Here is a 46,609-nt window from a genome sequence, read left to right as displayed (position 1 = left end):
ACACAAACCAATCACGCGGCGCCCCCACCGGTAATTTTTGTGTCGGGTTGGGCCCGCCTCTTTATAATGGGAGAAAGAACTATTTTACAATTGTAACGGAACCTTTGTATTTGCTGGTACCATAGTCGATCACATAGAAGTATACGCCGGAGTTTACTCCTTCACCATTCCATTTAAAGTTACTGCTCGTGTTGGAGTACACTTGCTTGCCCCAGCGGTTAAATATCTGAATGCTGGAGAAGACAGCCGTACAGAACTCAGAAGGTAAGTCAGGAACCTCAAAGAAATCGTTCTTACCGTCTCCGTTAGGTGTGAAGATGTTGGGTGGTATATAGTCTGCAATGCTCGGTGCTATTATCCTAAACTCCATCGTCAGTTGCTGTGGCGCCGGGTCACAGGCATCTTCTGCGAGTGTAAAGTTTACGCGCACCACTTCCTGCTCAGTGGCGCTACAGATGGCCTGCATGTTAAACACGCCACTAGCACTGCCTGCCCCTCCTGTGCTCTGGAAACTCATGCCATAGTCAGCCAGGTCAAAGCCATCACCGGTTGCTGTGAGTATAAGATTGTCTGAATCTATGTCAGCTCCTGTGAATTGCGCCTCAAACGTCTCATGCAACTTTAAGTCAAAGGAAAGCACGTTTTGGTCTGAAGTGAGGACCGGGGCGTTGTTGGGTGCTTTTAATCTGAATTCCAGCACCAGCTCCTGGTCTGTGTTAGGGGCACAGGCATCTTCTGTGAGTATGTATTTCACACGGAGCGTGCCCTGGTTGAATGCCTCGCAGGTAGGAGTCCACTGGAAGTTACCTGTAGCCTCGCCATTGCCGCCTGTGCTGGTAAAGGCCATACCATAGTCGGCAAGGTCAAAGCCTTCGCCCTGGGCCAGCAGTGCCAGCAGGTCAGCATCAATGTCGTTGCCGAAGAGGTTGGCTTCGAAGGGGGCACCTACCTCCAGTTCAATCACCTGGACAGGCTGGTCTGAGGTGAGGACAGGGAGGTTGTTGTTGCTTTCCGGCTGCACGTCTATGGTTACCGTTCGTGTGACGGGCTCCTCACAGACGATGGAAGTCACAATGAAATCCAGCTTATAAGATTCATTCTTCATGGCGTCACAGTCTATGTTCCAGTTGAAAGCAGACTGCACCTCACCGGTTCCGCTTCCTCCGGCAAAGGTGATGTCATGGTCGCTGATGGAGAATCCCTGCCCCTCGGCACTTAAAGAAACTACGTCCTCGTCCGTATCTATGCCCAGCACATCAAAATTGATTTTGTCACCATCTTTCACCCTGAACACCCTGTCGGTGGTAGTGAGAGAGACTGTGGGCGGAGCGTCCGGAACTGGTTCCACCACCAGACTGAGGCGCACAGTGTCCTGGCGGGGCAGACTGCACCCATCGTCCTGCACGATAAGGTCCAGTTCATACACTTCTCCGCCGGTGTTAAAGCAATCGGCAAAGCAGATAGTGGCCTTCAGGGAATCAAGTGCGGAGCCCTGGTTGATCATGCCGCTTGTGGTGCCCGTAAAGGTATAGTCCTCACCGGAAAAATTCACAGGTCTCGCCCGCATCGATACAAATTCGCTCAGGTCAGGGTCAGTGACAAAGATATCAATACAACGGCTGTCGGTAGGGTTGATACGTAATATTGTCCCTCTTTCGTAGAACTCCTTCTTCCCCTGCTCACGGGCTACCACCTGTGGTGTTTCGTTTCGGGGGCACTCCAGCACCAGCACCTGGAAATCGCGGCGCACTTCGCCAATCTTTCTTCCGTTCCGGAACTCCTGCGCCCGGACTCCGAAGACAAACAGACCCACCCGGTTCGGGCGCATCGTTAATTGGCCGGTATTCCGGTCTACATTGATAGACGGGCTGCCCTGCACCTGTACATTGCTGCTGTACCCCGGCAGCCACCTGACCTCCGGGTAAGGAGCGGGCTGAGGTGGAACAGTGTAAACAGGCATATTGGTGGTGGTATAGCCATTCAGGGGCGTCACCATGTCATAAACAACAGAGTCACCGTCCGGGTCTGTGCCATTAAAATCAAAATAAAATAGTTCGCCTACGCAGGCATAGTCGCTCAGCGGCGGGAATAGAATAGGGGAGGAGTTGCGAAAGGCTGCTCCGTTCAGCACTACCGGAGGGAACTCCATATAGAACGTCTGGGCAGCATCCTGTGGGTTTACAATGTTATTGATGGTGTTATTGCGGCAGCAGCGCTCCCAGGTAACATAATAGCCCTCCGGGTGGTTGAAGATGGCAGGATTCAGGTAAATATTCTGATAGTAGACAATCTTTCTTGTTACCAGTTCTCCTATGGTGCAGTCGATGTTAGTATACTCTACCAGCGATTGCTCCCTGATTGACATCATCTGGGACGCGATGCGCTGGTTTGTCGCTTTGCTGAAGATGTTAACAGTAATGGTCTGGTCGAGGGCTCCCGGGTTTCCGTTTACCACATCAAAATAAAGATTGAGTTTGAGCCTGTAGTCATAGTCCTGCAGGTGCTCCAGCTCAAACTCACCACCTACAATATGGGTGGCGCGTGCGCTTACAGAAAATAAGAGTACACAAACTAAAAGAAGGAAACATTGCCGCATACGCAAACAGGTAGTAACATGACATTTATTTATGATTTAAATGTATCTAAAAGAAATGAAAGTTAAAACAGTTATTCCTTTGTATATATATTACTTTAATGCGGCAGTTCGCCTGCTTTAGTTCAATTAACCTGCACCTCATCTGGTTGTAATACTTTATCAAGCAATTCATCAAAAGGGAGTGGCTTAGAGAAATAAGGGTCATTGTACACGTTTGTCGCAAATCTGATATAGCCTGGCTGATTGTTTACCTTTATATAATCTAAGAGGATATTGCCATACAGCTGATTGCAAAGACTGGTTCCTGACACATCAGAGGCAGGCGGTGTGAGCACATGTTTCTCTACCATCTCAGTGTAACGCTCATGCCGCACCTTTAATTTGTCGCAGCTGTGCAGGGTATAGCCTTGCGCCTGCACCCTGTCTTTCAGTAAATCAAAAAAGTATGTAAAGTTATTTGCTCCTATACTTGGGTCGTAGAAGAAAATAACACCCCGAACATACTCATCCTGCGTAATCTGCACCCGGAATTGGCTTGGTAAATTTGCCTTTTTGTAATGGTAAGCTTTGAAAAAAGGACCCGTCCAATTCAGGTACACCTGCTCTTTCACCCAGGTGGTATAGGCAGCCATGTGCTTTTCGGATCGCACCAGCCTGGTGCAGGTGGTTTCTCCTCTATCACGGCCCAACAATCGCTTAAAAATTTCGTTAAATGACATTTGATAATTTACCCATAAAACATAGTTTGCTTTAAATAGTTTAAGCCTTGCTAAATGGCCTCTTATCTCAGGCGCGGGTTACCCAGAAATAGCAAATTTTAAATTTAACAAAATTACACTTACGCTCACAAGTCGTGCTTTGGGTTAAGAGCTAAAGTATGCTGCTTAAGATAAGACAACCGTGCTAACGCTATTTTATACATATCACTATGGAAATTTTAACACAGGAACTTGAAACAAAGAAGCGGCTGCTTCAGGAGTGCTCTAAAATTTTGAGTGCCCAGATTCAGGCTGCCAAAGATGCTATGAATCAGGCACAGGAAAGTGCCAATGAGCACCAGGGAGCTATGGAGGATAAATTTGAGTCTTTTAGGGAGAATTGTCAGATACAACGCGACCTGTATGCGCGGCAGTTAGACGAACTGATGAGGACAATGGGTGTTTTGAGAAACATCAACGCTACTAAGATAAATAAAGAGGTATCACTTGGAGCGGTAGTATATACTTCCTTTCAAAACTACTTTATAGGTGTTAGTCTGGGAGAGGTAAAGCTGGACGGGGAGTCTTTTTACGCTATTTCCGGAATGTCTCCATTATATAAGGTAATGGCAGGTACAACCGTTGGCGATGAATTCTCATTCCGGGATAAAACTTACAAGGTGCTGCAGGTTTTTTAATAGCATCAGGAGAAGAACACAAATAAAAAAGAGGATAGCAGCTCAAACTGCTATCCTCTTTTTTATTTGTAAGGGTAAAACTGGCTCCGCCTATTTAATACGCGTCCATGTTTGTGTTCTACCTATCAGCGAGATGCCAATATACCCTTTTACCTCCATTTTGTTTTTGTTGAGCATTTTCATGTATGAAGAGTACGTCTTGCCGCTCTCCGGGTCATAAATAGTACCATCGTCCCATTTGTTGTCTCCATCATACTCAAATCCCTTCATAAAAACCAGCCCCTTCAGTGGTTGCGTGCGTTGCTTCTGGTTAGGGTTGTTCTCGTCTACTTTCGGCTTGCCGTTCTTATTTGGCTCTTTCAAGGTTACAATTTTAGCGCATAGCTGGTTGTTGCCACACTCATAAATTTCAAATTCAGCTTTCTTGTCCTCGTTCGTCCAGACGCCAAGTGGTGATAAATTCTGTGCCCAGGCACCAGTTGAGAACAGCATGAGCACAGCAAAAGATAGAAGATACTTTTTCATGTTTAGGATTTGTTTGTTTGAATATGCAACTAAATATAAGTAAAAAATCAGGATATACTAAACCTTTCAGTACCTGTAGATGCAAATATTCAACCAAAAAGTGTTTTGGTTCGAAAAAAACCTGCTAAGCAGTAATTTCTCCCTTTGTCTCTTAAATTCATTCTTTCTGATGCAATTTTATGTCTCAGTCTGTATTTCCAACCTACTCCAATAATAGGAGCTGATTTTATTAGAGGCGGTGTACTTTTTCTGATATTAGGTTTAGGTAATTTTTTTTTCAGAAAACCTATGCTGCCGGCTTCGTCGTAATTCTTTTTGTAGTTTGTTGATTTTATTTGTAGTTTGTTGATTTTAAAGGAGTTGTTTTTAAGAAGTGCTTCCTTCTAGCCTGCGTAGTACAGCTGAAGGCTGCTGCCTGGAAAAAGTCTAAAAATAAAGTACAAAACCTTGTGAACTTTTAGGCGATGTTTTATCTTTATATCATTGTTATAGTAGCGAGTGCTACGGCTCTGGTCTAACAACCTAATACATTAATTGGTCGAAGGTTCAGGGTTATGTTGGACTAATGAGAAAGGAGGTGCTGATGTCTAATCCCAAACAAGTGTTATCAAGCCTAAGTAATAGTATTCACCTAAACCGTGAGTCGGCTTCATAAACGGGATTCTGCTGTTTATGCAGCAAGCATTACAACTGGTCTTCGGATGGTAACCTGAAACACAGGAAGCCGCTTGGTAAGACTTTTTAGGATTCTGAAACACCTGGTGTAACTTGACGGGCTACACCAGGTGTTTCTTTTTTGCCCCTCCCTGACTTAAAGGTCGTCCTTGTATATGGTGTCGTTTCGCATTCGACGCTCTCTTATAAAAGTACCAACAAAGAATGCCGCAGAAACAAAGCAGCTCAGCCCCATCACTACTAGCAGGATGTTTCTCCTGTTCCATTCAAATGTATCAGGGTCTATTCGCATCGCCAGGATGAAGCCTACCAGAAGTGTGAGCGCCGTTACCGTATGAAACACAAAGCGGTTATGTTTGCGCAGGTGATAAGTGCAGGCCAGCAGCAGCACGCCAAAAAAGGGAGCGATAAGCGCTGTCAGGGGTCTGGCGGGATTCGCGAAATAGCCAATTAAGCCCGCTATGATCAGTACAAGCGCGTTGATGGTGTTAATAATGTAAGGATGTACCATGACAGGATTGATTAAATGTCTTTCGGCCTCAATTAGGCGCGTCATGGTGTTGTGTACGTATAATACGGCAAGTGTTTTTGTGCCCTTGCCGCTACAGGAGCACCTGTCAGAGTAAACGCCTGATTTGCAGGAATCGCCTGCTGTAGCCTGTGCCTTCTACCTTGCTTACCTTTACCCCACCTACAGAAGAAGAATGCACAAACTCAATGTTATCGTCATCAGTGGAAATGATGATGCCTACATGCCCTGGTGTTCGCTTTTTGGGGTTTGTACCCGTAAAAATCACCAAGTCACCTATTTTTGCTTCATCACGCGCTACAAACTCGCCTTCTTTTGCCTGCAGGGCAGATGAATGCGGCACTGCAACGTCAAACTTCTGGAATACGTGCGTGATAAAGCCGGAGCAGTCAAAGCCCTTTGGGCTAACTCCAGCCCAGACATAAGGGGTGCCTAAGAGACTCATGGCATAGGTAATCAGCTTTTTCTTATTGTTTTCACCTCCTTTTTCTTCTGCTATAGCGGAGGGATTATCTTCTGGAACGGCAAAATTTTCTTTTAAGTCAGATGCAACTGTTTCGGGTTCAATCAGGGTCTCTGCTAGCATAGCAGGTTCGTTGTCGGCTACTATTAAGGGTGTTTGCTGTGGCGCTGCCCATAGCAGCATTGTTAGTAGTGATAATGGTAACAACATAAGCATCATTGTCTTTTTCATAGCGTCTGATCGTTAAGTGTGATATACTACATGGAAATTTCATGCCAGCAAAGCTTCAAAATTAAGAAAATATTACCAGGAGTAACACAAGATCACAGTTTGGTAAACGCAACAGGCACCAAGCTAATTATCGTACTTGATTTTCACCTGCTGTTTTATGGCTTTCACATTGTGTATTCGTGCACTTACTTAATATCCTTATTTTTTGTAACATTTTGAGATTGTTATATTAATTTGTATAGAAAGAATGCTATATTTGTTAAGGATGTGTAAATATTAGGAGAATATGGAAGTGTACAGCACAAGTTCGGTGGCGGTTAAATATGTTCAGGCGCAGGGGAGGCTTCTTTTGCAGTGTTGCGGGAATTTCAATTCCAGGGAATTTCGTGAGAGCCTTTTAGTGGCTTTGCAATTTGCATCTGATTACCACGTAAAGCAGTGGCTGCTGGATTACCGTGCAATAGGGGCACTAAGCGAAGAGGAGGAGACATGGCTGCACACGCATCTTTACCCCCGCATTATGATGACAATGGGTACTGATAATTATGTGGCCATTGTTTTGTCAGACAAATGCTACCAGGCCTTGTTGAGCGAAGCGGGCTTATATGGCCTCCAAAGTTTTAACTCTTTCATCATCATGAACACTTTCTCACAAACGTCTGATGCGGTTGCCTGGCTGGATTCAAGCATGATTTCCCATGCCTCCTGACGCTACAGCGTTTACCTTCTAGCATGTGGGGATTTTGATAAGCACGGTATTTGTTGTAAAATGCCAAAGCTTATATAAACTAATCCTTAACATAAACATGCACAAACAAAACCGATTTAAATTTTCCCTCTTACTTGTTGCCATTATTACCCTGGGCAACGCAGCCGCTGCGCTTGCAGCAGAATTACGCTACACTTTATCTATGCCTCAGCCACATACACACTACTTTGAGGTAGAGGCGGAACTGAGTGGAGCGAAGAAAAACTATGTTGATTTTACGCTTCCTGTATGGGCTCCCGGGTCTTACCTGGTGCGTGAGTTCGCAAAAAACGTAGAGGGCTTTGAAGCCACCGACAAATCGGGTAAGGCGCTTCGTTCTGAGAAAATAGATAAAAACACGTGGCGCGTGTACAGCAATAAGGCAGATGTGGTACGTGCCAGATATGATGTTTATGCCTACGAGCTAAGTGTGCGCACCAGCTACCTCGATGCTTCCCATGGCTATGTGAATGGTACCAGTATTTTCATGTATCCGGAAGGATACGAGAAGGAAAGCGGAACGCTGGTGGTGAAGCCTTACAACGGCTGGGATAAAGTATCGACCGGTTTAAAAAGCACAGGTAACTTTACCTACACTTTCCCAAACTACGATATTCTGGCGGATTCCCCACTTGAGATTGGTAACCACGAAGTTTATACTTTTACGGCCGCAGGGGTACCTCATGAGGTAGCCATGTACGGAGAAGGCAACTATGAGCCCAACCGCCTGATGACAGATATGAAGGAGGTAGTGGAAGAAGCCGTTAAAGTAATGGGAGAATTGCCTGTAGAGCGTTATGTGTTCATCGTGCATAACCTGAACCGTGGCGGCGGTGGCTTAGAGCACCTGAACTCTACGACACTGCAGACTTCCCGCTGGAACTACGGCACTGAAGCCGGTTACAACGGCTTTCTTAGCCTGGTGGCACACGAGTACTTCCACCTCTGGAATGTAAAACGCCTGCGTCCGCTGGCGCTGGGGCCCTTCAACTACAATGAGGAGAATTATACAGACTTGCTTTGGGTGTCTGAGGGTATTACCAGCTTTTATGACGACCTCCTTGTGCGTCGTTCAGGTTTTACCACACCGCAGCGTTACCTCGATGTAGTGGCAGGAAGCATCACTTCAGTAGAGAACACACCGGGAAATAAAGTGCAGACAGTGGCAGAAGCAAGCTATGATGCCTGGATTAAGTACTACAGACGCAGCGAAAACTCAAACAACGCAGAGGTTTCTTATTATACCAAGGGAGGCGTGCTGGGGCAGCTGCTGAACATGGAAATAATGGAGGCAACAAACGGAGAAAAGAGCCTGGATGATGTAATGCGCAACATGTATAACCGCTATTATAAGCAGCTGGGCAGGGGCTTTAAAGAAGCAGAGTTTAAAGAGGCTGTCGAAAAAGTATCCGGTCGTAACATGGATGCTTTTTTCCGTAATTACGTGAATGGTACTGAAACGCCAGATTATAATCAGTTTTTCGATGCAGCTGGTTTGCGCCTGGTGAACATTAGCGAAGGAAGCAACCTTGCAAGCTGGGGAGCCACTACAGCCGTTGCGGATGGTAAAGTACTTGTTCGTGGTGTAAGCCGTGGTAGCTCCGCTTATGAAGGTGGCCTGAATGTGAATGACGAGATTATTGCCGTAAACGGATACCGTGTTGGTGATGATTTAAGTCGCTATGTGGGTGGCCTGAGCATAGGAGATACAGCTGAAGTGCTGGTAACGCGCGACGGAAAGCTACAGACACTGCGCATTCCGATGCTGAAGGACGAAAGTGTGCGCTATCGCTTTGAGCGGGTACAGAACCCATCAAGTGTACAGCAGAAGATCTTTAACAAATGGTTAGCAGTTGACCAAAGCTAATTCTTCAGTTCTTTTCGTTTAAAGCTTAAAGAGTGGTGGGAGTAAGGCAGAAGCCTTCTCCCACCACTCTTTTTTTTATGATCAACCTACTTTTAGGATCTGATAAGCTGTGAATGCTTGCATGAGTAAGGAAAAGGTGCAGAAAATTTATTTTAAATAATGGAGTAAAGCAGGGAGAAGGTTTAATTTTGTCAGAAACAGTGCAATTTCAGGAGGAGAAGCACAGTTGAAAGATTGAAGTTATTACATATATATTAAAGTTTTTATATTGCAATATAACTATGTATATTTCGGAATCATTAACCAAAAACGTGCTTTAAAAATGGTGATATTTGAAACGCCATGCGTTGAAATTTCTTATGTATTCCAGGTTAGCTGTTTGTTTATCAAATGGTTGTCTAAGCCTGATACTGCTTCATTTATTGAGGCCCACGGTGCTGCTTTACAATTTTCTATAGATAACCCGGTAGTGAGGTCATATTGTACTGATCTAACCTCCATTGGCTCCCTCACCAGGGAGCAGGAGTCATGGTTGAGCCTGGAATACTATCAGAAGTCGTACAATAAGCTAAAAAAAGATTTTTTTGTTGCTGTTATATTTTCGGAGGAGCATTTTAAAGCCGTCGTTACAAATTACCAGATACCTTCTGCCTTATCGCCACACCCGTACGTTTACTTTAACTATTTTACAGATCAGCAGGAGGCACTGCACTGGCTGGAGAGCATAGAAAAAGGCCAGGATTTAGCGTTTCTTTCCACTGTATCCTGACCTTTATGCTTATTGGGCTCTAGAGAAGCAAATCAAGGGAATATACCCAGTGACTCGTAGCTCACACCAATTTTCTCTATAGCTGCCAGGAATGCCGCTGTTCTCAAATCCGGTATATTCTTTTGCTGCATCACATCCCTAATCTCATGATAGGCGTTGATCATGGTGTCTTCAAGACCAGAGCGTACTAAACTTATTTCGTCTGAACCTTGTGACAGGAACGCACGCTCTTTTGCTGTCATACTCTTGCCTGATGAGGATTCGATGGCATTCACTAAGCGAAGGTAGCTGGCTTCTTCGGCGCGCTTGCCCATACGGCCAAAGCGTACGTTAGACAGGTTCTTCAGCCACTCAAAATAGGATACCGTTACACCACCTGCATTTAGATACAAATCCGGCAAAATAATAATACCGTTCTTTATCAGTATCTCTTCTGCCTCGCGGGTAACAGGGCCGTTGGCGCCTTCAGCCACAATTTTAGCTTTTATTCTACCTGCATTGCCGCTGTGAATTACGTTTTCAAGGGCTGCAGGAATCAGAATATCGCATTCCATTTCCAATAATTCCGCAGAATCATTGATGTTCTTGGAGTCTTTGAAGTTGAGAATGGAGCCATGTTCGCTTCTATGCCTGAATGCTTCTTTAACATCTATTCCGTTTTCATTGTAGATACCACCTTCCCGCTCTGCTATACCTACAATCACACCACCATCCTGCTGGCAGAAATGAGCTGCATGGTAACCTACGTTACCTAAACCCTGCACAATAATACGCTTACCTTCCAGAGTATTACCATTCAGGCCTTTGCCTTCCAGCAGTTCCGAATCGCCAAGGGCCTCCCGGATACCAAAATAAACTCCCAGGCCCGTTGCTTCCGCACGCCCTCTTATACCTCCCTGTCCTACTGGCTTACCTGTCACACAGCCCAGCGCACTGGTTTCCCCATACTTAAAAGTCTGGTAGGTGTCGGCGATCCAAGCCATTTCACGGCTACCCGTACCATAATCCGGTGCCGGTACATCTATACCCGGGCCTATCAGGTTTTTCTTGATCAGTTCGGTTGCATAGCGCCGGGTAACACTTTCTAATGTTTTAACAGAACTGGTGCGCGGGTTTATCTTCACGCCTCCTTTGGCCCCGCCAAAAGGCACGTCTACTACAGCGCACTTAAATGTCATTAGAGTGGCCAGGGCCTTTACCTCGTCTTCGTCTACCTGCATGCTGTAACGGATACCTCCTTTAGACGGAAGCTTGTGGTGGCTGTGCTGCACCCGTATACCTTCTATCACTTCGATCTTACCCTCTATTTCAACAGGGAAGGAGACTTTATAAACGCTGTTGGGAGCTTTAATTTGCGCCAGAATGCCGGGGCTAAGCCGAGAGTAGCTTGCCGCCTGATCGAAAAACTGGTGTACACTATCTAAGAACTTTTTGCCTTCGTTAGGTTCGTTTGCCATACAAGTTTTTTCTTTTTTTAGATGTTCATGTGTTGATTTTAAAACGGTTCTCAGCCGGATTTGTTTGCTTTGCTTTCTTTCCGTCAGGTTATAGCAGGAAACAATATAAACTTAGACGCTGCTGAAACCTGTGCAAGATAACTATACTAATATTAAATAAAATATATATTTAATTCTCTTGTTTTATTCTTCTATAAATCGCAACTTTGGAAGAATAATTATAATAATATCATTATGTCCGGCGTTGCAATAATGTTCCTTAACATTTCCCATAATCCCCACATTGTTTGTTGATATGAGATCTTCCAAATCAATGTTATCCGCTAGTATTGCCACCACAGGTACTTCAACAGCGTTACGCACAGGTTTTGAAAGTAGCGCTGCCTCTAGTTTGATTGAGGTGTCATTTGATAAAGTAAACCATATACTGGTGGTAAACTGGGAGGGTGAACTCAGCTCTGATGAAATCCGGAAAGGCTATGACATCCTGATGGAGGAGGTGCGTATCCACAAGCCAAAGAAGTTGCTGCTGGACTTACATAACAGGGGTACCATAAGGCGCAGCGATCAGCGGTGGGTGTTTTCGACGGTTTTCCCAAACATTCTCAGAACAATAGGAGAAACTGTTTTCGTAGCCATAGTCTTACCTGTTTCCCTTTACTTTGGGCTGGTGGGGGAGATGGATGGAGATGAACTGATGCATGAGAACAACTTCCTTATTATACATCATGCGCTATACCAGGAGGAGGCTTATCGTTGGCTGAATACAATATATGTTTCCAGCACAAACCTTGCGTAAATATTTTTCTAAACATAAAAAGGCCCGGCTAAGACGCTGATCTTAGCCGGGCCTTTTATTATATATGATGCTTTCTATTTTACGGAAAGAAGCTCCACGTCAAATATAAGGGTTGAATTTGGTCCGATGGTACCTCCGGCGCCCTGTGCACCATAAGCAAGGTTAGCAGGAATGAAGAGTCTCCACTTAGAGCCTTCTTTCATCATTTGCAGTGCTTCTGTCCAGCCGGCTATCACACCGTTTACCGGGAAAGTAGCAGGCTCGTTACGTTCGTAGCTGGAGTCAAATACAGTGCCGTCGATGAGAGTGCCGTGATAGTGTGTGGTAACTGTGTCGGTAGCAGATGGCGATTTGCCTGAACCTTCCTGCAGCACCTGGTACTGGAGTCCGCTTGGAAGCGTCTTCACACCTTCGTTATTTTTATTTTCAGCTAAAAAGGCCTCACCTGCCTGCTTGTTTTCAGAACCGGCAGAGTTTTGCTTTTGCGCCATCTCCTGCTGCAGCGCCATCATCGCCTGCTGCACTTCATCCTGAGACAAAGTAGAAGGTTTGCCTTCCAGCACTTCTTTCATTCCTTTTACAAAAGGATCTGATTCAATATCGATGCCTTGCTTTTTCAGGTTATTGGCCATGTCGCGGCCGATAATGTAGCTGATTTTTTCCTTTAAATTCATAGTATGTTGTTTTGCACGCGCTGTGCTTGTCAAAATTATTTATACCGCTTGGCTGCGGCAATGTTACAAAGCTAGGCATTTTGATGTGAAATGAAAGAATCTGCCAAGCCCCTATCTTTCTCATTATAGTATAGTATTCGGTTCTGGCGGCAATACCTAAAATAAAAAGTGACCCTTTCTTCCAGAAGAGAGAGCCACTTTAAGTGGTGGAAATAAGGTCCGCTAGAGATAGAGGTGATAATCTTCCTCAGAAGTATCTAAGCGAAGTTTGGATGGCAGCAACCAGTTTTTCATGATCAGGCTGACTGTAGTTCCGATAAGGAAGAGCGAGGACAGTGTGGTAATTCTTTTCATGATGCGAGCATTTAACAGGTGAGACAGGGTGCTTTTTTCATATTAACGTATCAGTATATCGATAAGTTCTGTTCTTATGTTATGAATTCGTAAATATTTTGTGATTACCCACTCACTTATTAATATCTTGTTAACATGACCGTAAACTTTACGTCATTTAAAGACTTTATTCCCTTTTCTGAGGCTTAGCTGTATTCGCTTCCGTCTTCATCAGACATATCAATATTGAACACTGTATCCTGAAAGCAGTTGGACAGGAACATACATGCCGCTGTACCCAAAAGAAGTAATGTTGTGCCAAACAGGAGCAGAGGAGAAACTGATTTAAACTGTGCCATGGTAATGTGAAGGTTTAGGTAAAATATAGCTTACGGTTCTGCAGAAGAATCCGATGTTATGTTTTGTTAACGAGAAACCGCTATAAAAAGAAGAGCCGGAAAGGAATCTTTCCGGCTCTTCTTTTTACTTTATACCTTTCAGGTAAGCGTGTGTTCTGTTTCAGGTGCTACATGTTTCTACGGTACTGGCCACCTACTTCAAAAAGGGCGTTCGTAATCTGCCCAAGCGAACAGTATTTCACCGTTTCCATCATCTCTTCAAAGATGTTACCGTTACTAATCGCCACCTGCTGTATCCGCTTCAGCATCTCAGCCGATTTATCGGCATTGCGCTCCTGAAGCCTGTGTACCATGCTTATCTGGTATTTCTTCTCTTCTTCGGTAGCGCGTATCACCTCTGTCGGAATAACAGTAGGGGAGCCTTGGGAAGATAGGAAGGTGTTTACTCCGATGATCGGGTATTCGCCAGTATGCTTTAGCGTCTCATAGTACAGGCTTTCCTCCTGAATTTTACCGCGCTGGTACATCGTCTCCATCGCGCCCAACACGCCTCCGCGCTCTGTAATCCGGTCGAACTCGGTCAAAACGGCCTCTTCCACCAGATCAGTCAACTCTTCAATAATGAACGAGCCTTGCAGAGGGTTCTCATTCTTCGCCAGCCCTAACTCACGGTTGATGATCAGCTGAATAGCCATGGCACGACGTACAGAAGCCTCTGTAGGTGTTGTGATTGCCTCATCGTAAGCGTTTGTGTGCAGCGAGTTACAGTTGTCGTAAATTGCATACAGTGCCTGCAGCGTCGTGCGGATGTCGTTGAAGTCAATTTCCTGTGCGTGCAGCGAACGGCCCGACGTCTGGATGTGGTACTTCAGCATTTGAGAACGGGCATTGGCGCCATACTTCATCTTCATGGCCTTCGCCCAGATGCGGCGCGCCACACGGCCTATCACCGCATATTCCGGGTCGATGCCGTTAGAGAAGAAGAAGCTCAGGTTCGGTGCGAATTTATTGATGTCCATGCCGCGGCTCACATAGTACTCTACAAAGGTAAAGCCGTTGGCCAGTGTGAAAGCAAGCTGCGAAATTGGGTTTGCGCCTGCCTCGGCAATGTGATAACCCGATATAGACACCGAATAGAAGTTGCGCACGCTCTTGTCGATGAAGTATTGCTGCACGTCACCCATCAAACGAAGCGAGAATTCTGTAGAGAAGATACAGGTGTTCTGTGCCTGGTCTTCTTTCAGGATATCCGCCTGCACTGTGCCGCGTACGGAAGCCAATGTACGCTCCTTGATTTGCTGGTATACATCCACCGGCAGTACCTGGTCGCCGGTTACGCCCAGCAACATCAGTCCAAGGCCGTTATTGCCTTCCGGAAGTTTGCCCTGGTAACGCGGACGATCCGTTTCTTTCTCTTTGTAAATGGCTTCTATCTTCAGGTTCACCTCTTCTTCCAGGCCATTCTCTTTTATATAGAGTTCGCACTGCTGGTCGATAGCGGCATTCATAAAGAAGCCTGTCAGGATAGCAGCCGGGCCATTTATGGTCATGGAGACGGAGGTCATTGCATCCGCGAGGTTGAAGCCGGAATACAGTTTTTTGGCATCGTCAAGACAGCAGATGCTAACGCCAGAATTACCGATCTTGCCATAGATATCCGGTCTGTAATCCGGGTCTTCACCGTACAGCGTTACCGAGTCGAAAGCGGTTGATAAACGCTTGGCCGGTAAGCCAAGGCTTACGTAATGGAAGCGACGGTTTGTGCGCTCTGGTCCGCCTTCACCGGCAAACATACGGGTTGGGTCTTCGCCTTCGCGTTTAAACGGAAACACACCTGCCGTGTAAGGAAACTCGCCCGGCACGTTCTCTTGTAGGTTCCACTTCAGCAAATCACCCCAGGCCTCATACTTTGGCGTGGCTACTTTCGGTATCTGCAGGTGAGAGAGCGACTCGGTATGTGTCTTTATCTTAATTTCCTTGTCACGTACCTTGAAAACAAAGAACTCGTTTTTATAAGCCTGCACTTTCTCCTTCCAGTTTTCCAGAATCTTCTTGTTCTGTCCGTCCAGGTTGAGTTCTATCTCTTCATAAGCCTGCTCCAACTGCTTTATAAGACGGTCTTTGTCTTCAACCTCTATACCCTGTACTGCTTCAATAGATTTGCGGATGCCGTATAGCTTCTGGGCTACCTCTGCCTGGTCTTTGCTCCACTTGTCGTAGTTGCGGATAGTCTCAGAGATCTCGGAAAGGTAACGGGTGCGGGCAGGAGGGATGATGAATACCTTCTCCGACATTTCCTTTGAAGTCTGCAGGTTTGAATTCAGCTCCACACCGGTTTTCTCTACTATTTTGGCAATTAACGCCCGGTAAAGCTGGTTCATACCCGGGTCATTGAATTGCGAAGCGATGGTGCCGAACACTGGAATATCTTCATCGTTCACGTCCCATAGCTGGTGGTTGCGCTTATATTGCTTCTTCACGTCACGCAGGGCATCCAGGGCACCACGCTTATCGAACTTGTTCAGGGCGATAACATCGGCAAAGTCCAGCATATCGATTTTCTCGAGCTGCGTGGCAGCGCCGTACTCTGGTGTCATCACATATAGGCTGGTATCAGAATGCTCAATAATCTCCGTGTCTGACTGGCCAATACCAGAGGTTTCAAGTATAATCAGGTCGAAATCGGCTGCTTTTACAATGTCAACAGCGTCCTGCACATATTTGCTAAGGGCAAGGTTGCTCTGGCGGGTAGCCAGCGAGCGCATGTACACTCTTTCGTTGGAGATAGAATTCATCCTGATTCTGTCACCTAAAAGAGCACCACCTGTCTTCCGCTTGGAGGGGTCTACCGAGATAATTGCTATTTTCTTTTCAGGGAAGTCCTGCAGGAAGCGGCGTACCAATTCATCCACCAGCGACGATTTACCCGCACCGCCAGTACCCGTTATACCTAGTACAGGAGTAGTGACAGTTTGCGCCTGCTCTCTTACTCCTTTCAGTATGCTTTGCGCTTCCTCCGGGAAGTTTTCTGCGGCAGAGATAAGCCTTGCAATCGCTTTCGGGTCCTGGTCGCGCAGGTGCTTTGCTTCTCCGTTCAGGTCTTTGCCAGTCGGGAAGTCGCATTGCTGCAGCATATCATTGATCATACCCTGCAAGCCCATCGAACGGCCATCGTCGGGAGAATAGATGCGGGTAATACCATACGCCTGCAGTTCCTTAATCTCATCAGGCAGGATAACACCGCCTCCGCCACCGAATAAACGGATATGGCCGCTGCCGCGCTCCTGCAGCAGATCATACATATATTTAAAGTACTCGATGTGGCCGCCCTGATAGGAGGTAATGGCAATGGCCTGTGCATCTTCCTGAATGGCACAGTCCACAATCTCCTGCACCGAGCGGTTGTGCCCAAGGTGAATCACCTCAGCTCCCGAAGCCTGAATGATGCGTCGCATAATATTAATAGACGCATCGTGGCCGTCGAACAGAGAGGCGGCTGTTACCACACGTACGTGGTTAACAGGCTTGTATGGTTCTACTGTAGTAACTTGCATAGTATGTTTAACAAAATTCTTTCAAATTTGATGCAAATATAGGCAATATATCCCAAAATAGCCGGTGAAGCGCCCTCTGTAAAACTATGTACAAAGGAGGCACTCACTTACTTTTTAGATATACCTGCTTTTGTTATCACAGGCCACAGGAAATAGAGCACCTGTGATATCAGCCTTGAATACGGTTCTACTGGATATTGTTTGCTGCTTTGGAAAATGCTCCTGCACGGGGAAGGTAATTGACAAGTCGAGTTCTGCGCAACAGTCCCAGCGGGACGACCTGTTGATAGCATGGCTATAAGCGAGGAACTTAGCTCCGGAGGAGCGACCTGGTAGAAATTTTTACAGGTCGCTCCTCCGGAACTATGGAATTAAATGATTGAATTCTATTAACAAATCGTCCCGCTGGGACTAAAGTACCTTCGAAGTGTATGTGCAGTTGCAGCTAATAACAGGGATTACAACAAATACCAAATAGCCAGAGAAGAAGATAGTAGTAGCAGACTTGAACAAAGAAAGAGAGGTTAGTTAGCCGTACCAGTACTCTAGTTTAGGCGGGATACTAATCAGCATCCTAAATCTTATTTTTAAGCTAATTTACCCTAAGCCTGCTTCTTTTGCCAGAGACACCAAATCGGCAACATTGTTGGTGCCAAGCTTGTGCTGTATGTTTTTTCGGTGGGTGCTGACGGTATTGATGCTGATAAACAGCTTTTCAGCGATTTCCTTTGTACTAAAGCCCTTGCACACTAACGTCAGTACTTCAAGCTCTCGCTGCCGAAGGCTTTTTATGAGAAGCTTGTGCTTGAGTTTAAGGTTTTCTTTCAGAGCCGCTGCCAATTGTTTGTCTGTGTTCATCTGCGGACTTAAGTCTACATCCACACATAGTAACTCTTTTACCTGGCCTTCTTGATTTTTGCTATAGGCTTTTGCCCAACCCATAAACCATTTATAGTCCTTTGCCTCCTTGTGCTTTGCTCTGAATATACCGCCAAATTCAGCGCCGTCGAAATGTTGGTAATGATCTACACTATCATCCGGTATATTATGGTCATCCGGATGAACAATTTTATAGAGATACTCCCATCCGCCCATCTCCAGAATTTCATCAAGTGTATAGCCGAGCGTTTCCTCATTTGTCTTGTTGCACCAGACGACTCCTTTTTCCAGGCTCGAAATATAGATGCTGGCAGGAACTTCGTGTACAATTCTTTCCAGAAAAGCGACTTTCTCTCGTAGAATAGAGAGTTCAGTCTCTAAATCGTGAGGCTGTTGTTCCAAAGGTGTGGTAGTCTGTTGCTCAGGCATTGTGCAAAGTTAGGCGATAGCGTTATTGTACTTAAAAATCCTAGAAAGGGTATTGTTTTAACATTAAAAATTACGAACTATTTTAGAATAACCAAGCGAAGGCTTTGATTTTTAATTGTGAAAAAGCTGGAATTTTGTCTCTGGAGTCATAAAATTCAATTTTGACAGGAATATTCGTAACTTTGTTATTCGTATAGATATTTATGAAGAACATCCGAAATTTCTGCATCATCGCCCACATCGACCATGGTAAAAGTACCCTGGCCGACCGTTTACTGGAGTATACCCAAACGGTAGCGGAGCGTGAAATGCAACACCAGCTATTAGATAACATGGACCTGGAGCGTGAACGTGGTATTACCATCAAGAGCCACGCCATCCAAATGAACTTCCCTTATAAAGGAGAAGATTATGTGCTTAACCTGATTGACACCCCCGGGCACGTTGACTTTTCTTATGAGGTTTCCCGCTCTATTGCGGCCTGCGAAGGCGCTTTGCTGATCGTGGATGCCTCCCAGGGTATAGAGGCGCAGACTATCTCTAACCTCTACCTGGCCATTGGCAATGACTTAGAGATTATACCTGTTCTGAACAAAATTGACCTGCCGCATGCTATGCCGGAGGAGGTGTCGGACCAGGTAATCGAGCTGATAGGTTGCGACAGAGAAGATATTATTCTGGCCTCTGGTAAAGCAGGTATCGGTATTGCAGAAATTCTAGCTGCCATCTGCGACAGGATACCGGCCCCGAAAGGAGACCCGGAGGCGCCGCTGCAGGCATTGATATTTGACTCCGTTTTCAATTCATATAGGGGCATTGAGGTTTATTTCCGGATATTCAACGGTACGCTGAAGAAAGGGGAGAAGGTAAAGTTCATTAACACCGGCAAAACGTACGAAGCAGATGAAATTGGCGTGCTGAAGCTGAACCAGGAGGCACGGCAAGTGATGGGGGCCGGTAATGTGGGTTACCTTATCTCCGGCATCAAAAATGCCAAAGAGGTAAAAGTAGGAGATACCATTACACACGTAGAACGTCCGGGTAAAGGCATCCAGGGCTTTGAAGATGTAAAGCCAATGGTATTTGCCGGTATTTATCCGGTGGAAACAAGCGAGTACGAAGAACTACGTAACTCGATGGAGAAACTGCAGTTAAACGATGCCTCGCTGGTGTGGGAGCCGGAGACGTCGGCTGCGCTAGGCTTCGGTTTCCGTTGCGGTTTCCTGGGTATGCTGCACATGGAGATTGTGCAGGAGCGCCTGGAGCGTGAGTTCGACATGACGGTGATTACCACCGTGCCGTCGGTGCAGTTCCATGCCTACACTACAAAAGAGGACATGGTGAAGGTGAATGCACCTTCCGAAATGCCGGAGCCGAACTACATCGACCACATCGAGGAGCCTTTCATCAAAGCGCAAATCATTTCCAAGTCTGAGTATGTAGGCCCGATCATCACACTATGTATGGATAAGCGCGGAATCCTGAAGAACCAGACGTACCTGACCAGCGACCGTGTAGAATTAACCTTCGAAATGCCTCTTGCTGAGATTGTGTTTGATTTCTTCGACAAGCTCAAAACCATCTCCCGTGGCTATGCTTCCCTCGATTATGAACTGATTGGCTTCAGAACCTCTAATATGGTGAAGCTGGATGTGATGCTGAATGGAGAGAAGGTTGATGCATTGAGTGCCATTGTGCACCGCGACAAAGCCTATGACTGGGGCAAGCGCCTATGTGAGAAGCTGCGTGAGCTGCTTCCACGGCAGATGTTCGAGATTGCCATTCAGGCCGCTATCGGTCAGAAGATCATTGCCCGCGAAACGGTAAAAGCCCTGCGTAAGAACGTATTGGCCAAGTGCTACGGCGGTGATATCTCCCGTAAGCGTAAACTCCTTGAAAAGCAGAAGAAAGGTAAGAAGCGCATGCGCCAGGTAGGCAATGTGGAAATTCCACAGGAAGCCTTCTTAGCTGTGCTGAAACTCGACTAATAATAAACAAGCCCCGATGTGCCCCCGCGCGTCGGGGCTCGTTTTTATCAGAACAAGTGCTGTTATTTTAGGAGTGATAGCAATTTGAATTTTTCGGGTGTGTGCTCATAGTACATTAGTATGCTAACATGAACCATTTAGAACGAATAACCATAAATCCGGAAATATGCCATGGTAAACCTTGTGTACGTGGCATGCGTTGGCCTGTGGAAGTTGTGCTCGATTTGTTAAGTTCAGATATGACAAAAGATGAAATTCTGGAAGACCATCCGGAATTGGAAAAGGAAGATCTGATTGCCTGTCTGAATTATGCGAAACTACTTTTGTCCGGAAAATCAATTCAGGAACTGGCTTAGTGAAAGTTCTCTGTGACGTTCATATCCCAATGAAGCTGGTTTCGTTCTTTCAAAACAAGGACGTAGAGGCGCAGCATGTGAATAATATTTTAAACAGCTTTCATACGTCTGACAAGGATATTGCAGCGTATGCTGATGAAAATAAACTTATAGTTATAACAAAAGATGTTGATTTCAGAAACGCTTACTTTCTAAAGAAATCACCTCAACGGTTAATCCGGACATGTTTAGGAAACATTGCGACAACAGAGCTAATTTCTATTTTCGAAAATAATCTGACATTTCTCAAAAAGACTTACGCTGCTACAGCAGAATTTTATGTTGAGAACAGCCGTGATAATACATTAGTCACCCATTCATAATTCATCAAACCATGACCCTGCTCGACGGTAAAAAAACATCCGAAGCCATACAAAATGAGATAGCTGCTGAGGTAGCTGAACTAAAAGCCAATGGTGGTAAAACGCCACATCTGGCGGCCATACTTGTCGGAAACGACGGCGGATCAGTAACCTATGTCAATAACAAAGTGCTGGCCTGCGAGCGTGTGGGCTTTGAGTCTTCCCTGTTTCATTATGAAGACACTTTGTCTGAAGAGGAGTTGCTGCTAAAGATAAAAGAGCTGAACCTGGATGAGGAGATTGATGGTTTCATCGTGCAGTTGCCGCTCCCAAAGCATATTGATGCGGAGAAGGTGCTGGAGGCAATAGACCCTGTAAAAGACGTAGACGGTTTCCACCCGATAAATGTGGGCCGCATGGTGGCTGGTCTGCCTGCCTACCTGCCTGCCACGCCGGCAGGCATCCTGCAGTTGCTGGAGCGCTACGAAATTGAAACCAGCGGCAAGCACTGCGTTGTTATTGGCCGCAGTAATATTGTAGGTTCCCCAATGAGCATCCTGATGGCAAAAAGTGCTTATCCGGGTAACTGCACCGTTACGCTCTGCCACAGCCGTACAAAGGATCTGCCGTCTTTTACCCGCCAGGCAGACATTATTATTGCCGCCATCGGTAAGCCTGAATTTGTAACCGCCGATATGGTGAAAGAAGGTGTGGTGGTGATTGATGTTGGTACTACCCGTGTGCCGGATGCCTCCCGTAAATCAGGCTTCAGGCTGAAAGGCGACGTGAACTTTGACGAGGTGGCACCAAAGTGCAGCTTCATTACCCCGGTACCGGGTGGAGTAGGCCCGCTCACGATTGCCATGCTGCTGAAGAACACGCTGAAAGCAGCAAAGAAAGAGGTTTACGCTTAGCTCTCTGACAGAGGAAATAGTCCCAGCGGGACGAACTGTTGATAGATTTTATCTTTTATCTTATAATAGCTCCAGAGGAGCGGCCTGTTAATTGTGTTGAACAGGCCGCTCCTCTGGAGCTATAAATGCTTATAGATGAATATAAGCTATTAACAGTTCGTCCCGCTGGGACTCTTTCTAGGTAGGGTTATTTAATCTTTAGATGGTTCACCAGCAGAAAGGGCTATAATTCTAACCATAGCCCTTTCTGCTGGTGAAAGTCACTTTTAATGACTTCCCACGTTCACGATATCGGCGAAAACACCTGCTGCGGTTACCTCGGCTCCGGCACCTGGACCTTTCACCACCATCGGGCGTTCTTTGTAACGGTCCGTGGTAAAGGAGATGATGTTGTCGCTGCCGGAAAGGGTGTAGAAAGGATGGCTTTCGTCAACCATCTGGAGTGAGATTTTCACCTGCCCGTCTTCCAGCGAGCCAATGTAGCGCAGTACGCTGCCACTTTTCTCTGCTTTCTCCTTCATCTGCACAAAATAGGCCTCTGCAGCCTTTAGTTCTGCATAAAACTCAGGCACGTTGGCCGCCTGCAGGCAGGAGGGAGGGAGAATGTTTTCTATCTGAACATCAGAAGCCTCTAAGGGGTACCCGGCATCGCGGGCCAGAATCAGCATTTTCCTCATAAAGTCCAGGCCACTCAAGTCATCCCGCGGGTCTGGTTCTGTAAAGCCTTTTTCCTGTGCCAGCTTCACTACATCATGAAAAGAGGCATTCCCTTTGAAGTTATTAAAGATAAAGGAGATGGTTCCGGATAGGATTGCCTCAATGCGCAATACCCTGTCGCCGCTCATCATCAGGTCTTTCAGCGTCCTGACGATAGGCAGTCCTGCCCCAACATTTGTTTCGTAATAAAAGTCAACGCCATGCTGTAAGGCTGTGTCTTTAAAGTTTTTATATTGCTGATAGTCAGAGGAGTTGCCTATTTTGTTGCAGGTAACAATTGAGATATTGGAACGGAACACTTCTTCATAGAAACTGATGGGAGCCGGACTTGCCGTATTGTCAGCCAGCACACAGTTCGGAAGGTTCATCAGCTGCATGCGGTTCACAAATTCCTGCAGGTTAGCCTGCTCTCCGTCTACTTCCAGCACCTGCTGCCAACTGTCCAGCGGAATGCCGTCCGCATCAAAAACCATCCTGCGGGAGTTGCTTACCCCCATTAATTTTACCTGAATGCCATTGTGCTGCTGCAGGTAAGTATGGTGTTCCTGCAACTGCCGGATAAGGGTTTTGCTGATGTTGCCCGTGCCAAGGCAAAATACGTGCAGCGTCTTCTTCAACTCTGTGAAGAAGGCATCATGTACGGTGTTGAGCGCTTTCCGCAGGTCCTCCTTTAAGATGATAACCGAGATATTATACTCGGAGGAACCTTGTGCGATAGCCCGCACATTAATACCATTCCGGCCGAGCGCATGAAACAGTTTGCCAGAAATACCGGGAGTCTCCTTCATGTTCTCACCTACAATCGCCAGTACCGACAGGTCCTGCTCAATGGTGGGTGTTTCCAGTTTTTCTGCCTGCAGTTCCAGTTCAAACTCCTGCTCTATGAGTTGCTTTGCTTTTACAGCGTCAGCCGGATTAACCGCGAACGTAATGCTATGCTCTGAAGAGGCTTGTGTGATAAGGATTACATTAATCTGCTCCCGCGACAGCAAAGAGAACAACCTTCCGCTATAGCCTGCTTTGCCCACCATGCCGCTTCCCTGCAGGTTAATGATACTGGTGTCGTTCACAGAGGAAATACCCTTTATATTGGAAGAAGACTTTTGTGTATCATGCTGGATCACCGTACCAGGGAAAGCAGGATTAGTGATGTTGCGGATAACAATTGGAATCTTCTTCAGGAAAGCAGGCGTCATGGAAGGGGGGTAGATAACCCTTGCACCAAAGTAGGAAAGTTCCATGGCTTCAGTATATGACAGTTCTGTCAACGGAATAGCCTTTTTCACCATTTTAGGGTCGGCTGTCATCATGCCATTCACATCGGTCCATATCTGAATTTCAGAACAGTTCAGGGCAGAACCCAGGAGCGCGGCAGTATAGTCACTACCGCCGCGGCCAAGCGTTGTTAACTGACCGTGGTTATCGCTTGCTATAAAGCCTGTCACAAAGAGCAGATTATCCTTATTCTCCTGATAGAAACTACGGATCAACTGGTTAGTTAATTCGGTATTTACCCGGGCATGCCCAAAGCTGCTGTCCGTTTTGATGAGCGTGGAGGCATCAACAAATAAAGCACCCTGGAAATGAAGCTCCGCAACTTTGCTGACAAGGTAAGTGGCGCAGCGTTCACCATAGGAAAGAACCAAATCACGGGTTTTGGGAGTTACTTCGCGCAGGCTTTGTATATGCTGCAGCAGGCGCCTTAATTCATAAAAATAAACATCTAGCTGTGCTAAAACAATCTCCTCGAGTTGCTGACCGATAAGCAATTCTTTTGCAACTTCAGTATGGCGGTGCTCCAACTCCCTGATTTTGTCTTCATAGTTCAGCCCAGCCGCCGCAGCGTCCGCCAGGCTGGCCAGTGCATCTGTTACGCCGCTCATGGCAGATAAAACGACAACCGGCTTCTCTTTTTTCGATTCGACTGCGAGTGTGTCTATTAAAGTGAGGATATTTGAAACAGATCCGACAGTTGTTCCCCCGAATTTCAGGACTTTCATGGCTTTGGTGGTATGGTTATGGGCATTTCTCTGCTGCGAGAAATGCATCTTTTCTTTTTTGATTTCGAGTTTGTATGAGGCGACTTTCTTTAAAGCGGCTACACCTCATAACTATAAAACCCACCCCTGCCCCTCCAAGGAGGGGAATTACACAATGAGGAAAAATTCCCCTCCTCGGAGGGGCAGGGGTGGGTTTAGTGTTTGAAGCATTTATAAATCTGAAAACGCAGCAAACTACTTATCAGGACTGGGACTGTAGCTTATGCTGCTCCTGAAGCAGAGCGGCAAACTGGCTGTAGTTGTTCCCGATGCTGCCGGACTGCTTCGGCTTGTTCAGGAAAGCCTGCAGTTGTTCTGGCAGCGCAATATCTGAACCCAGTATGTCGTCTATACTCCCTTTAAACTTGGCCGGGTGGGCTGTTTCCAGGAAGATGCCATCTGTCTCCATGGACGGGAGGTACTGCTTCAGGCTCAGGTAAGCAATAGCACCGTGCGGGTCCAGGAGGTATTTGTGATTCTCGTTCACTTCTTGTATGGCCGTTCGGATAGGGGCATCCTCTGTCCAGTAGCCTTTCAGCACCTGCTTCAGGTCCTCATACTTATTACCGAACATCTCCAATATGCGCGGGAAGTTGTTTGGGCTGCCTACATCCATGGCATTGGCAATGGTAGCTACCGAGGGTGCCGGCGAATATTCACCGGATTCCAGGTAGGCTGGTACTACTTTGTTTCTGTTAGTGGCGGCAATAAAATAGAGCACAGGCAGGCCCATTTGCCTTGCAATAACGCCTGCTGCCAGGTTGCCGAAATTTCCGCTTGGCACAGCAAAGGTGGCGCCAGCAGCATCGTTTTCAGGGTTTTGCTTGCGCCACTGGCCCCAGGCATGGAAGTAATACACCATCTGTGGTAACCAGCGGGCCACATTGATGGAGTTGGCAGAAGACAGGTTCATCTCCCTGGTTAACTCCTCATCAGAGAAAGCCTGCTTCACCAATTGCTGACAATCATCAAAGGTGCCTTCCACGGCAACGGCTGTAATATTCTGGCCCAGCGTAGTGAATTGCATCTCCTGTATCTCACTCACGCCTCCTTTCGGATACAGAATCACCACTTCAATATTGTCTACACCCAAAAAGCCGTTGGCCACGGCACTACCCGTGTCGCCTGAAGTGGCTACCAGCACCGTCACCGGCTTGTCCGGCTCAGCAAAGGCCTGCAGGCAGCGCGACATAAAGCGTGCGCCCACATCTTTGAAGGCACAGGTAGGACCATGAAACAGTTCCAAGGCATAAATTCCTTCTTCCACCTGTACCAATGGAATGGGAAAAGTAAATACTTCCTCACAAATGGCACGAAGCGCATCGGGTTTGATATCAGGCGCTGTATATTCTTTTAATACCTCATATGCAATTTCAGGCAGGGCCATGTCGGGCAAAGCCTCAAAAAAGGAGGGAGGCAAGGTTGGAACTTGTTCCGGGAAAAAAAGGCCCTTGTCCTGGGGCAGGCCTTTGATAACTGCCTCTTTAAAGCTCATGTCAGGCGATGAGCGGTTGGTGCTATAGAATTTCATGCGTGTGCGTGTAAGGATGGTTGTTGTATGACCCGTGCGCCTTGCTCCGGCACTTGTGTGACATATGTATTTAACTCGATGCCGCTGGAAGCATACACCTGCTCAATGGCATTTTTTACCTGCTGGGCTCTTTCTTCCGTAGCCGACAAAGCGAAAATAGAAGGGCCTGATCCGGAGATACCTGCCCCTAAGGCACCGGCATCAAGTGCTGCCTGTTTTGCCTGCTTGAATAGCGGTATCAGGAAGGCACGCTCCGGCTCAAATATCTCATCATGCAGGCTGCGGCTAATCAGGTTATAGTCTCGTTTTAGGAGGCCAGCCATCAGAGCAGCAAGGTTCCCCCACTGCCGTATGGCTTTTTGCATCGGAACTTCTTTTTTGAGAATGCTTCTGGCGAGAGAGGTTTTTAGTTCTACCAGCGGATGCACGCAGGTGCAGTAAAGTTCTACCGGTACGCCTAGTGGCACAATGTCCAGCGGGTCATAACTTCTTACCAAAACAAAACCTCCCAGTAAAGAGGGGGCTACATTATCGGCATGGGCAGAACCGGAAGCTACTCTTTCTCCTTCCATGGCGAAGACAACGAGTTCTTCTGTTGTAAAGGGTTTGCCCAGTAACTCGTTTACGGCATAAGCCGCTGCTGCTGAACTGGCGGCACTGCTGCCGAGCCCGCTGCCCACCGGCATCCCTTTGCGTAACTGAAGCTCAATACCAAACGGCACATCCAGGGCAGTCGCTATTTTTTGTGCCACCACGCCGATCACGTTTTCTTCCGGGTTAAAGGAAAGACCGCTGATGCCTTCAATGGCGGAGATAGTGACACCGGGTGTGTCTGATTTGCGGGCCCATACTTCATCACCAGGTTGGTCAAGGGCAAAGCCCAGCACATCAAACCCGCAGCAAACATTGGCTACCGTAGCTGGCGCAAAGACCTTTATATAATCTGATTCATTCATAGTTTAAAGACTTTGTTAAGCCATTGCTTCGGCTTGTTTCTCTGATTTAGCTAAAAAGAAGCTGTCGTGCAGCAGGTTTACGGCTTTCACAGCGTCATCGCCGCGAACCACGATGGAAATGTTACGCTCTGTTGCCCCCTGTGCAATAGCTCTGATGTTGATGCTGTGGCTGCCAAGGATCGAGAACATCGTACCGGCAATGCCCGGCTGCTGTATCATACCGTTCCCGACAATGGCCACAATACTCATATGCGGCTCTAAGTTTACCGGGTCTACATCGTATATCTCAATATCCTGCGCAAACTCTTTGGTTAAAGCCTGCAGGGCAAGCTGCCCTTCCTGGTCGGCCATGGCAATGGTAATGCTTTGCTCCGACGATGACTGTGTGATAAAGTAAATGTTAATGTTTTGCGTGGCCACTGCCTTGAACATGCGCATCGCAATACCTGGCACACCCACCATGCCGCTGCCACTCAACGTGATAAGGGCAATATTGTCGATACAGGAAACCCCTTTGATGCTGTTTTGTCCCGCAGCAGGAGAGGCCGTAATCAGCGTTCCTTTATGCGATGGGTTGAAGGTGTTCTTTAGCATCAGCGGGATTTGAGCGGCCACCAGTGGCGCTATAGTAGGCGGGTAAAGCACTTTGGCTCCAAAATAGGCCAGTTCCATCGCCTCTTTATAACTCAGTTCTTTTATAGAGCGCGCCGCCTTCACTTTTCGGGGATCTGCGGTGTACATGCCATCTACATCCGACCATATTTCCAACCTTTCAGCATTCAGTGCCGCCGCATAAATGGAGGCAGTGTAATCAGAGCCACCCCGGCCTAACACGGAGGTTTTGCCTGTTTCTGTGCGGGAGATAAACCCTGGCGCTATCGTCAAAGCAGCATCAGCCATGCGCTCCTTTATAAGGGCGAAGGTCTTTTTCTGATCTACTTTCGCGTTCAGGTAATTATTATCGGTCACTATGTAGTCGCGTGAATCAATCAGGGTGTTGGGCAGGTCCTGGTGTTTGAAAGCGACAGACACAACAGAAGAGGAGAGTAACTCACCATAAGACATGATTCTTGCCTTGATGCCGTCGCTCAATTCATCCAGCAGAAATACCCCCTGGCAAATATCCTCGAGTTCCCGGAGGAGGAGCTTTACTTTTCCCTTGATATCAATCTGATAGCTGTGCGGTATCAACTGCTCAATCGCCTCCATGTGTTTCGTCTCCAGTTGCTGGATAACCTCATGGTAGGATGCATCGTGTTGGACGGCTTTCTGATAACAGGATACCAGCATGTCCGTTACCCCTGACATGGCCGATACTACGACCACCATGTTTTGTGGGTATGCTTTTTCTTTTAATACCGCGGCTATTTGTAGTATAGCCTGCGCATTTGCCACCGAGGTGCCGCCAAATTTTAAAACCAACATATTAAAGGATAATTAATTGCTAAAAAGGAGAATTTGCCTGACAGGAGGCTTGTACCACTGTTAAAGCGGTACTTATGAACGGGACGATATGTGATGCAAAACCCCAAAAGGGGTTGTAATAATTGTAGCGGTAATAGAAGAGAAAGTAATGGCCACGGCAAGCCCGTCCTTGAGAAAGGATAGCGTAGGAAGTGATATTTTATTTGCCTGTTTCATTGCTTATGATGCTCCAAAGTAGTGCCTCTTTTAGACAAATGCTAATTTTTATGAACTTTTATTGTCAGCTGCACAAAAAAAGCAGCAGAAACTGCCGTTATAGCAGTGCTATGGAACGGAAGGCGCTGCTGTGCTTGTTTCTTTTTTAGCTAAATTGCAGGTTCTGCATGATTTTGAGTATGAATCAGCAGAATAAATCTGGTAACACAACAGGGCATGGCCTTAAAGGCGGTGCCGCAGCAACATAAGATTGGAATCGATAACAAAAGCATACAAAACAGCCTCTATCCATACGGTGCCGAAAGACGGCAGCGAACTTCCTTTGATGGAGGCTTTTTATACGATACAGGGCGAGGGTGCCAATTCAGGTACTGCCGCTTATTTTATTCGTCTGGGTGGCTGCGACGTCGGTTGCCACTGGTGCGATGTAAAGGAATCCTGGGATGCAGAGCAGCACCCGCTCACGAAGACAGAAGAGATTGTAACCATGGCAGATGCCTTTCCGGGGAAAGCTGTGGTGATTACGGGTGGGGAGCCTTTGCTTTATAACATGCAGCCTTTAACGGAACAGTTGCAGGCGCGTGGCATTCAAACGCTTATTGAAACCTCCGGAGCTTACCCAATCAGCGGAGTGTGGGATTGGGTGTGCCTTTCTCCAAAAAAATTTAAAGCCCCAGATGCAACAGTGTATCCTTTTGCAAATGAGCTAAAAGTTATTATCTTTAACAGAAGCGACTTTAAATGGGCCGAAGAACACGCCGCACTGGTAGGGGAACACTGCAAATTGTACCTGCAGCCGGAGTGGAGCAAGGCCCACGACATTATGCCGCTGATAGTAGAGTACGTCAAGGAGAATCCGAAATGGCGTGTTTCACTACAAACGCATAAATACATGGATATCCCTTAACAGCCATATGTACAAGAATCTGCTTGCAGCTTTGCTGCTGACGGTTGCCACCGCCTCCGCCGGTCTGGCACAAAATCAGAAATTAAGCACCAACTCTTCCAAAGCGGAGCGGTTGTATGAGAAGGCAGATGAGTATACCCGTGCGCGAGATTTTAACCGAGCTTTAGACGCTTTAGCACAGGCGATAGATAAAGATCCTAACTTTGTGGAGGCCTACATTCGGGCCGCTAACCTGAACAAGATGATGGGTAACAAAGTGGCGGTATATAACCTGCTGGACAAAGGACTGCAACTTGTTCCGTATAGCCCTACCTACGGCGGCTATTACTTTGACCTTGCTGATCTGCAGTTCGAGAGAGGTGAGTATGCGGCAGCTAAGGAGAATTACGAGGCCTTCCTGAAGTCCAAGCCAAAGAATCCCAAACTGGTAACCTGGTCCCGGAGCCAGGTGAAGACGGCAGAGTATGCATTACAAGCCATGCAGCAGCCTGTGGATTTCGACCCGATACAAATGCCTGGCAACTTAAACCGTTTCGGGTTGCAGTATTTTCCTTATACCACCGCCGACCAGCGATATTTTATTTACACTGCCAGAACCAGCTCCAGGCCTGACCATGATGAAAATATTTTCATCAGTGAAAGGGTAGACGGGGAGTGGCAGGACCCGCTGCCCATCTCCAAGGCCATCAACACACATGCAAATGAAGGTGCCGCCACCATTTCCGGTGATGGAAAATCCCTCGTGTTTACATCCTGCAACCGTCCCGACAGTCAGGGAGACTGTGACCTGTACATCTCTTTCAGAACAGGGGATGAGTGGAGCAAGCCAAAAAACATGGGCAACGTAGTGAACTCGCGTGCGTGGGATTCGCAGCCGAGCCTTTCTGCGGATGGTCGGACGCTGTACTTTTCTTCCACACGTGGAGGGGGAGTTGGTAAAGAAGATATATGGGTAGCGTACCTGAACGAAGACGGTTCCTGGCAAAAGCCTGTGAACCTCGGACCATCTGTTAACTCCACAGGCCGCGACATGGCTCCATCCGTACATACCAGTGGCTCAACCCTCTACTTTGTGAGCGATGGGCATATAGGTTTGGGCGGGCTGGATATTTTCAAAACAACCCGGGAGAAAAATCAGAAGTGGTCGGAACCGCAGAATTTAGGATATCCGCTGAATACACATGCCGATGAAGGATCACTTTTCATCACTCCCGATAATACAGTAGGTTACTATTCGAGGCAGGAGAACACGGATGCCGGAGCGGCTACCATACAGCTTTACCGCTTCGATGTGCCGGCAGCATGGCGCAGCAGCGAGAACAGCACGTATGCCCAGGGCCGCGTGTTCGACAAGAGCACCAAAAAGCCACTGGCAGCCCAGGTGCAGCTCTATAATGTAGAGAACGACTCGCTGGTACAGCAGGTAAGCTCCGATATGGTAAACGGGGAATATACAGTCGTGTTGACAGAAGGGAAACAGTATGCCCTGTATGTGAGTGCCCCGGATTACCTGATGAGTAGCCTGAGCTTTGATTATACTTCTCCTAAGTCCCTTTCACCAGTGGCGCTGGATGTATACCTCGAGCCTATCAAGGCTGGTGCTGCCGTTGTGCTGAACAACCTGTTCTTCGATACAGGCAAGTACAACCTGGAAAGAAAATCTAAGACCGAGTTGAACAAGCTAATAAAGCTTTTGCAGCAAAATGAGAAGGTAAGGCTGGAGATAGCAGGGCATACCGATGACGTAGGGTCTGACAGTGATAACAAAGTGTTATCAGAAAGAAGAGCGAAAGCCGTGGTCGATTATCTCAGCAGCAACGGCATCAGCAAAGACCGCCTGCGCTACAAAGGCTATGGTGAGGCCAAGCCCGTGCAGCCAAACACCTCTGAAGAAAACCGCCAGCTAAACCGCCGCATCGAGATGCTGGTACTTTAGGTTTCGTTGCTGGTTGTTCGTCATTTGTTGTTAGAAAAAATGGATAATGTCTCCTCAGATGATGCTTTCTCTACAAAAACTCAGCCATTTCTATCTGTTAGCACGGAGTGAAAGTGTTTCCAGTCTTTGGGTTGAGCGCCTGGGGGAAGGGGCCCTCTATTGTAAATTTCCGGTGCCACGCTAGTGGCAGCCGTTATGCAGGAAATATACACAGCGCGATGCCCGAAGACGAGGCCTCTCGGCCTGGAGAGCACAGAGCCAATAGAAATGAAACTTTGGGTATGATGCCGCTGGATGAAAAGCCACTACGAAAGCTTAGACAGACACAAAGTTATTTTTTAAGATGGGATACAGTGCATGATAAGCGGTTAGAAATGACACCACACCATAAAACAAGAAAGGCTGATCCTAGGATCAGCCTTTCTTGTTTTATGGTGTCAGAGGATATTATCGTTTCTCTACAGCTACATAATCACGCTCTGTCTCTCCAACATACACCTGGCGCGGACGGCCAATCGGCTCTTTGTTCTCACGCATCTCTTTCCACTGTGCAATCCAGCCTGGCAGGCGGCCAAGAGCAAACATCACCGTAAACATGTTGGTTGGTATGCCAAGTGCACGGTAGATAATGCCGGAGTAGAAGTCAACGTTCGGGTAAAGCTTACGCTCTACGAAATATGAATCATTCAGAGCAGCTTCTTCCAGTTCTTTCGCTATATCCAGAATAGGATCTTTCACACCAAGCGCAGACAGTACATCATCCGCAGACTTCTTGATGATTTTCGCACGAGGGTCAAAGTTCTTGTATACCCGGTGCCCGAAGCCCATCAGACGGAACGGATCGTTTTTATCTTTTGCCTTCTCTATAAACTTCTTAGAGTCGCCACCGTCCGCTTTTATAGCTTCCAGCATCTCAATCACAGCCTGGTTTGCACCTCCGTGCAGCGGGCCCCAGAGGGCACTGATACCGGCAGAAACAGAAGAGTAAAGGCTGGCGTGGGCTGAGCCTACCAGACGTACCGTAGACGTAGAGCAGTTCTGCTCATGGTCAGCATGCAGGATCAGGAGTTTATTCAGCGCGTCTACTACCACCGGGTCCACTTCATAGTTCTCCGTTGGGTAGGCAAACATCATATTCAGGAAGTTGGAGCCATAATCCAGTTTGTTTTTCGGATAGACAACCGGATGGCCGATAGAGTTCTTGTAAGACCAGGCAGCAATGGTTGGCAGCTTTGCCATTAAACGAATAACAGACAAATCCATTTCTTCCTCTGACTGCGGAGATTTAAGCGACTCCGGGTAAAAAGCTGTGAGTGAGCTGATCAAAGCAGAGAGGATACCCATTGGGTGTGCCGTAGCCGGAAAGCCATCCAGAATCTTGCGCATATCTTCATTCACAAGGGTATGGCGTCTGATTCTGTCGCTGAAATTATCCAGTTGCTCTGCTGTAGGAAGAGAGCCGTAGATAAGCAGGTAAGATACTTCTATAAAACTTGATTTTTCCGCAAGCTGCTCAATAGGATAGCCTCTATAGCGAAGGATGCCTTTTTCACCGTCCAGGAAAGTGATGGCACTGGTGGTGGCGCCTGTGTTTTTATATCCAGGATCTAAGGTAATATGGCTTGTTTCTGAGCGCAAAGATGAAATGTCAATGGCTTTTTCATCTTCAGTACCCACCACTATCGGTAATTGATAGGATTTACCATCTACAATAATTTCAGCAATTTCTGACATGTTTTATTTTGGTTATATGTCCGTGTTGTATCTCTAATAAAGCGAAATTAACGAAAAATGTTCTAAAATGAAATCTGATAGGATCTATAATATCTAAAGTCAGCAATGTTTTAATAAAGCATTTCTGATTATTCTTTTATTAACGGCTAAATAGAAAAATGTTTGCCGGAACAAGCAAACCTTTTAAGGAAAGAATCTCTGCTCCCTTCAAAATATGCCATATGGCAGATGAGCAAAAGAACACTGCAAAAGAAATCTATAGGGTGGGGCATAGGTGCTGCGCGGTGTAAATGGAGTTATATATCTGCCTGATGGAGTGTAAAGAATAAGACGCAAGCCTCTGTTATGACAGTGTGTATTGATTCTCAGGTTTATCTCTTTTGAAATCCACTTGTTCTGCATTGGTTCAAGCAGGTGAATCTATTCGTACGCGTTTTCTATTGCTATCTGCGTTTGCAGCTAAAGTTTTGCGCATTCTTCAGCTTCTACACTTCTAAGGTGACTGCTTAACCTGTCTTCGTCCTGATTTTTTGGTAATTTTGCAAATGTCGTCTGTTGAACCTTGGCAGAATGATGTGCTAAAAATCTGTTCTGACGTACATTATTCTGCCCGAAGAAAACAGCAGCCAAGTAATATTATATAACATCAACCTTAACCTTTTCGGAAATCATCAAACATGCCTGAATTAGAAATAAACGAATACTTAGCGAGGACCTATTTCAATAATACGGTTCTGGATTATTTCATCGCTTTAGGAATCTTATTAATAGGTTTTATCCTGATAATCCTTTTCAGGAAGATAGTCTTAAACCGAATCATCAGGTGGACAGAAAACACAAGCACCTCTATCGACAATTATGTTATGGAAGGGATAGCCCGCTTCGGGATTCCGGCGCTATACATCACTGTATTATATGTCGCTGTAAACTACCTTGTGCTTTCTGCGCGGCTCTCTAAAGTTTTAGAGATAGCAGTTACCATTGCCGTTACCATCCTGCTCATACGGCTTATATCCACTGCGCTTCTGGTTGTTCTTCGATCCTATGTTCGCAGCCAAACGAACGGAGAAGAGAAAGTGAAGCAGCTGGGGGGCCTGATGCTCATCGTTAATGTAATGATCTGGTTTATAGGCCTTGTCTTTCTGTTTGATAACCTGGGTTATGATGTCACGGCTGTTATCGCTGGTCTTGGTATTGGCGGTATTGCCATCGCCCTGGCTGCTCAGAACATATTGGGCGACCTTTTCAACTATTTCGTAATCTTCTTTGACAGGCCTTTTGAGGTAGGCGACTTCATTATCATTGATCAGAAAATGGGTGTTGTGGAATATATTGGTGTCAAAACAACCCGCTTAAAAAGTCTTTCAGGAGAGCAGCTTGTGTTCTCGAACAGTGACCTGACCAACTCACGCGTCCACAACTACAAGCGCATGCAGCGGCGCCGGGTTCTTTTCAAAAACAGCGTTATATACCAAACCTCCCTGGAACACGTGCAGGAAATTCCGAAGCTTATAAAGTCTATTATTATGGAGCAGCAGCCTGTAGAATTCGACCGTTCTCACTTTTCGGCCTACGGTGACTCCAGTCTCGATTTTGAATCCGTTTACTACGTACTTAGTTCCGAATACAACGTTTACATGGACGTGCAGCAAAAAATCAACGTTCGTATTTTTGAAGAATTCAATAAGCGCGGAATTGAGTTTGCTTACCCCACACGCACTTTGTTTGTGGCAAAAGAGCAAACTGAGGAAGTAAGCGAAATGCTATAATTATATTAAAATTAAAAACATGCAATACAGAACCTTAGGAAAAACAGGATTCAACGTCTCGGAAGTATCATTAGGTACCTGGCAGGTTGGTGGCCGTTGGGGAGAGCCCTTTAACGAGCAAAACGCAGAAAATATCATCAATAAAGCCATAGATGCGGGTGTCAACTTCATTGACACGGCCGATGTATACAGCAATGGCGAAAGCGAAGCTGCTGTAGCAAAAGTGGTAAAAAGCCGATCCGAGCAAGTGTACATCGCTACCAAATGCGGCAGGCAGATACAGCCGCATACGCCGGAGGGGTACACGCCGGAGCGGCTGTCAGCTTATGTGGAAGAGAGCCTCCGGAACATGAAGCGTGACACCATCGATCTGATTCAGTTACACTGCCCGCCAACCGAAATATACAGGCGACCGGAAATGTTCGAAGCGTTCGAGCGGCTGAAGGAGCAGGGTAAAATCCGCCATTTAGGAGTGAGCGTGGAGATGGTAGAGGAGGCCCTGATGGCCATGCAGTATCCGAATGTGACGACGGTGCAGATTATATACAACATGTTCCGCCTGAAGCCAGGCGAGGAGTTTTTTGCGAAAGCAAAAGAAAACAACGTTGGCATTATTGTGCGGGTGCCTTTAGCCAGCGGCTTACTGACTGGTAAGATGAGCCAGCAGACTTCTTTCGGTCCTGAAGACCACCGTAATTTTAACCGCAACGGAGAGGCTTTTGACAAGGGCGAAACCTTTTCAGGGGTAGATTTCGATCTGGGACTCGAAGCCGTGGAGGAACTGAAAAGGCTGTTTCCGGGGCAGGAGCCTTTAGCGGCCTGGGCCATTCGCTGGGTGCTAATGGCGGAAGAAGTAAGCACCGTAATACCGGGTGCGTCCAGACCAGAACAAATTATTTCTAATATTAAAGCCGCCGAACTGCCAGCTCTTTCTGCTGAACAGATGCAGGGCGTGCAGCAGGTGTATAACAAATACATTAAGCCGAGTGTGCACGCTTCGTGGTAAGAGAAAACAGGTTTCTATCAAAAAGAATGAACTCTTACGTCCCTGTCTTCCTGGAAGGTTCTTGTACTTAACTTGCAGGTAATTCACAAGCTCCTTCCAGGAAGACAGGGATTGAAGGCTGACTTTTATTTCTTATACAGAATTTCACTGCGCATTTTAATTGTGCATCAATTATACAGACATTGCTGCGTTAGTATAAAATTTAATCCATGCTAATGTAGTGATTGAATAATAGATCTACAGATATATGAATGTTAAAACCGTTGTGGTTGCTTCTGCCAATCCTGTTAAAGTGAATGCTGCCTTAGGTGGCTTACAGCGTATGTTCCCTGATGTAGAATTCAAGGCTGTGCCTGTTTCCGTGCCTTCTGGCGTGGCAGACCAGCCGATGACGGATGAAGAAACATTGGAAGGGGCCATGAACAGAGTGCAGAATGCTTTTGATGCCAATCCGGACGCTGACTTTTGGATTGGGATAGAGGGAGGAGTGGCGTCTATAGGCCATGAGTTAGCAGCCTTTGCCTGGGTGGTCATCAAGTCGAAAGAGCTGTTGGGGAAAGCCCGGTCAGGTACATTCTTCCTGCCGCGCGCTGTTACCGAACTGGTGGAGCAGGGGATAGAGTTGGGCACCGCCGATGACATGGTCTTCAACCATTCCAACTCCAAGCAGAAAGGCGGCGCCATTGGTATACTCACCGGTAATGTACTGGACCGAAAAGAACTGTACGAACAGGCAGTGGTACTGGCCCTGGTTCCTTTCAGAAACGAGCAGCTTTATGCTGCAAATTCCGCTAACGCTTCATAAAACTGTCGCGCAGTAAAACGTTGGCTGTTTTTTAAGTCCCAGTGGGACGACCTGATGATAGCCTTAAGATGCTACAACCGCTATAGCTCCAGCGGAGCGACCTGTTCGGGAAAGATGTACAGGTCGCTCCGCTGGAGCTAAGTTGTTTATCATTGATTTCTATCAACAGGTCGTCCCGCTGGGACTCTTTGTGTAAATCAAACAAGGCTGTTTTTGATAATTTGTCTGTATGCCCGGACTATTTTACGTAAAGCAGTTATGAGAATTTATCAGGAGTGAGCAGCCATCATGCTGAAAATCCTGCAGACAAAAAAACTTATGAAATATAAAAAACTGGGTAAATCGGAGCTAGAGGTAAGTCAGGTAAGCTTTGGCTGCATGTCGTTGGAGGGCGATCATACCGAAAATGCTGCGCTGTTGCACAAGGCCTTAGACAAAGGCATCAACCTATTCGATACAGCTGATCTGTATCAGCAGGGGGAGAATGAGAAAACGGTTGGAAAGGCCTTCAATGGCATGCGCGACAAAGTGGTTTTAGCCACAAAAGTAGGCAATCAGATGCGACCCGATGGAAGTGGCTGGGACTGGAACCCTACTAAAGCCTATATTTTGCAGGCAGTAGAGGAAAGCCTGAAACGGCTGCAAACAGATTATATTGATCTGTATCAATTGCATGGCGGCACCATCGAAGACCCGATAGATGAAACCATCGAAGCATTTGAGTTACTCAAACAGCAAGGCAAAATAAGAGCTTACGGCATTTCCTCCATCAGACCAAACGTTATCCGAGAGTATGTAAAGCGATCGCACATTGTATCGGTGATGATGCAGTACAGCCTCCTGGACAGGCGTCCGGAAGAAAGCTGCCTGGGCCTGTTGCAGGAAAATAACATTGGGGTGCTGGCCAGAGGTAGTTATGCCCAGGGACTCCTGGTGAATAAGCCTGTAAAAGCATATTTGACACTTTCAGAAGAGGAGGTGAAAAAAGCAGCAGACGCTGTTAAGCGTGTAGCAGGTAACAGCCGATCGGCAGCTGAGGTTGCTGCCCGATATGTCATAGACAATCCGGCCATTACTTCAGCTGTACTGGGCATCCGGACGAACGAGCAGCTGCAGGATGCACTGCAGGCATCTGAAGCCTCACCGCTAAATAAAGAGGAAAAGCAGGCCTTGCAGCAGGCGGTACCGCCAATTAAGTATGAGCAGCACCGATAGCGGCAGCTTTTACAGATTCCTGTTCAGCTCGCTCATCATCATTTCTTCTTCCTGCCGTTCCATTTCTTCCAGGGCCTCTGCTCTTGGGCTGGCGAGTGCTTCCTGCATATCGTCGTCTTCAATCTGAACTTCTACCTGTCGCGCATGCTGCACAAGTGCCTGGAAGAGTCGGCGCTGGCGTTTATGTGTCGGTAAATACTCCGGGTGCCACTGCACGCCCACAATATACTCCTGCCTTACGTTTTCAATTCCCTGTACCACGTCATTTGGTTCACGGGCTACAATGTCTATATCATTACCCGGATCTTTTACCGCCTGGCTGTGTAAGGCATTCACGTCTAACTGCAGCACGCCCAATACGCCGGCTAATTTACTTCCCGGTTTTATATTAACTGTTTTAACCGGAAAAATACTGGTGGGATTCGGTTCTTCGAGATAAAAGGTATTGATGTTCTGGTAAAGCGTACCCCGGAAATAAACGTTCAGCAACTGAGAGCCACGGCAAATGCCCATTACTGGCAAGTTCTTCTTTACGGCCTGGTCTATGAGCTGAAACTCGAGGTGGTCGCGGTCGCGGTCGAGTTTAGACCCATGCTTTCTGCTCCTGCTAAAGAGCTTTCGAACAAAAAACAGGGCAGGGTAATAGAGCCATCGGGTAAAGCGGCCTACGCGTTGGAATATATTTTTATGAGGCTCATTGATGGTTCTGGCCAGGTACTCATCTATTACATTTTCCTGCTGGTAAGTAGTCGGATCCACATCGGCGCCGCCGCCAATTATCAGTCCCTGAAGCCCGTCTGCGGTGCGTGGCCTGGAAGGGGTGATACGTACAGGCCTGCCGCCTGCTATCCATACAGCCAGGGAAGTAAAAAACCACGCCACGCCACCTCCTCTGTCCGGGCCTGTAACGCCAATAGTGGGTCTGTCTCTGTTAATCTTGAATTTCTTGGTTATGAAAGCCACTGTTCTGTCTGTTTAATCCATTTACTATCAAATCCGATGAGCGTATCATCCTTAAGCGCTAAGTATTCTTTACTCATCTGCTCTAATCTGTCGGGGTCATTTGCCAGTTCTTCCAGCACCACCCAGTTGTTCCACTCCTTTGCCAGCGTCCAGTTTGGCTTCGATACCCAGCTGTTGGGCAGCCGGTAGTGAAATGTCTCCCTTGCTTTTACCTTTCCTAAATCGGTATAACTGTTCACCTGCTCCTTCCGCACTGCCGCGAAAAAGGGATACATGTCGAGGGGGCGGTTTCTGTCCGGGTTAAGCCGGTGGTAATCTTCTATAAGCATCTCCATGTCTGGGTGGTAGGAGGGTTGCAGGACAAGTTCTGCATACTCTGCCGGAAACGGATTTATAAAAGCCGTCATTCTTCTGGCCATGTCCGTTTCTCCTTCTTTCAGGAGCCACGGGTACAACAGCAGGAAGGCATTAATATACCTCAGGATTGTGTCGGCATCCGTATCTGGCACCTCCGGGTTGATATGGGTGGCAAAGGCATTCGTAATAAAGGCCTCTGTTCCTTTGGCATTATGCTCGTACAACGATTGCCGGAGTTTTTCGAATACCTCAATTTCTGTGTAGGGCACCGGTGGAGTGGTAATTTCATACGGTATCACTTTGTTGATAACGCTTTCCATTGCAGTCTCCACTTCATCCTCCAGGGTCCCGTCTCCAATGCTTATATCTTTTAAGTTGATATTTAGCTTATCAAGCGGCTCCTTGTACGTTTTTTCATTCAATAGCCTCAGGTCTATCTCCACAGAAAAGTCACCCACACTGGTACCTGTCACCTTTCGCGAGAAGCGATGATCTATTTCTTCCTTTCCGCCATATAAAGCCTGAATTATTTTAACGGACTCTTCTATGCCCACATTTGCGTACTCCAGCTCAAACCCGACCTTTCGGAGCTCTCCTTTCGCATTATGCTGAACCGGCAGTTCTTTGTATTGCATCAGATATAAATTTAAATAGTTGTGGTGCCTGCTATCTAAAACGATAAAAGCTATAAGTCGTTTCAACCAGAGCAGCAGAACTTACTTTAGAAAGTACAATAAACAAGTTGTTTCAGGTCCTGTAGCAGGCGCTATTGGTGCAAAAAGTCAGCTGGAAAAGGTACATATAGTGCAGGTCCCGGCGGAGCGACCTGTTCATAGAGGTGAATTTCACAACCACTAAAACTCCAGCAGAGCAAGCTGTACCTCCTTATTGAAAACGCTTCTCCGCTGGAGCTACAGCTGCTCATGCAGCATCAGGATATCAACAGGTCGTGCCGAAGGACTCATACCATTTTTGATATGGTGCTGCGTATGAAGCCTTTTATCAGCTGGTTACTCCGCCGGTGATTCTTCCTTCGGAACAGTGATAGAGGCAGGGCTGTTCTTTTTGGCGAACAGGAGGTGCACCAGCATAGCCAGCGAGGAGAATACCAGCCCTACCAGCACCACACCATTCCATTGCCATACCTGCCATGCCTGGCTTGCCAGGATGGTGCCGGTTGCGCCACCCATAAAATAAGTGAACATGTACACGGTATTCAGGCGGTTGCGAGCCTGCGGATTAAGGGTGAATATGAGCGTCTGGTTGGCGATATGAGAAGCCTGCAGCCCCAGGTCGAGCAGTATGACCCCTACCACCAGCCCTATAAAGCTGGTACTGAACACGCCGAATACAACATACGAAACGATGATCATCCCAATGGTGGCTACAAGTAAAATGCGGGTGTCATACCTGTCGCTCAGCCTGCCCATTACCGAGGCCATCACAGCGCCGCCTGCGCCTATTAGCCCAAAAGCACCGGCCACATCGCTGCCTGCGTGAAAGGGCGGGCCTTCGAGCAGGAACACCAGCGTAGTCCAGAAACCGCCGAAACAGGCAAAGGACAAGGCGCCCCTGAAAGAGGCAAGCCGCAGTTTCGGCTCAGTACGGAAGAGGTGCACGAGCGACTTCATCAGACTTTTGTAGTTGCCCTTAAACTGCGGGTGCACCTCCGGGAGCAGGTAATACAGCACCACCCAAAGTGCCAGCATCAGGCCCGCCGCTATCACGAACATGGCCCGCCAGCCTAAATGTGCCCCCACAAAGCCGCTGAGCGTACGCGAGCAAAGGATACCTATCAGCAGCCCGCTCATAACAGTACCCACCGCTTTGCCGCGTGCCTCCGGCCGTGCCAGGTGCGCGGCCATCGGCACAAAGAGCTGCGGCACCACCGAGGTTGCCCCAATCAGCAGGCTGGCCGCCATTAGGGTATAGATATTAGGTGAGAAGGCAGCCATCAGCAGCGACAGGATGATCAGCACAAAATCTATCAGGATGAGGCGTTTGCGCCGCAGCATGTCCCCGAGCGGTATAATAAACAGCAAGCCGATAGCGTAGCCCACCTGGGTCAGCATGGCCACCATACCCGCCGTCGCCTCGGGCACCTGGTAGGTGTTGGCTATCTCTACCAGTAGCGGCTGGTTGTAATATATATTGGCCACCACCATGCCGGAAGCAATGGTCATCAGCCAAAGGGTTGCGCGCGTTAATTGTGGTTCAGCACCAGGTGTTCTCGTGTCAGTCATGATGGGTAATCAGGTTCTAATCCGGATGCAGCTCTTTCAGATCATAACGCTGCCGAAGTGTTTACGGGAGTTTGTCCGTTGAATCCAGGTAAGAGCAAGTTTAAACTTTATTCTTTGAGCTGCAAGAAAGCCTTGTTAATACATAAAGTCACCTTTTCCCGCTTCTAAAACTACGTGCTACTACTATGTATTCCTACATGCGCTCAGGTAAAAACGCCGGAATACGGAGGAGGCTGTGCCTGGGATTTATATATCTAAATTCCAGGCACAGCCGTTAGCTATAGCGGCACAGCGATATAAGGTGCGCTGGGTAAAACATTGTTGTCGGATTTTTCCTGTCCGGATTTTTTAGAAGCTCAAATGTCGCAATTTATTTTAATACTGGGAATTATCACCCTTATCCTGGACTGGTATGTATTTCAGGGCTTAAAACGCCTTACCGCTAACTGGCGTTCACAGCGGGTGCGTAAAATAATATACAGGGCCTACTGGGTTTTCTTTATCGGCTTTATCATCGGTTTTGGCTTTGCTATCTACTTTCGTTTTTCTGCCGACAGGTCCACACCGCTTATCCAGTGGTTTATCAATGCCTTTCTTACCTTTTTTGTCACTAAAATTGTTTTTACGCTGGTGCTCTTTGCAGAAGATATCTTCCGGTCTGGTGCAGCTGTTGTTCCCTTCTTCAGGAGGAAAGATAAAAAAGGGAAGCAGAAGGAGCCGCTTTTCCCGGAGCGCAGGAAGTTTATGAGCCAGTTGGCGCTGGGGCTGGCCAGTATTCCTTTCTTCTCCTTTATATATGGCACCGTGAAAGGCAAGTACGATTATACCGTTCACCGGCACACTTTATACTTTGACGACCTGCCCGAGGCTTTTGATGGTTTCACTATCACGCAGGTATCGGATGTGCATTCGGGCAGTTTTGATAATGCTGCTGCCGTGCAGCGCGGCATCGAGCTGATAAAGGCGCAGCAATCGGATATGTTTGTGTTTACCGGTGATCTGGTGAACGACTACGCCTCCGAGATTGTGCCTTATATGGATGGCTTCGGGCAAATCAGGGCGCCCTATGGGCAGTACGCTGTTCTAGGAAACCATGATTACGGTATGTACGCCGAGTGGGACAGTGAGGCGGCGCAGGAGGCTAACCTGGAGCGCCTGAAGCAGCACCATGCTGCAATGGGCTATCGCCTGCTCCTGGATGAGCATGTGCTGGTCGAAAAGGACGGCCAGAAACTGGCCTTGGTAGGCGTGGAGAACTGGGGAAGGGGTTTTATTCAGAAAGGTGACCTGGACAAGGCTTTAACAGGGGTAGAGGAAGATGCTTTCAAAGTCCTGCTTTCCCATGATCCCTCGCATTGGGATGAGGTGGTGAAAACGCACCCCTCGCACGTGCACCTGACCCTCTCCGGGCACACCCACGGCATGCAGTTTGGGGTAGAAACGCCGCTGGTGCGCTGGAGCCCCGTGCAGTACCGCTACGAGAACTGGGCCGGACTGGCAAAAGACAACCAGCGCTTGCTGTACGTAAACCGCGGCTTCGGCTTTATCGGTTTCAGCGGAAGAGTAGGTATCTGGCCGGAGGTTACGGTGCTGGAGTTGCGGAAAGGAAAAGTTTAATATTTTGATTTGAAGATGTGGAGATGATTGGATATGCTGATATATTATATAGAGAGAGTTTTTACTCCCCTCCTTGGACAAGGAGGGGTAGGGGTGGTTTGACCCGGCATATGAAAGACTATATAGTGTAAAGTAAGTTTACCTAAGCTGCCGTTGTAACAGTTCATCCAGCGGCATCTTACCTACTGTTTCATTTCCATTGCGCTGAGCTCTCAAGGCCGAGAAGCCTCGTCTTCGGGCATCGCGCTGTGCATTTGAAGCTGCCTCCGCTCTGCTCCGGCTGCCTCGCTGTCGCTCAGCACCGCATCAAATACAAGGCGCTCAACCCAAAGACTGGAAACACCTTCACTTCGTGCTGGCAAGGCTGCACATATTCAAAAAGAAAAATCCTGGTCAGGTTTTAGGCTTTTTCTTTTTGGCGGCGGGGAAGAGAATGTTGTTGAGGATAAGGCGATAGCCGGGGGAGTTGGGATAGAGGGCCAGGTCTGTTGGGGGTTCGCCTGGCATGTGCCAGTAATCTTCCGGGTCGTGGCCGCCATAAAAGGTCCAAGTGCCTTTGCCGACGCTGCCGTTCAGGTAGCGTACTTCACCGGCCTCTTCGGATACGCCCATAATAGTGGCTGCTCCCTTCACATACTGTTTTTTGAACGCAGTGGTCTGGCCCATAAAGCCTCTGATGGTTTTCTCATGGTTCTGTGTGAGCATTGTCGGGATGTGGTCCCACTTGGCGGAGAAGGTGAAGAGCGAGAAGTAGTCTTCTCCCTCGTACAGGCCGCGTTCCCGGCGCTGGTTGTCGATGCTGGAGAACTCCCGGTTGTAAGGGCTCAGGTACACTTCAAAATCTTTGAAGGCGAAGCTCTGGCTGAAGTCAAGCTTCTGCTGCGCTTCCGGATCCACGTCGTCGCCGTCATACATGGCATCCACTATGTCTACGCCGTTGGCGGCCAGGGCTATATCATAGGTGTCGGTGGCGGAGCACATGGCAAACATAAAGCCGCCTCCAGCCACAAACGCTTTGATTTCTTTTACCACCCCTAGCTTCATCTGCGTCACCTTGCTGTAGCCGTACCTGCTGGCCAGTTCCTGCGATTCCTGCTGCTGTACCTTCAGCCAGCTTTGGTGGCGGCGGCCGGATTTGCCATACTGTCCGGTAAAGTCCTCGTGGTGCAGGTGCAGCCAGTCGTAGCGGGGAAGCTCTTTGGCCAGCACCTCTTCATCAAACACATGTTCATACGGAATCTCGGCATAATCAAGCACCAGCGTCACAGCATCGTCCCAAGGCTGGTCTGTTTTGGGGGAGTACACGGCAATTTTCGGCACCTTCTCCAGCTTCATCACTTCCATGTTCGCGTCCGGGTCGGCGATCTGTTGCAGAATAATATTGTACTGGTTGTCTGAGAGGATGGCATAACTGATGCCCCTGGCACGTAATTCCTCCTCGAACTGGGGCGTTTGGCGGAACCCGAAGCTGCCGCCCCGGTAATTGAGTAGCCAGTCCACTTCCTGCTGGTGCTGCAGCACCCAATAAGCCACTCCGTATGCTTTCAGATGATTTTTCTGGGCATCGTCCATGGGCACCAGCAGCTGGTTGGCAGTGGCATTGAAGGCAAAGAGAAGCACAGAGGCGAGGTTGATGAGGAAGATCTTGCTCATAGTCAGGCCGGTAGGGTATAGTTTAAATATATGATTTTAATTCATGAATTCATCCTATACGCCTCTTTTTTTAGTAATTGACATCATGCAGCAGTTAAAGGGGGCAAAAAAAGAGCACCCTGGAGGTGCTCTTTCAATCTACTGGTATCCTGCATATAATCTGAACGGCACTAGTCGCCGCCTACTTTGCTTTGCTCCGGCAGCTCATTATAGCCCGTTGAGTTCTCTCTCTTGGTGGCGTTATCCGGTATATACTCTTCGCCACCCTCTCCGGAATTAGTCGTGTTGGTGTCTTTGTCTGCTGCGTCAGCGCCGCCTGTTACTTTTTCTCCTTCTTTTTCCACCGATGCGGCTTTTTTCTTTTCTTCTTCCATAGCTCTTTTATATTTGTTGTTCATTCCTTATAAGTAGAATCGGGGCTAAAAGTTATGGAACTGCGTTCTGTATAGAGGTCATTCAGCCGGTACAGGTTGTGTGGCACTTGTTTTATTTAACTCATGTTGCGATTATTCTTTTGTAGCTGAAATGAACCCACCCCTGCCCCTCCGAGGAGGGGAATCTTTCTTCTGAACCGAAATTCCCCTCTTGGGAGGGGCAGGGGTGGGTCTTTAACGGTAGCGAAACAGTGAAAGGAGTATACCGCAACTTGTTTTATTTAAAAAAATGGATGGAAAACAATGACAGGTAAAGGACTGTTAGCAAATTGGATAGGGAGCGATACCGGTGATGAGAAAATACACCTTCACTGAATTTGTCTCTTCTTCAGCAGGATTTATACGGATTTTGCATCATTTTTTTATAAAATATAATCCATTTTGAATTTATAATATCTAATCGCTGTTCCTGTATTAGCCCCCAAAATCAAAACAAAGCGCAGGCATTGCTTGCTCCTTGTTTTTTAGTTTCGGCAGCTCAAAGCAAATAATCCCCTTGTGTATAACACAGGGTGTACAAAATTGCTTTTGCCCCGAAGAATACAAATTACTCTATGGCAGGCAGTATAAAGCAGGCGCTGTTGCAGCATACCCTTCACGCTTTATAAAGCCTTGATAGCAGCTGTTGTGGACCATTACCACGCTTATCAGTTATAGCAAGACACAAAAGGAATAACAGAAAGAGCAAAAGATTTTAATTTCAGATAGACATTTTGCTGAAAATTAAGTATCTTCTGTTTTCGAAATCAAATAATCAAGCACCCATACATTACATCACCATGATAGGATTAGTTGCTTAGCAGTAGCTTAAACTCCAGCTAGATAGGTTGAGAAACTGCTTTTGCTCTATGTTGTAAAATGATTCTGACTATGTTATAAATGACACACCCTATGAACATTTTAGAAAAGATAAAGACAAATTACAGTGCCTCTATGAACGAGATGACAGTAGCTGCCTATCTCGAGGAGTGTAAGAAGAACCCGAAGGTATATGCCAAGCCTGCTGAAAGGATACTGGCAGCCATCGGGGAGCCGGAGATGCTGGATACTCGCCAGGATCCTGTGCTAAGCAGAATCTTCTCCAACAAGAAGATAAAAGTATATCCAGCCTTCAAAGACTTTTATGGCATGGAAAGCACCGTGGAGCAGATCGTGTCTTATTTCAGGCACTCGGCGCAGGGCCTGGAAGAAAAGAAGCAGATTC

General features: G+C 47.2%; 37 protein-coding genes (1 of these 37 running past the window's edge). 17 read left to right on the top strand and 20 right to left on the bottom strand.

Annotated features, from left to right (window positions below):
* Positions 1-79: 79 nt before the first annotated feature.
* Together DXT99_RS02145 and DXT99_RS02140 are read right to left on the bottom strand one after the other, a co-directional pair.
* Positions 80-2,596, bottom strand: a complete 2,517-nt coding sequence (locus DXT99_RS02145; protein ID WP_115563866.1) for a gliding motility-associated C-terminal domain-containing protein — start codon at positions 2,594-2,596, stop codon at positions 80-82.
* 122 nt (positions 2,597-2,718) lie between these two features.
* The gene (locus DXT99_RS02140) at positions 2,719-3,315 is read right to left on the bottom strand and encodes a hypothetical protein (protein WP_115563865.1); all 597 of its coding nucleotides are present in this window, start codon (positions 3,313-3,315) and stop codon (positions 2,719-2,721) included.
* Positions 3,316-3,524: 209 nt separating this feature from the next.
* Between DXT99_RS02140 and DXT99_RS02135 the strand changes: the two genes are divergently transcribed.
* Positions 3,525-3,992 carry a hypothetical protein gene (locus DXT99_RS02135; RefSeq protein ID WP_115563864.1) on the top strand — a complete coding sequence of 156 codons (468 nt, stop codon included), beginning with the start codon at positions 3,525-3,527 and terminating at the stop codon, positions 3,990-3,992.
* A gap of 90 nt (positions 3,993-4,082) precedes the next feature.
* On the opposite strand, the gene DXT99_RS02130 is transcribed toward DXT99_RS02135, so the two are convergent.
* The 3 genes from DXT99_RS02130 to DXT99_RS02120 form a co-directional block, all read right to left on the bottom strand.
* Positions 4,083-4,517, bottom strand: coding sequence for a DUF2147 domain-containing protein (locus DXT99_RS02130; protein ID WP_246000410.1), 435 nt, complete (start codon positions 4,515-4,517; stop codon positions 4,083-4,085).
* 811 nt (positions 4,518-5,328) lie between these two features.
* Positions 5,329-5,748, bottom strand: coding sequence for a hypothetical protein (locus DXT99_RS02125; protein WP_246000409.1), 420 nt, complete (start codon positions 5,746-5,748; stop codon positions 5,329-5,331).
* 61 nt (positions 5,749-5,809) lie between these two features.
* A complete protein-coding gene (locus DXT99_RS02120; RefSeq protein ID WP_246000408.1) occupies positions 5,810-6,394 on the bottom strand; it encodes a C40 family peptidase in 585 nt (194 codons plus the stop codon).
* Positions 6,395-6,821: 427 nt separating this feature from the next.
* On the opposite strand from DXT99_RS02120, the gene DXT99_RS02115 reads away from it, so the two are divergent.
* The 3 genes from DXT99_RS02115 (at position 6,822) to DXT99_RS02105 (ending at position 9,799) form a co-directional block, all read left to right on the top strand.
* Positions 6,822-7,124: a hypothetical protein gene (locus DXT99_RS02115; RefSeq protein ID WP_246000407.1), complete on the top strand. Its 303-nt coding sequence runs from the start codon at positions 6,822-6,824 to the stop codon at positions 7,122-7,124.
* 97 nt (positions 7,125-7,221) lie between these two features.
* On the top strand, positions 7,222-9,030 hold the full coding sequence (locus tag DXT99_RS02110; protein ID WP_246000406.1) for a M61 family metallopeptidase: 1,809 nt from the start codon (positions 7,222-7,224) through the stop codon (positions 9,028-9,030).
* 469 nt (positions 9,031-9,499) lie between these two features.
* Positions 9,500-9,799, top strand: a complete 300-nt coding sequence (locus tag DXT99_RS02105; RefSeq protein WP_147294155.1) for a hypothetical protein — start codon at positions 9,500-9,502, stop codon at positions 9,797-9,799.
* 32 nt (positions 9,800-9,831) lie between these two features.
* Here DXT99_RS02105 and DXT99_RS02100 read toward each other — a convergent pair whose 3' ends face one another.
* Complete coding sequence (locus DXT99_RS02100) at positions 9,832-11,256, bottom strand: Glu/Leu/Phe/Val family dehydrogenase (protein ID WP_115563860.1); 1,425 nt, start codon at positions 11,254-11,256, stop codon at positions 9,832-9,834.
* Positions 11,257-11,569: 313 nt separating this feature from the next.
* Between DXT99_RS02100 and DXT99_RS02095 the strand changes: the two genes are divergently transcribed.
* Positions 11,570-12,055: a hypothetical protein gene (locus DXT99_RS02095; protein ID WP_147294154.1), complete on the top strand. Its 486-nt coding sequence runs from the start codon at positions 11,570-11,572 to the stop codon at positions 12,053-12,055.
* Positions 12,056-12,129: 74 nt separating this feature from the next.
* Here DXT99_RS02095 and DXT99_RS02090 read toward each other — a convergent pair whose 3' ends face one another.
* The 3 genes from DXT99_RS02090 to DXT99_RS02080 all read right to left on the bottom strand — a co-directional run bounded on the left by DXT99_RS02090 (position 12,130) and on the right by DXT99_RS02080 (position 18,256).
* Positions 12,130-12,729 (bottom strand): FKBP-type peptidyl-prolyl cis-trans isomerase, encoded by a 600-nt coding sequence (locus DXT99_RS02090; RefSeq protein ID WP_115563858.1) that lies wholly within the window; start codon positions 12,727-12,729, stop codon positions 12,130-12,132.
* Positions 12,730-13,588: 859 nt separating this feature from the next.
* A complete protein-coding gene (locus tag DXT99_RS02085) occupies positions 13,589-16,975 on the bottom strand; it encodes a methylmalonyl-CoA mutase family protein (protein WP_115563857.1) in 3,387 nt (1,128 codons plus the stop codon).
* A gap of 597 nt (positions 16,976-17,572) precedes the next feature.
* The gene (locus DXT99_RS02080; protein ID WP_246000405.1) at positions 17,573-18,256 is read right to left on the bottom strand and encodes a LuxR C-terminal-related transcriptional regulator; all 684 of its coding nucleotides are present in this window, start codon (positions 18,254-18,256) and stop codon (positions 17,573-17,575) included.
* 230 nt (positions 18,257-18,486) lie between these two features.
* Between DXT99_RS02080 and lepA the strand changes: the two genes are divergently transcribed.
* From lepA to folD, 4 genes are all read left to right on the top strand, one after another.
* Positions 18,487-20,271, top strand: coding sequence for a translation elongation factor 4 (gene lepA / locus DXT99_RS02075; protein WP_115563855.1), 1,785 nt, complete (start codon positions 18,487-18,489; stop codon positions 20,269-20,271).
* Positions 20,272-20,399: 128 nt separating this feature from the next.
* Positions 20,400-20,627: a DUF433 domain-containing protein gene (locus DXT99_RS02070; RefSeq protein WP_115563854.1), complete on the top strand. Its 228-nt coding sequence runs from the start codon at positions 20,400-20,402 to the stop codon at positions 20,625-20,627.
* Entirely contained in the window at positions 20,627-20,989 is a 363-nt protein-coding gene (locus DXT99_RS02065; protein ID WP_262511350.1) for a DUF5615 family PIN-like protein, read from the top strand. Before DXT99_RS02070 ends, DXT99_RS02065 begins: the two co-directional genes overlap by 1 nt.
* Positions 20,990-21,000: 11 nt before the next feature.
* The gene (folD, locus tag DXT99_RS02060; RefSeq protein ID WP_115563852.1) at positions 21,001-21,882 is read left to right on the top strand and encodes a bifunctional methylenetetrahydrofolate dehydrogenase/methenyltetrahydrofolate cyclohydrolase FolD; all 882 of its coding nucleotides are present in this window, start codon (positions 21,001-21,003) and stop codon (positions 21,880-21,882) included.
* Between the two features lie 266 nt (positions 21,883-22,148).
* Here the strand turns inward: folD and thrA are convergent, their stop codons facing one another.
* The 4 genes from thrA to DXT99_RS02040 form a co-directional block, all read right to left on the bottom strand.
* A complete protein-coding gene (thrA, locus tag DXT99_RS02055; RefSeq protein WP_115563880.1) occupies positions 22,149-24,599 on the bottom strand; it encodes a bifunctional aspartate kinase/homoserine dehydrogenase I in 2,451 nt (816 codons plus the stop codon).
* 241 nt (positions 24,600-24,840) lie between these two features.
* Positions 24,841-26,169 carry a threonine synthase gene (gene thrC, locus DXT99_RS02050; RefSeq protein WP_115563851.1) on the bottom strand — a complete coding sequence of 443 codons (1,329 nt, stop codon included), beginning with the start codon at positions 26,167-26,169 and terminating at the stop codon, positions 24,841-24,843.
* The gene (locus DXT99_RS02045) at positions 26,166-27,125 is read right to left on the bottom strand and encodes a homoserine kinase (protein ID WP_115563850.1); all 960 of its coding nucleotides are present in this window, start codon (positions 27,123-27,125) and stop codon (positions 26,166-26,168) included. Before DXT99_RS02045 ends, thrC begins: the two co-directional genes overlap by 4 nt.
* 15 nt (positions 27,126-27,140) lie before the next feature.
* Positions 27,141-28,550, bottom strand: coding sequence for an aspartate kinase (locus DXT99_RS02040; RefSeq protein WP_115563849.1), 1,410 nt, complete (start codon positions 28,548-28,550; stop codon positions 27,141-27,143).
* Positions 28,551-29,091: 541 nt separating this feature from the next.
* On the opposite strand from DXT99_RS02040, the gene DXT99_RS02035 reads away from it, so the two are divergent.
* Both DXT99_RS02035 and DXT99_RS02030 read left to right on the top strand, forming a co-directional pair.
* Positions 29,092-29,673, top strand: a complete 582-nt coding sequence (locus DXT99_RS02035) for a 7-carboxy-7-deazaguanine synthase QueE (protein WP_181885000.1) — start codon at positions 29,092-29,094, stop codon at positions 29,671-29,673.
* Positions 29,674-29,680: 7 nt separating this feature from the next.
* Positions 29,681-31,609, top strand: a complete 1,929-nt coding sequence (locus DXT99_RS02030) for an OmpA family protein (RefSeq protein WP_115563848.1) — start codon at positions 29,681-29,683, stop codon at positions 31,607-31,609.
* Between the two features lie 447 nt (positions 31,610-32,056).
* Here the strand turns inward: DXT99_RS02030 and DXT99_RS02025 are convergent, their stop codons facing one another.
* Entirely contained in the window at positions 32,057-33,343 is a 1,287-nt protein-coding gene (locus DXT99_RS02025; protein ID WP_115563847.1) for a citrate synthase, read from the bottom strand.
* A gap of 677 nt (positions 33,344-34,020) precedes the next feature.
* Here DXT99_RS02025 and DXT99_RS02020 point away from each other — a divergent pair.
* The 4 genes from DXT99_RS02020 (at position 34,021) to DXT99_RS02005 (ending at position 38,138) form a co-directional block, all read left to right on the top strand.
* Positions 34,021-35,112 carry a mechanosensitive ion channel family protein gene (locus tag DXT99_RS02020; RefSeq protein WP_246000404.1) on the top strand — a complete coding sequence of 364 codons (1,092 nt, stop codon included), beginning with the start codon at positions 34,021-34,023 and terminating at the stop codon, positions 35,110-35,112.
* Between the two features lie 19 nt (positions 35,113-35,131).
* Entirely contained in the window at positions 35,132-36,118 is a 987-nt protein-coding gene (locus DXT99_RS02015; protein ID WP_115563846.1) for an aldo/keto reductase, read from the top strand.
* A gap of 247 nt (positions 36,119-36,365) precedes the next feature.
* On the top strand, positions 36,366-36,923 hold the full coding sequence (gene yjjX, locus DXT99_RS02010) for an inosine/xanthosine triphosphatase (RefSeq protein WP_115563845.1): 558 nt from the start codon (positions 36,366-36,368) through the stop codon (positions 36,921-36,923).
* A 318-nt stretch (positions 36,924-37,241) separates the two neighbouring features.
* Positions 37,242-38,138 carry an aldo/keto reductase gene (locus tag DXT99_RS02005; protein ID WP_115563877.1) on the top strand — a complete coding sequence of 299 codons (897 nt, stop codon included), beginning with the start codon at positions 37,242-37,244 and terminating at the stop codon, positions 38,136-38,138.
* Positions 38,139-38,147: 9 nt separating this feature from the next.
* Here the strand turns inward: DXT99_RS02005 and DXT99_RS02000 are convergent, their stop codons facing one another.
* The 3 genes from DXT99_RS02000 to DXT99_RS01990 all read right to left on the bottom strand — a co-directional run bounded on the left by DXT99_RS02000 (position 38,148) and on the right by DXT99_RS01990 (position 41,701).
* Entirely contained in the window at positions 38,148-39,101 is a 954-nt protein-coding gene (locus tag DXT99_RS02000) for a gamma-glutamyl-gamma-aminobutyrate hydrolase family protein (protein WP_115563844.1), read from the bottom strand.
* Positions 39,089-40,093 carry an amidoligase family protein gene (locus tag DXT99_RS01995; RefSeq protein ID WP_115563843.1) on the bottom strand — a complete coding sequence of 335 codons (1,005 nt, stop codon included), beginning with the start codon at positions 40,091-40,093 and terminating at the stop codon, positions 39,089-39,091. Before DXT99_RS01995 ends, DXT99_RS02000 begins: the two co-directional genes overlap by 13 nt.
* 375 nt (positions 40,094-40,468) lie before the next feature.
* Positions 40,469-41,701 (bottom strand): MFS transporter, encoded by a 1,233-nt coding sequence (locus tag DXT99_RS01990; protein ID WP_220273342.1) that lies wholly within the window; start codon positions 41,699-41,701, stop codon positions 40,469-40,471.
* Between the two features lie 360 nt (positions 41,702-42,061).
* Between DXT99_RS01990 and DXT99_RS01985 the strand changes: the two genes are divergently transcribed.
* Entirely contained in the window at positions 42,062-43,318 is a 1,257-nt protein-coding gene (locus tag DXT99_RS01985; RefSeq protein ID WP_115563841.1) for a metallophosphoesterase, read from the top strand.
* 212 nt (positions 43,319-43,530) lie between these two features.
* On the opposite strand, the gene DXT99_RS26940 is transcribed toward DXT99_RS01985, so the two are convergent.
* From DXT99_RS26940 to DXT99_RS01975, 3 genes are all read right to left on the bottom strand, one after another.
* The gene (locus tag DXT99_RS26940; RefSeq protein WP_181884999.1) at positions 43,531-43,680 is read right to left on the bottom strand and encodes a hypothetical protein; all 150 of its coding nucleotides are present in this window, start codon (positions 43,678-43,680) and stop codon (positions 43,531-43,533) included.
* A 31-nt stretch (positions 43,681-43,711) separates the two neighbouring features.
* Positions 43,712-44,971, bottom strand: a complete 1,260-nt coding sequence (locus tag DXT99_RS01980) for an asparagine synthetase B (protein WP_115563840.1) — start codon at positions 44,969-44,971, stop codon at positions 43,712-43,714.
* A gap of 170 nt (positions 44,972-45,141) precedes the next feature.
* Complete coding sequence (locus DXT99_RS01975; RefSeq protein WP_115563839.1) at positions 45,142-45,369, bottom strand: hypothetical protein; 228 nt, start codon at positions 45,367-45,369, stop codon at positions 45,142-45,144.
* Positions 45,370-46,296: 927 nt separating this feature from the next.
* On the opposite strand from DXT99_RS01975, the gene DXT99_RS01970 reads away from it, so the two are divergent.
* Positions 46,297-46,609 carry the 5' portion of a PrkA family serine protein kinase gene (locus DXT99_RS01970; RefSeq protein WP_115563838.1) on the top strand. It continues 1,616 nt past the right edge of the window, so only the first 313 of its 1,929 coding nucleotides appear in the window; it begins with the start codon at positions 46,297-46,299; the stop codon falls past the right edge of the window.

The sequence above is a fragment of the Pontibacter diazotrophicus genome, from assembly GCF_003367245.1.
Classification (GTDB): domain Bacteria; phylum Bacteroidota; class Bacteroidia; order Cytophagales; family Hymenobacteraceae; genus Pontibacter; species Pontibacter diazotrophicus.
Note: the sequence above shows the minus strand (reverse complement) of the source record. Positions and strands in the feature narration are given on the sequence as shown.

What these genes read in the sequence shown, in the direction of transcription:
- DXT99_RS02025 (WP_115563847.1), bottom strand. Translation starts at nt 33,343, where the DNA reads ATGTCAGAAATTGCTGAAATTATTGTAGATGGTAAATCCTATCAATTA.
- DXT99_RS02045 (WP_115563850.1), bottom strand. Translation starts at nt 27,125, where the DNA reads ATGAATGAATCAGATTATATAAAGGTCTTTGCGCCAGCTACGGTAGCC.
- DXT99_RS02040 (WP_115563849.1), bottom strand. Translation starts at nt 28,550, where the DNA reads ATGTTGGTTTTAAAATTTGGCGGCACCTCGGTGGCAAATGCGCAGGCT.
- folD (WP_115563852.1), top strand. Translation starts at nt 21,001, where the DNA reads ATGACCCTGCTCGACGGTAAAAAAACATCCGAAGCCATACAAAATGAG.
- DXT99_RS02005 (WP_115563877.1), top strand. Translation starts at nt 37,242, where the DNA reads ATGAAATATAAAAAACTGGGTAAATCGGAGCTAGAGGTAAGTCAGGTA.
- DXT99_RS01990 (WP_220273342.1), bottom strand. Translation starts at nt 41,701, where the DNA reads ATGACTGACACGAGAACACCTGGTGCTGAACCACAATTAACGCGCGCA.
- DXT99_RS02130 (WP_246000410.1), bottom strand. Translation starts at nt 4,517, where the DNA reads ATGAAAAAGTATCTTCTATCTTTTGCTGTGCTCATGCTGTTCTCAACT.
- DXT99_RS02015 (WP_115563846.1), top strand. Translation starts at nt 35,132, where the DNA reads ATGCAATACAGAACCTTAGGAAAAACAGGATTCAACGTCTCGGAAGTA.
- DXT99_RS02085 (WP_115563857.1), bottom strand. Translation starts at nt 16,975, where the DNA reads ATGCAAGTTACTACAGTAGAACCATACAAGCCTGTTAACCACGTACGT.
- DXT99_RS02095 (WP_147294154.1), top strand. Translation starts at nt 11,570, where the DNA reads ATGTTATCCGCTAGTATTGCCACCACAGGTACTTCAACAGCGTTACGC.
- DXT99_RS02120 (WP_246000408.1), bottom strand. Translation starts at nt 6,394, where the DNA reads ATGTTGTTACCATTATCACTACTAACAATGCTGCTATGGGCAGCGCCA.
- thrC (WP_115563851.1), bottom strand. Translation starts at nt 26,169, where the DNA reads ATGAAATTCTATAGCACCAACCGCTCATCGCCTGACATGAGCTTTAAA.
- DXT99_RS02145 (WP_115563866.1), bottom strand. Translation starts at nt 2,596, where the DNA reads ATGCGGCAATGTTTCCTTCTTTTAGTTTGTGTACTCTTATTTTCTGTA.
- DXT99_RS02125 (WP_246000409.1), bottom strand. Translation starts at nt 5,748, where the DNA reads ATGACGCGCCTAATTGAGGCCGAAAGACATTTAATCAATCCTGTCATG.
- lepA (WP_115563855.1), top strand. Translation starts at nt 18,487, where the DNA reads ATGAAGAACATCCGAAATTTCTGCATCATCGCCCACATCGACCATGGT.
- DXT99_RS02030 (WP_115563848.1), top strand. Translation starts at nt 29,681, where the DNA reads ATGTACAAGAATCTGCTTGCAGCTTTGCTGCTGACGGTTGCCACCGCC.
- yjjX (WP_115563845.1), top strand. Translation starts at nt 36,366, where the DNA reads ATGAATGTTAAAACCGTTGTGGTTGCTTCTGCCAATCCTGTTAAAGTG.
- DXT99_RS01985 (WP_115563841.1), top strand. Translation starts at nt 42,062, where the DNA reads ATGTCGCAATTTATTTTAATACTGGGAATTATCACCCTTATCCTGGAC.
- DXT99_RS02090 (WP_115563858.1), bottom strand. Translation starts at nt 12,729, where the DNA reads ATGAATTTAAAGGAAAAAATCAGCTACATTATCGGCCGCGACATGGCC.
- DXT99_RS02070 (WP_115563854.1), top strand. Translation starts at nt 20,400, where the DNA reads ATGAACCATTTAGAACGAATAACCATAAATCCGGAAATATGCCATGGT.
- DXT99_RS02140 (WP_115563865.1), bottom strand. Translation starts at nt 3,315, where the DNA reads ATGTCATTTAACGAAATTTTTAAGCGATTGTTGGGCCGTGATAGAGGA.
- thrA (WP_115563880.1), bottom strand. Translation starts at nt 24,599, where the DNA reads ATGAAAGTCCTGAAATTCGGGGGAACAACTGTCGGATCTGTTTCAAAT.
- DXT99_RS01995 (WP_115563843.1), bottom strand. Translation starts at nt 40,093, where the DNA reads ATGCAATACAAAGAACTGCCGGTTCAGCATAATGCGAAAGGAGAGCTC.
- DXT99_RS02135 (WP_115563864.1), top strand. Translation starts at nt 3,525, where the DNA reads ATGGAAATTTTAACACAGGAACTTGAAACAAAGAAGCGGCTGCTTCAG.
- DXT99_RS01975 (WP_115563839.1), bottom strand. Translation starts at nt 45,369, where the DNA reads ATGAACAACAAATATAAAAGAGCTATGGAAGAAGAAAAGAAAAAAGCC.
- DXT99_RS02020 (WP_246000404.1), top strand. Translation starts at nt 34,021, where the DNA reads ATGCCTGAATTAGAAATAAACGAATACTTAGCGAGGACCTATTTCAAT.
- DXT99_RS02110 (WP_246000406.1), top strand. Translation starts at nt 7,222, where the DNA reads ATGCACAAACAAAACCGATTTAAATTTTCCCTCTTACTTGTTGCCATT.
- DXT99_RS02100 (WP_115563860.1), bottom strand. Translation starts at nt 11,256, where the DNA reads ATGGCAAACGAACCTAACGAAGGCAAAAAGTTCTTAGATAGTGTACAC.
- DXT99_RS02035 (WP_181885000.1), top strand. Translation starts at nt 29,092, where the DNA reads ATGGAGGCTTTTTATACGATACAGGGCGAGGGTGCCAATTCAGGTACT.
- DXT99_RS01980 (WP_115563840.1), bottom strand. Translation starts at nt 44,971, where the DNA reads ATGAGCAAGATCTTCCTCATCAACCTCGCCTCTGTGCTTCTCTTTGCC.